The sequence below is a fragment of the Alteromonas sp. K632G genome (genome assembly GCF_017653625.1).
In the GTDB taxonomy this organism is placed as follows: domain Bacteria; phylum Pseudomonadota; class Gammaproteobacteria; order Enterobacterales; family Alteromonadaceae; genus Alteromonas; species Alteromonas naphthalenivorans.
Window position 1 is genome coordinate 1 of sequence record NZ_JAGGDM010000022.1, and the last position, 57671, is coordinate 57671.

Below are 57671 nucleotides of genomic sequence, written 5' to 3' on the forward strand. Positions count from 1 at the left end.
TGGAAGCGTTGTAAGGCGTTAAGCTAACCTGTACTAATTGCCCGAGAGGCTTAACCATACAACGCCCAAGAGGCTTTTTATGGCGCTACGCTTAGTCGTAGAAAATGGCTTAAACGTCGAGAAACTCGACTGACCATTTTCTTACTCGCTAAAGAAGTGCTATATGAAGAACTTCGGTGTTGTTTACAAGCTGATTAAAGCAACGAGAGTAGTAGTACTCAGTGCTCAAAGATTGATTACGTGAATATCAGAATTCCTAAATTGTTAATTATTAAAGTAATATGGACTAAATAAGTCGGTATTACGCAAACTAACGTTTGCAAAAGTTTTTGCTTGGCAGCCATAGCGATACGGTACCACCTGATCCCATTCCGAACTCAGAAGTGAAACGTATTAGCGGCGATGGTAGTGTGGGGTTTCCCCATGTGAGAGTAGCACACTGCCAAGCTCCCATTCGAAGAAAGGGCTATCCTAACGGATAGCCCTTTTTTTATGCCTGCAGGAAAGTGAACAGGCAGTAAAAAACCCCGCGAAGACGGGGTTTTTGTTATCTCATACACTAATGTACAAAATAGCTAATTAACCTATTGAGTAACAGCTACTGCGTTAAATGCTGACGAAATTCCATCTTGGTTAGTAACTGGTTGTCGTCTTTATCCATTTCACTAAAATCGCCATCAATGCCAGCCTTTTCAACTTCCTTCATTGAGAGCTTACCGTCATCATTACGATCTGCTTTATTGAATTTCGCAGTAACTTCAGACTTCATTTCACTGGACATCTCTTTTCCCATCATCTCTTCGCCTTTCATCATGGTTGAGCCGCTACTGGAGATCATAGGCTCATTCATAGATTGAGATGTCGATGACGTCATTCTACGAGTTAGCACTGCATCGGTAGTGCCATTTGATTTAACCCGCATCACGATATCTTCAGAAAACATGCTAGGGTTATTTTTTACATATTTATCAAACTCTGACTGGGACACTTTTTCATTACCGTCTGTGTCCATCTTCTTAAAAAATTTACTAGAGTTTGCTTCTTTTAATTCTGTTTTAGTGATGTGTCCATTTCCATCATGATCCAATGTAGAAAAATCAGCGCTAACCTTAGATTTGTGACCACCTTGGATATCTCCAGCGATTGCGGTCGTTGACATTACTGCGCCTATAACAAGTGATAGTGTAAGCTTTTTCATCACATTCTCCTTTTGTAGTGATAACACTTTGCTCGGTTAGAGCAAGGAATAAAATACTCACTTAATCACATTCATTGTTTATGCCACTGAAATAAGCTACTGATTTTTAGTTATTAATTGAATAAACCTAAAAGTTAGATGTTTATCAACCTTGTTAACTTGCAACAGGGGTTTGAAAAATATTCAGGCAAATTACATCTGAGGTGACATTCATGATATGAATGCTCCAACATCATCACCTTAGTTAGAAAACAAGGATAATTGTTCGTTGGTTAATTCAGAAAAAGAAAGATTGATGAGCGGAAGTATACTGTCTGCAATGGGCATTATCTGCTTTTCGATGTAATGGTCGTAATCAAGCGGTGCCATTTGATGTTCAGTAGTTTGTGGGCCTTGTACTGTCATGACATAGCGTATGGTTGTATTGTGTTGGTAACGTAATCGTTGACCTGTTTTACGATTAATATCATCTGCAAGGCGCGCGGCTTTTACATGAGGAGGCAAAGATTTGATGTAGTCGTTTAATGGCTTTCTTAGTCGCTTAGCATATACGAGTCTGGTGTCTTCTTTCCCTTGGCGAATATTATCAACAGTTTGTTTAATAAAATCAGATACAGGTGCTTTTTCGAAAACCCGTCGATACAACTCATACTGAAAGTATTTAGCTAATTCAGTCCAGTCTGAACGTACGTTTTCTAACCCTTTAAAAACCAGCTCTTTTTTATCACCAATTTGCTTTAAACCTGCATACCTTTTCTTGCTGCCTAACGCAGAACCTCTAATTGTGGGCATAAAAAAAGTTTCAAAGTGGGTTTCAAATTCAATATCCAAATGGCAGTCTATATCATAATCTTCACGAAGCTTGCTTTGCCACTTTTGATTGATGGTGTTTGCTAGCGACTGTCCCGTTTCATTAGGCGTGCCCAACGATGTGTTGTTATTTACATGTACAAAGGTAGAGTCTGTATCGCCATAGATAACTGAGAACCCTGCTTCTTCTATCCACTTTGCGGTAGTTTGCATTATTTCATGCCCACGCAGAGTAATAGAGCTTGCTAGTCTTGGGTCGTAAAAAGGGCATCCGCCACTGCCTAATACGCCATAAAATGAATTCATTAAAATCTTTATTGCTTGCGAGCGGGGAGCATCGTTTTGCTTTTTAGCCTCGTCTCTTTGGCGCCATAGATTGTCAATAATATCGGGCAAAAAATGATTGTCACGACTAAACATCGCCCCTTTGAAGCCCTCAATGGCGCGTTCTGGGTATTTAAGGCCCTCAGCAAGTCCCATTGGGTCAATCTTAAACGTGCGAATAATTGACGGGTATAGGCTCTTAAAATCGAGCACAAGTACATCAGAGTACAGGCCTGGCTGTGAATTCATCACGTAGCCACCAGGGCTAGCTAACCCGCCGTGTTCGGGGCGTACACCACTTACATAACGTTGTCGGTGCAACTTTGGTAAATATACATTTAGAAATGCCGCTACCGACCCACCGGGTCTTCCCAAATCGAGCCCAGTTAAGGTGCCTCTCAAGATAAGAAACTCTATAAATCGAGTTTTTGTAGCAATCTCATTTACCAATACACAGTCTTTGTGGTTATAGCTCGCAAGCGAAGAGGGGTCTTCGTAATACAAGGCCTTTATTGCCCCAAGCTTGTCTTCACTCTGTATGAGCTTTTTATCACCCAGTAACTGCTGTGCAACATTGTCTAAAGAGAAAGAATCAAATTGATAGGTCATCGTCTTTAGTGCTTCAATCCCATCTACAATACTGCGGCCAGGTATATCCACAATAGTTTGACCATCCCAATCCCTTACGAAGGCTTCTCGTTTGTCTCGGCCTATTGTAAATTTCACGCCTTGTTTTTTGGCTCGCCTAGCAAGCACGGCCATATCGAACTGTTTGACATTCCAGCCTAAGATAACGTCTGGATCGATTTCACATATACGCGTTATAAACGCAGTGAGCAGTGCTGATTCAGTAGAAAACTGGCTAAGTGAAAATGTGTCTGGAACATCTAACGTCTTGGGATGAGTGGAAGCAGAAACTAACATCACTTCATTAACGTCGTTAGACGCTAGCGCTATACTGAATAGATTTTCATTTTCATCGCACTCAATATCTATACTAATCGAGTAAAGGCTTGGCGTGTAGATTGCGGGTCTAATTCGCGCCTCAGGTATTAATGTGGCGGTTTCGTCAGCCGCAATAAACTCCAATGAGCCGTAAATAAACCGCTCCATCAAATACCTATCAGCAAGCCGTATATCAGCTTCATACAAAGTGATATGTAAGCTTTTAGCAAGCTGCCTTAATTGATGCATGTGGGAATCAGACGTGGTTTTAAGGGTGTCTACTTCCACTTGCTCTAGGGTAAAGAAGCTGTCAGAGGAAACTTCAACCTCAATACCTTCCCGCTTGGCTTTTTCTATTATGCTTTTTGTGTTTTCAGTAGCAACAAAACATGAGGGTTTCTGCAAAGCGCTTTGAAGACACACAGGACCATCGTCGGTAGATACCCACACTTCAACGCAAGCGCCTTTATGCTTACTGCGCGCTTGTTTAGCAATAGTGTGTTTACTGAGAATGTAACCTTTTCTAATCACGGCAAGTTAATTTTCGTTGGTGAGATAATGAAGGACTCATAGTACAGGGCAATCGATTTTCTTTACTCGAAATGAGAGAGGTCAATGGTTTACCAATGCTCGCTAGGTCTTAATAACTCTCGGTATAGCAGTGCTATTACTTAACGCTATAGTTGATTATCAAACAGATACGTTTGTTTTTGCCTACCTATCGTTATAGAAGTAAGTATACCAGCGAAAAGGTGAAGATGTATGCATTACCCAGCAATTGAGCAACCGTCTCCAGGTCAATGGACAGAGATAGCGAAAGGCGTACTTTGGCTTCGTATGCCACTGCCTTTCGAACTTGACCACATTAATCTTTATCTTGTTGAAGATGATGATGGCTGGGTGGTTATTGATACTGGGCTTGGTACGAATACAACTAAAGCCTTGTGGAATGAAATTTTTGCCGCATTGGATAAACCCGTTTCAGCGGTTTTAGTTACTCATTTGCATCCTGATCACGTTGGTTTAGCCGGATGGATAGCCGACCAATTCAAAGTGCCACTGTACATGTCGCAGGTTGAGTATTTTACTGCGCGCGCGTTCACTGGGGGGAAAAGCGACACCTCTGCTTGGCGGGATGAGCAATACTATCACCGTGCAGGTTTACAATCCGATGACGTGATGTCGCTCATGTCTGGGAATAAAGGTTACAGCAACGTTGTATCGCCAATTCCAATCAGTTATCGACGATTAAAGCAAAGTGATGTGCTTACGTTAAAAGGTAACTCATGGGAAGTGATGATAGGGAGGGGGCATTCACCAGAGCACGTATGTTTATATTCTAAAGAGCTTGGAATACTGCTAGCAGGCGATCATATTTTACCGCAGATCACGCCCAATATAGGGGTATATTCAACGGAGCCTGAGGGCAATACGCTACAAGATTATTTGTCTACGCTACTGCCTTTCACTGACTTACCGGAAAAAACCTTGGTGTTACCCGCACACAGACAACCTTTTATTGGGGTAAAAGACCGAGTGAATGAGCTTATTGAACATCACCATCGCCATTTAAATGCACTCGTAGAGGCTTGTAATAAGCCTCAGACCGTTGTCGAGTTGTTACCTGTTTTATTTAAACGGGAACTGAGTGGTAGAAATATCGTATTTGCCGTAGCCGAGTGTGTGTCCCATTTAAACTACCTCTTGTCTCATGGAAAGATAACACGCCATTTATCTGATGAAGGACTTTATCTGTATGGGGTGCAACAATAGATGTTACTCAGGGGCTGTAGTTGACTCGGCTTCTGAGATGATAGGTAGCGCTATTGTAACCACTGTACCTTTGCCCACTTTGCTATTGACTGAAATTTTTCCTTTGTGCTTTTCTACAATGGTATAGGCGGTGGACAAGCCTAACCCTTGGCCTTGACCTTCAGGGCGGGTAGTAAAAAAAGGTTCGAAGACTCTTTTCATATTTTTTTGGTCAATACCTTCACCGCTGTCGAGTACCTTAATTGTGACGTTCTCGTTATTTTTTAATAGTGTTAACTTAACGTAGCCTTTGTCTGGAATAGCCTGGGCGGCATTGAGTAATATGTTCATTAAGGCTTGTTTTATCATCCCTGGGTTTGCCGTTATTTCTATCTTTTGGTCGGGAGATTCCACCTTATAGTGGTGAGAAGCATATTGGGTAGATACCAACTTGATGGTTTGCGTGGCGACGTCGTTTAAATCTACAACCTGACTGCCTTGTGTGCTGTCGAGGGAAAATTGTTTTAGATTATCGACAATATCTTTAACTCGATTTAAGCCAGCTTTTGATTCTTCAAGCAACTCTTCAATGTCGTCTTTTATCAAATCATAGTGTTGTGCTTCGAAAAGGTTTTTGATTTGTTCTTTTAGTTCATCGTTGAAACCGGCAACGTGATTTTCTACCCCATCGCAGATGGATATTAAGTTATTGGCATATTGTGACAAGGTGTCTAGGTTTGCGTTGATAAAACCAATAGGGTTATTTATTTCATGCGCAATGCCCGCCGCTAATTGACCCGTTGATGCCATCTTTTCCGCTTGAATGAGTTGAGATTGGGCGGTATCAAGTTTACGAATTAGTTTACGTTGAGCTTCGTGCTCTTCTTTTAGTGCGGCAGATAGCTTTTGTTGGGTACGAAAATAACTGGCCTGCGCGGTAACATCTTGTAAAAAAATGCACGCATATTTTTTCCCAGTACTTTTGTCCTTTACCGGCAATATCTCCATGTTTTGATACATCTGTGTTTCTTCGCCAGTAATCGGCCTACTGCTTTTAAACGGAAATATATGAGGGCGCTGCTCCCAGTAGCTGAAGCTTGGATGCTGCAGAACAAAAACCGATTTTAGTCTTCGCTTTAGAAACTTACCTTGGTCGCTAAAAATTTCGGTAACCGGTGTATCTTTGTACGAAGCGCGATTCTCGTGAGGAAGGCGGTCTTTAAAAAAGTCGTTTAAATAAACCACCAAAAAGTTTTCATCAACGATGCCAATTCCAACCGGAAGTTTTTCAACCAGTTGCTCAAACATTATTCTAGTAGTTCATCTAAGGTATCTTTCATTCTTGTCAGTGAATCGTCATCTAAGCAGAAAACAACGCGCATAGAAAAGGATGAAACAGCGACAGTGAATTGTACTTCCATGACCAAACTATGTTGCCACTTTAGCTCATCGAAGTTTTCTTTGTTAGGGGTAAACAACGTTGGCATATTCAAATTGGTGGTCAGTTCTAATTGGCTTGATAAGCCTGCCAAACACGCGCCGGCGAGAATATTAGACAGCTCAAGTATAATTTCTTCTACATCTTCTTTACTGAGCGGTTCACTGTACTCCATCAGTTTTGCCATCTCGCTCAGTCCAGAACGAGAAAGTACTGACATCACTTCACCTTGAATATCACCTAAAAAAGACTGGCGGGTATGAAAAGTAGCGTCAGAACCAAACAGCAAGGTATATAGCTGAGTGGGGGTCACTGAGGTTATTTTAGGGATTGAAATATCAATTTTGGTTTCAATGAGTTGCGCGAGTGAATTTGCTGCTTGGCCCATTGAAATATTGAGCAATTCTTGCAACGCATCGCGTTGTTCCTCGTCTAATGGTATTACTGCGCTCATAAATACCCCAACTCAAACATAGTCATTGCCAGTTCTTCTTTATCCAACGGCTTTCTAATAAATCGTTTCGCCCCTAAGGATAGAACGATGCGCTGTTTTTCGGGCTGAAAATCTGCACTGATTACTATAACGTTAGGAAAGCATTGTTCACGCTTAGATAAGTATTCCAACACGTCCACGCCATCTACGTCTGGCATGGTTAAATCAAGCAACACAAGGTCGAAGGTGTTTTCCGCTAACAAGTCTATGGCTTCTTGGCCATTAGTTGCTTCTGAAATATCGTAGTCTAACTCCGGCGGTAACGACTTTTTTACGCTACGGCGTGACAATTTAGAGTCGTCAGTAACTAAAACAGATAGTGCCATCAACAGCCTCCTTTAACGTCTGTTAATACAGTGTGTGCAATTTCTTAGCGCCTGAAAGAAGCTTAGTAGACATACTGAGATTCTAAAACCTAGGTTGGTGTATTTGCGCAAGATACTTTAAGAGTATATGACAAAGAGGGCATTTATGAGCATTATACTTTACGTGTAAATACTAGTTGATAAGGGGGGGAATAAGAGAGGCGTACAGCCTAACGTGGCTGCACGCATAATATTACGATGTTTTAACTCAGTTAAGCGTTTTGTTTTTTAGTCATCGTTTCAAGTGCTTGTGGAATGGCATCAACATACCGCTGCACATCTGCGATTTTACCCATACTTACTCTCGACCAATTAGTATAGGTACGATAAATACCGCGGATGTGAATATCTTTCTCCGCCATCGCGGCTCTAAATAATTCAGCATCTCCTTTACCAAGGTCCACAAAAATAAAGTTAGTACTAGAAGGAAGTGCGGTTAGGCCATTGGCCTTGAGGCCATCCATCACTAAGCCTTTTGCTTCTATAACTTTATCTTTAACAAACGTTAGAAAAGCTTCATCATTGTAAGACGCAATTGCTGCGGCTAAACCTGCTTGGTTCAGCGTGTAGCCACCCATGCCGTAGCGATTTATCCACTCAGTATTTTCTTCAGAGGCAATCATGTAACCAACACGCATGCCCGCTAACCCGTAAATTTTAGAAAAGGTTCGTGCAACAATAATATTGTGTCCGGCTTTTACTAACGGAATCATTGAGTTTGCGGGCGGATCGTCGGTGAGTTCATTATACGCTTCATCAACAAGTACTAACGTCTTTTTCGAAGCCTTGATACAAAACTCTCGAAGCTTGGCAGGGTCTAGAAGGCGTCCGGTTGGGTTGTTAGGGTTGGTGATATGCACCATACCAACGCTGTCATCAATGGCTGCATACATGGCATCCAAATCGATTGCCAAATCTTTCGTGTTAGGTACCCGAACAATCTCAGGAGCACCTTGTTTCTCTGGTGCTTTTGAGGTGGTATCCCAGAAAAGATCGGGGCCTAATATTTTTCCCTTTTTGCTTGCCGCAAGGGCTGCATAAGAAAGGATTGGGCTAGAGCCTGCACTTAACGAAATATTTTTAGGTGTAATTCCGTGGCGTTCCGCAATCATGTCTAGCAACGTCATTGCAGCGGGGTAGGCATAGTATGCGCCGCCCTCTGCAGAAGCAGTAGCAATCGCTTTCAATGCTGCTTTACTTGGCCCAAATGGGTTTTCATTAGCATTTAGTTTGGCGATACCTGGCTTAGGGCCATAGAGTACTTTGGACATAGCGGGTGTTGCAGCTTGAAGCCCCGCAGACGTAATCAAGCCTGAGGCACCAATGGCAGTAGCGGCAGCACTACCACCCAAAAATAGGCGTCTTGAAACATTATGTGACATTGTTAATTCCTTATCTCAAACATCGTAAGTGTTTATAGGGCCTTGTAAAACATAGCGCTAGAAACAATTACTAAGTAAATACCAAACATTCGTTTTAATTTTTTCTCGCTGAAGTTATGCGCCATTTTTGCTCCCATTGGGGCAGTGATAATGGCACCAATGCTAATGGCAACTAATGCGGGAATGTTGATATAGCCTATAGTTCCTACGGGCAAAATGGCGGTTTCAGGATGTTTCATAAACAGAAAGCCGATAGCGCCTGGAAGACCTATTAGGAAACCAACGCCAGCAGCAGTGGCTACTGCTTGCTGGATTGTGCGTTGACAGATAACCATAGTAATTACCATGGGCGTGCCTCCGCCAATCCCCAGAAGGGCCGAAAAGCCCCCTAGTACAAAAGCGAGTACTGATTTAGCCACACCTTCAGGCATAGACAATGCCACACCAGGGCGAATGACAAATTCTGGGAACAAGAAGTAAATAGAATAAAGTAAAACACCTGCCGCAAAAACGACCGTTAGACCATCGCTACTTGTGCTACTGGCAATATAAATACCGCCTATTACGCCCAATACTATCCAGATGCTCCATGATTTTAGAATATCAAAATCTACAGCGCCTTTTTTATGGTGAGCCATAACTGAGCGGGTACTCGATACCACAATAGAAGCTAAAGAAGTGCCTATTGCAACTTTCACTAGCTCTTGGGATGGGGGCGTAAAAAATGGAAATACGGCTAATAGAGCGGGAACAACAACAAACCCACCGCCATTACCAAAAAGACCAGCAGTAATGCCAGCAATAGCACCTGTAATACAAAGAGTAACAACGAACCAGAGAAGCTCTATTTCCATGAAACTACATCTCCAGCAAATACTTCTAATAACATGAATAGACCTTTAAATTTTACTTATAAAACGAGGGGTGAAAACATAAACACCGGCATTTGCCGGTGTTTAGTATTAGTTGTTTTTAGAACCTTGCCGCTAAGCGGGTGTAGTAGTAACCACCCTGCCAGTCGACGACTGATCCTGAGTCATAGACTTGACCACAGCAGGCGTCACCATTTGTTGAAGGGTCTGGATAGCTATCAAATAGGTTACGTACACCTACTGATAACGTTAGGTTTTCATTGATAAGGTATGACCCTTCAATATCAAACATAAATTCAGAGCCGTAGGTTTGAATTGTTTCGGCATCGATTACGGTACCATCATCGCTGCCTACATTTTCGTATTCACCGTAGTAACTCAATCGTGCTACCGCAGACCACACATCATAACTATGTGTCACAGAGAACACACCGCGCATTTCTGGCGTACCATGTTCAAAATCGTATATGTCCTCGGGGTCCAAGAATTCGCTAGGATCAGAGTCGAACGAGGTATCGTTATAGTTAATAGACCCTGTAATCATAGTTGAACCGTAGGTCGTTTCCATTTTATAAGTGGCAACGAGATCAACACCTTCAGTGACTGTATCGAACGCATTTTGGAAGAAGAACACACCACCAATTGATTCTGCACCAGAAACGCCCGCACCTGATAGCGCCAAGTAGTTCTGGTAGGCATCATAACCATCAGCGTCTGGGTCAGTGACTACCGTAGTAGATACATCTCGTGTAGATACTGAGTACAGTCTGTCTTCTAGTTTAATGTTGTAGTAATCGGCAGTAAGCGTTAAATCACCAAAACTAGCGGTTAAACCAAGTGTAAAGTTAGTTGATTTTTCAGGAAGTAATTCTTCAGCTCCTAATGCTTGGGCTACATCGCCACCAGCAGGGAACAAGCCCGTTGCTACTGGAAAACCATCAGGTAAACGAGTAGATACGTTTGTTGTACCTTGTTGACCTGGCGTCGGTGCTCTAAAGCCCGTACCGTATGAACTTCTTACTGCAATTTCGTCATTAATTTGGTAAATACCCGCAACCTTATAAACCACCTCAGAACCAAAGTCTGAATAGTCTTCATAACGTATAGCGGCTTGTGCGAACAATTCGTCGGTAATGTCACCAGAAATATCAGTATATACCGCATAAGAGTCACGGCTATACGTACCTGAGTAGTCAGGTGAATAACCAGGGAAACCATTTGAGCCTACACCCACCACGGTATAAACCGCATCATCACTGTCAGCACAATTTAGCGTTGAACCGGTACCAATGACGGCTAAACCAGCTGCACTAGCTGCATCTCCGTCACAGAAGCCCCAAGGATCAGAGGTTGCGTAAGGCCCTGCAAAGTAAGAATCTACTCCGCCTTCTGAAATTTCATAAGACTCGTCAAGATAGCTTGCCCCGAAGGCCAAAATATATTCGTTAAAATCGTAAGTGAAATCGGCCTGAATTTGCGTTTCTTCGTTAGTTAGGTCACCGGGCTTAAATGATGTCGGTGACTCATTACCCATAGATGGGTTAATCGTATTGGCAAGCGTATATGAAATATCGTTATATCCGTAACGACCACTTATGTCATAGCCTAAGTCGCCAGACATTCCTTTAATACCACCAACAAAAGAGTAGTCGGTTACATCGCCAGAAAAGCGCGGCGTAAAGCCACCTGGGAAAAATTCAGTAGGGCTCCATATAGAACCATCTTCTAGCCGAATATCTTCAATAGTGCCGTTACCCGGGTAACGATAATAGAAGTTACCGCTACCTTCACTTTCAGAGTAGTTACCAAACGCGTAAAGCTCCATTTCAGCCGTTAATGCATAGCCAGCATTGAAAAAGATACGAGTACCACTAGTATCTGGCTGTCCCCAAGGCTGAACTACATCTGAATCATGCACTGAGCTAGCCATTGCGGCGGCATCTGCAATGTATTGTTCTGATTGTTCATCCACACAGAACCAAGATTCACAGTATTGCTCGCCACGGAAGGTGGCTTCGCTATCTGAGTATTCTGCTGAAATACTTAAAAAACCATCATCACCTAACGCAAAACCTTTGTTACCTGTAATGGTAATTTGGTCGCCGTCACCTTCAAAATAGCTACCGTAGTCAGCGGTGAAAGACCCACCTTCAGTGTTCTCTTTTAGCTGGAAGTTAATAACCCCTGCAATAGCATCGGAGCCATATTGTGCTGCAGCACCATCACGCAGTACTTCTACACTGCCAATCGCAGCGGTAGGAATAGTCGCGATATCAGGCCCTTGTGTACCAGACCCACCGATAGACACTAGTGCAGCTCTGTGACGACGCTTAGAATTAACCAACACTAGAGTTTTGTCTGTAGGCATACCACGTAGCGTTGCAGGACGAATGAAGGTACCACCATCTGAAATAGGTTGGCGACCAACGGAGTAAGATGGCACGAGTGTCATCAGTACGTTGTTCATGTCGGTGAAGGCTACTGCTTCAATATCTTCAGCACTTAATACATCAACAGGTACAGGAGAGCTAGTTACTGAGCGAGGTGCACCACGTGCACCGACAACAGCAATTTTTTCAACATTTTGAGTATCTACTGCGGTTTCTTCAGCTTCTTGCGCTAACGCGAGTGGTGCTGCCAAAGATAGAGAGATTCCAGTGAACGCTAGTGCAATTGCATTATGTATCTTGTTTTTTCTCATGTGTGTTCCCTAAAACGAGCCGTTATGAGTTGTTATTCTTCACTTGGAGCAGGGACTAATGCCGCCCACGTTTGGCATAACAAGCACCACCTTGATGCATACTGCATCTTATAAATGTTTTGTGTGGTTACCTGTATTGACACTCAGGCTAAAAATTCTTTTAAAATCGCGAAAGAAAAAAGAATATTGAGGGGTATAAGAAAAGTATTGAGGCTGTATTTAACTATCTGATTCTAATGTCTTTAATTGTTCTAGCTTAGTATGAAAAAAATAAATGCAACTTTGAGATTAACGTAATTTTTACAAGTGTGAGGGCAGCTTTACTAGTCGATGGCATGTAACTTGCTGATTTTAATATTAATAAAGCGACCTGTGCTTTATGGCAACGTGTTAAAAACTGTCATATTCGGGAAATTAGACTTTGAACTCTAAGCAACTTCAGTATTTTTTAACCACAGTACACAAAGGCAGTATTGCAGGTGCAGCACGTGAGCTTGATATCGCTCAACCTGCCATTAGTCAGCAATTAGCAAGCCTCGAAAGAGAGATGGGGGCGCAGTTGCTAAGTCGAACCTTCTCTGGGGTAACGTTAACCCCAGCGGGCGATTTGTTTCTCACTCATGCCACTAGGCTCATGGATGATATTAATAACGCTAAATCTGAACTGCGAGAGTTAGTGGGGAAAACGGCGGGTACTGTAAAAGTGGGTATGCTTCCGTCTATCGGTAATGTACTTTCCATGCCGCTTATTGCAGAAGTAAAGCAAAACCATCCAAAACTAAAATTGGAAATAAGTACTGGCCCTTCGTATTCAGTAAAGGGGTGGTTAGAAGGGCGGCAAGTCGATATTGCATTAACCTACGAGCAAGACGTTGACCCAAGGTTTATGACGGTTTCACCGCTTATTCGTGAAAACTTGCACTTGGTAATGGCTAATCAAGCAACATCCAGTGAGTACAGCCACCTTGCGGGCAGAGAAAGTATCCCGTTTTGGGCGTTGAGCCAATTCCCTCTATTATCGCCTGGCAATAAAGACGCATTAGGCAAGCTTATCGAACATTATGAAAAAGCGACGGGTGTCAATTTGCAGCATAATTTAGCCTATTCGGGGCAGTTGATGACAGGGTTGCGACAAGTTATGCAAGGAGAAGGGGTAATGATACTACCAACATCGGCCATTTTTCATCTTGAAGAATCGGGCTTGGTTTCTACGTTAAAAATAGTTGAGCCGGAAATGCAGCGATTGGTGCTAGCTGCGACTAACAAAACGAGCCCTTTAAACGAAGCCGTCTTAAAAATGCTTAAAGTGATAAAACAAGTTGTCGCCAGTGAGCAGGCGCTGCAACACTGGCGAGGCTCCTTAGCGTTTACTGATCAGTCAGAAATGAAAGGCGTATTGGCTTCTGGAAGTCTAATGTCGAGTTGAACTGGCAGGTGGTCAGAAAAGACGCTCGCCTTTTTTGATGTCAGCTTTTTGCATTCTGAAACCGTGATGTCGTCACTTACCCACACACGATCTAAAGAGAAAATTGGAAATTGACTCGGGAAGGTAGCGCCTACCTTATGTTGATTCAAAAGCTTGTTCAACGAGGTGAAAGCCCGTGAAAAGAATTGCCACTCATTGAAGTCTCCCGCCAATACCAATGGCATGGGATGGGCTTGCATCCTTTGCTCAAGATAATCATGCAACAATGCGAATTGCGAGCGGCGCTCTAATCGCTTAAGTCCTTTATGGGTGTTAACGACAGTAAGGGGTCCTTTGTCAGTTTGTAACACTACCACTTGCACATTTCTGGGCTGTCGCCCCTGCTGGCTTACGTCAAAGGTTTCTTGTTCAATAACGTTGAAGCGCGACAATATAGCGTTGCCATACCATCCGCTTGGCTCATGCAGGGCAGGGGCAGACACCAAGTTGTAGACATTTTTAGCACAAATATCTTCAATATCTCGCTCAATCGCACGCTCGGATGGGCGTGTATCCATCTCTTGTAAAAGTACAATATCGGCACCCGATTCAGCTAGAAATTGCCCAATTCGGTGATAATTTTGTAACTTGTCCCTGCCTAGCCCACTATGAATGTTGTAACTAATTATGCGGCACATTCTTTACTTTCCGATGCACGTTTTTGACGAGATTCTTGATAATAGCGAGCGAACTTTTGAGAGCCCCAAATCATTAAGCCCCAAAGCACAATACCGCCTACTAAATAGCTAATGGTTTCAACCGACGGGTTGCGGAAGATTTGAGTTATAGAGTCACCTACCAATCCTTTCGCAATCATTGGGGGGAACATGCCAAAGAAAGTACCGATCAGAAACTGTAATAAACCAATTGATGAAATACCTGCAACTAAGTTTACTAAGCTAAAGGGGGCAATAGGCAACATTCTAATGGCAGCAACACCCACTATTCCACTTTGTTTCAGTTTCTCATCCAATGCTTCTACTTTCGGTCCACCCACCTTCCGAAGGCCAGCGTCACCAGAAAGTTTACCGATAGCAAATAAAATAGCAGAGCTTAGCAGGGCACCCATGATGCCGTATATTGGCCCCCAAATAGGGCCGAAGATAGCGGCAACCGCTAATGACAATACGGTAACGGGGAAGAAGAGTATGCCTCCCACTACATAAACCAATAATACCGTAGGCAGTGCAAAGTAAGTGCCTCTGCTCTTTTCAAGGAACGCATTAATACTCTCACCACTTAACCACGAAATGGATTGGCTCGCCCAGAACATCAGGCCACCGAGCACAGCAATAACGGCTAGCCCCAACATGATCATAATAGTTCTACGTCTTGGGTTACGCGCGGGTAGCGCCCCACCATCAAAAGAAGGCATAGAAATTAAAGGCTCCTCTGGATCTGATAAAGAACGAAATACATTATTCACTGACTGCGTAGTGAAAACTTCATCACGAACTTCGGTTAATACATATCCGTGTGCAATTTGCCCATGGATTAATGCTTCAACAGGATATTCTTCTGCAAACAGTGCAGGCATATCTGAGATATCTCTACCGGTATGCTCAGCAAGTAAATCGTTACGAACATTCAAAATTGCCGCTCGGTTTAGCTCGCTGTTGCCGCTAAGCACAACGTCAATTTCTGTATCTAGTGTCATAGAACGGTTACTTAGGTTAGACGATCCTATCACTAAGTATTTGTCGTCAACGGTCATTACCTTAGAATGTATGCGCTTGTAGGCTTTTCTGCCTTGTAAGTCTTCGCACGACGAGTAAGTCAACTTTACTCTTTTAGGGTCGATGTCTTTTTCAAGAATAGATTTAAATTCTATGCGACTTGCCCAAAAGGCTTCACATTCGAATTTACCTTTAGGCTCGTAAGAACTGACAATAATGACGTGTAAGTCAGGACGTGCCTTCATACGTTTGTTCAACGCTTCGGCAATTTCCTGACGAGTAGTAAATTGATTCTCAATGTAGATAAGCGACTCGGCTTGACCGATTAAATCAAGTAGCATGGTGCGTACTTCTTGCGCTGGCTCAACTTCGTCCATAAACGGAATTGTTCTAGCTAGCGCACAGTCGACTTCTTCAAAGATGGGCGGAAAACCTTCAGGCCACGTGTCGGGAATAGGACCATCTACAGACGTATCGGCTTGGGCGCGAATCTCTACCGGTTCACTTTCGGCAACCCGCAACCACCTCCAACGAACCAGTTTAGAAAAATCAGCCACTACTGGACCGGAAGATACCATTTGCACATCGTGTAGCGGAGGGTACTCACCGTCGGGCCCATCTCGTTCTTCAGATACTACGGGGTGGTCACGGGTGTCCCAGCGATTCGTTGAAATATCCATGCCACCAGAGAAAACCAGCTCATCATCAATCACGATAATTTTTTGGTGCTGACTGCCGCCCATAGGGATGGTGTCATCAAGCTCGGTTTGCACGTTATCTGGGGTTTTTTCTTCCCACACTTCTTTTGCCCACATTTCTCGTTTAGAGAAAAATGCGAGAGAAGAATCCCAGCGTAGCAGGTAAATGTTTAAGTCGGGGTTATTTTCTGCTTTCCATGCAAGTAAATCACTGACAACACTCGGGGCTTCACTGTTTGCTTCGTCATCACCTCTTAAAAGGCGTATCCGGCTATCAATGTCCCACCCAATGATAAAAATACTGTGTTTGGCTTTTACAATAGCGCTGTGTAGCGCTTTGTAATAGTTACCACAATCTATGAGTGGCGCAACAAAATTTGCTTTGCTGCTAACCCAACAGTTTTCACCTGGTTTGAATATATTATTGTTATCAACCATGTTGTCTCCCGAAATCGCTTCCGTGTAATAAAGTAAATATACAAAGAAGTTGCAGGAAACGTTCCGGATCAAAGTAGTGTTAGGTTTGGACCCTAACTTACTAATAAATCATGTTTTTAAGGCTGTTTGAGTGAAGAGTTTTCATTTGGTCGGAACCGGAGAATGTAACTTTTTCATAGGAAGAGGGTAATTGAGGCGTAATGGAAAATTGAAGATAAGCGCGATAATTCAGCGCAAAACTTACAGTGTGGCCGTTTTAAATGGTGACAGCATGTAGACTAAACTAGTACCGTCATGTCGTTTTATGCTGTATTCATCGAACGGCTCTCCTTGTTGCCACGAGAATACGATATCTGAGGAAGGCGCAATCCCGATACTGGCAGTAAACATGGGCGCGCTGTCTAGCGTTTGGACATTTTTGGAAAATACTTGTTTTACCAATCTATCAGCAACCACATGAACCGAGTCAATAGTGACACCGCTTAGCATAATCGCAAACTTACTTTCGCTTATTTGCCCCGCTATATCATTTGAACGGGTAAAATGAATAAGAGACTGCCCCACTTGAGAACTGGCGCTTTCACCGGCACTCGCGCCGTAGTTATCTATCACGTCTTGGTAGCCATCTATTTCAACTAGCAACAGTACATTTTCATGTTTGTTAGTTTGTTGAAGCTTTTTAATGGATTGTTGAATAAAGTCGTCACGTTTTAGTAAAACCGCACCAGAGCCTCTAAGCGGACGATGATAAAGTGATTGAGATTTTGGCTCTGTGCTACATCGCGTCAACGATAAAACGATTAATGCAGCGGTTATCACCATCAGCACAGAGGTGAGCTTGTACAGCAACGACAAGTCATCCATACCACCGGTAATTGAATTTACCACCGATACCGTGCCATGTAAGAAAAGTGAAAAAGACGAAATAAGCAGCAAATGGCGGAGCAAGGCACGCTTTTCCTCTTTTACTCTATTATCATTGTAAAGCACGCCCTCACTTAACAGCACAAGTGCAGCACAAAAAAACATAGCCACAGATTCGGCCAGCGCAGGCATTGACCACAATACACAAATTCCACTAACTCCTACCCCTAGGACAGGAAGTGCATGGCGGTTAAGTTTGTAGTCTTTGTGTTTTTGTAGCGATTCCAACCCCAAAAAGACCTGATAGAAACCGACTACAAGAGCTATAAGCCCCAAAATGAAATATGAAGAAGGGAGTGCATATAGGGTATCGCTAAGACGTGAAATTAAACTACCGCAAAGCAAGCCACTGGCAATTGACCAGTAGCGAAATATTGTTTTTTTCTGATAAACCGTTTTTATCGTGAAGTAGCCGCAAAGTGCCGCACATACCGCGATAGAAACAATAATGCAGGTGGCTAGAAAAAAGTACAACACTCAGCCCTTAAGATTAATTCGAGGCAGGATTATACCAAAGTATAAAGAGTGCAATAGGGCACTCATCCTAAGGCTGGTATCGTAAATTAGATAAAGTTATTAAAATATATACTTTATTATGGCTATTCTATCGTTGCAGTTTTGCCTTTATTCACTTTCATCCTTCTTTCGCCTCGTTAGCTTTATTAGGGTCTCGAGTACTATCACAGGTATTAAACATATCTTGTGCTTCAGTATCTTGTGCTAATACTTGGGTGAGGTCATCCATCCGCTGTTTAATTGCGACGCCATAAGAGTGGTCATCACCCCACAATTCGGCAAGTAGGTTCATGGATTCAACATCATGTTCTCTAAATAGCCTTCCTGCGCGTTCGGCATCGATATCATCGTTCCCCAATAATTTTAATGATTCAACCGCGAGTACCAATGCAGAGTCGAAAGTTTCTCGGTTAAAGGTGCCGACTTTCATACGAATAAGTTCATAAGCATGGCGCCTGTCCCTAGCCCGTACCGCTAACTTCAAATTTGGGTAATGCTTACGAGCAATGTCGATAATTTCGATTGTTTTGTGCGGGTCATCTATGGCAATAACAAGCAGGTCGGCAGAATTTGCCCCTGCCGCTTCTAATAATTCTTTTCTGGCGGCGTCGCCGTAGAAGACTTTGTTACCGAAGCGTCTCAACAAGTCGATTTGGCTAGGGCTGTGATCAAGTACGCTTACTTCATAACCTTGGGCCTTTAACAGTCGTCCAATAACTTGCCCAAATCTACCGTAGCCCGCAATAATCACATGTCGAGAAGCCTCTATTTCCTCAGGCTTATCAAATGCAGGTGCTGATGACTTTTGAAATTTCTGTGCACGGTCGTAAACCATTAATAGTAATGGGGTAATAACCATGGAAAGTGCCACGACTAAGGTAACAATATTGGCTTCCTGAGAACTTAAAATACTCAACTCTCGAGATAGTGAAAGTAGCACGAAGGCAAATTCCCCACCTTGTGCTAGGGCTAAAGTGAACAATAGTCGCTGACGAGAATTAATCGAAAAGAGATGGGCTAAGCCATAAAGCACTAAACCTTTAATAGCCACAAGACCAACAACCAGCAGTAATATAAGTAAACTGTTCTCAGCTAATAATCCGAAATCAATCGATGCGCCAACGGTAACGAAAAATAGCCCTAGTAACAGCCCTTTGAAGGGCTCAATATCAGCTTCAAGTTCATGTCTAAATTCACTCTCTGCAAGCACCACGCCCGCCAAGAAGGTGCCTAATGCTGGGGAAAGGCCGACGGTCTGCATCAGTAGTGCTATTGCAATCACTAAGAATAGCGCGAAAACCGTGAATATTTCTCGCATATGAGTTTGGGAGATGTACCTGAATATGGGGGTGGAAATGTATTTGCCCGCCAGAATAATGGTAACAATCACGGCAATAGAAATACCCACTTTACCCATGGCAGACCAATCCGATACCAGTGAGTGGTTAGACCCATCAACGGCACTAGCGGGAAGGAATGAAAGTAGCGGCATAAGTGCCAATATAGGAATAACGGCGATGTCTTGAAATAAAAGAACCGAGAAACTATTTTGGCCGGCGTCTAATTTTAACCAGCCTTTTTCTTCCAGAGATTGGATAACAATAGCGGTTGAAGAGAGCGCTAGCATCAAGCCAATTGCCAATGCGCTTTGCCAAGCAAGCCCCAATCCATAATAGGTGATGGCAAAAATAGCCCCGGTCGAGAGCAACACTTGTAGTCCTCCTAGCCCCACGATTGAATGCCTTAAGGTCCATAATCGGGAAGGTTGCAACTCAAGCCCAATAAGAAACAGCATCATCACTACCCCAAACTCAGCGAAGTGCATCACTTCGGTTTGGTCGCCCACTAGCGATAAAACAAATGGACCAATTAAAATCCCAGCAATGAGATAGCCTAGCACTGAGCCCAAACCCAATCGTTTAGCAATAGGTACAGCGATTAGCGCAGCACCAAGGTAGATAAGAGCAAGTGTTAGCATGAGGTCTACTGCCGTCTTTTCGTTTGTAGGAATGAATTATGCTATCTCAAAAACATGTCGTTAGCTTGACATTCATTAACCTGTTTTGGAGGTAACTGTTTTTAGTAAGGGATGTAAATAAAAATGCGGCGCTGTAAAGCGCCGCATTTAGGGGGAACTCAATTAACTTTGGTATTTAGAATCGATATTCAACACCGATGCTTGCCTGCTTTAAATCTGTCTCAAAGTTAGTATCGTCGATATCATCTACGGCTTCTTCTGCATCTAGCTCGGCGTCATACACTGTGTATTCGGCGTTAACCAAAAAGTTTTTTGTGATGGCATAACTTAAGCCTGCGCCAACGAAAAGACTTTCGTCGTCATAGTCACTAGAAACACCGCCTAGGTTATATTCTGTTTCTGACCACAACTGTCCCGCTTTAGCGTACAGTGAAAAACGGTCTGTTATTGGAAGAATTCCTTTAATCGCCGCCGTGTACCCATCGGTATCTCCGCCAGCAATGTCGTTGCCATAGTCACCGAAGTCGATAAAACTACCTTCTACCGCAACCCATTCGTTGAACTTATAACCGACAAGTCCTTGCCATACATCTTTGTCGTCATCAAAATCGTCTTCACCTTCTACGCGAAGGTATCCGTAGTTACCACCAACATAGAAACCACTTTCGTCGAGAGAGTAGTCGTTTGACTGAGCAAAACTACCGAATGATGTAAGTGCTGCAATACCTGCAAGTGCTGTAAGTGTGTTTTTCATAATGACATCCTCGTTTTAATTTCCAACGTTCCATTAGCTTCCGATAAAGGAAGATCCACGTGAAGATGAAATGCTTCACGTTTGATAACACTGACTATTCAATCGGCGTGCCAGCGTAAAATTGTCTTAAACGAGGGAAATATTGGGAAAGAGTTTCACGGTCTTACTCAGTTTTATGTTCAAGTTGAGTAAGTTTTAGCCGCCGATTAAAAGTTGTACGGCATAACTTTCTTGGGGTATGAAAAGAGTACACGGCTTCTGAAATGCGTAAACACGTTTTTCAGGTTGATTGAGTCAACGTTTTTAAATATCTGTTTTTAGAACGAATGCCTTAATCAGTATTTCCTATCGGGTTAATTCAATTTTTTAACTGTCCTTTAAGCGAACCGATAACTACATTAACTATGTGAATTAATTGTTAACTGCAAATTGTGGCGGGTGGGCGAACTACAAAACGCATACATTTGCAGATGTATACACATAATAAATGGAACAACAATATGAAAATTACCAGGGTACGCAAGGCTACATTAGCAGGCTTGATTTCATTGGCACTAGGTACGTCGCATTCATTTGCTAACAATGAAATTAGCAAACCAGCCGGCGCAAAAGGGTCTGGCATGGTTCAGCCTTTTCAGGCTAGAACGAATAATTTTTGGTGGCCAGAACAATTAAACCTATCTCAACTTCGTGATCACGACAGCCGCTCAAACCCGCTAGGCGATGACTTTGACTACGCAAAAGCATTCTCTTCACTCGATTTAGACCAAGTTAAAGCGGATGTGAATGAATTGCTGACGACCTCTCAAGATTGGTGGCCTGCAGATTATGGAAACTATGGTCCATTCTTTATCCGACTTTCATGGCATAGTGCGGGGACATATCGTACGTTAGATGGTCGAGGCGGGGGCGATGGTGGCCAAATGCGTTTCGACCCGCTCAATAGCTGGCCTGATAATGCAAGCCTAGATAAAGCGCGCCGATTGCTTTGGCCAATAAAGCAAAAGTACGGGAAAGCATTATCTTGGGGTGACCTTATGATACTTGCCGGCACGGTAGGTATGGAAAACATGGGTTTTGATACCTATGGTTATGCGGGTGGTCGTACCGACGACTGGGAACCTGATATGGTTTATTGGGGACCTGAAGTAGAAATGCTGGCTAGCGATCGAGAAGAAAAGGGCGGAGAGTTGCAACGCCCATTAGGCGCGACGCACATGGGTTTAATTTACGTTAATCCGGAAGGGCCTAAAGGTGTGCCTGATCCTTTGGGTTCAGCGAAGAACATTCGCACCGCATTTAATCGCATGGCCATGAATGATGAAGAAACAGTGGCGCTTATCGCTGGCGGTCATACATTTGGCAAAATGCATGGCGCTCACAAGCCTGCAGACTGTTTAGAAGCAGAACCTGGTGGTGCAGGTGTGGAAGAACAAGGCCTTGGTTGGAAGAACAACTGTGGCAAAGGACATTCTGAAGACACAGTGACTAGTGGTTTAGAAGGTGCTTGGACCCAACTTCCTACCCGTTGGACCAGTTTATATCTGCAAAACTTGCTTGGTTTTGAGTGGGAACAAACTCGCAGCCCGGCAGGCGCTATTCAATGGATACCTACTGATGAGTCTGCGCAAACAGCAGTGCCAGACGCTCATGTAGAAGGGAAGCGACATGCTCCGGTTATGACAACGGCCGATCTCGCGCTTAAGTATGACCCAGAATATCGTAAGATAGCAGAACGCTTCCTTGCTGATCCAAAAGAATATCAAACCGCCTTTGCTAAGGCTTGGTTCAAGCTAACCCACCGCGATATGGGCCCTAAAGCACGTTATCTTGGTAACGATATTCCTGAAGAAAATTTTGTATGGCAAGACCCAGTAACCATTACTGATCACAAGCTAGTTAGTGATGGCGACGCGAAAAAGTTAAAAGCAACTATTTTAGATTCGGGGCTTAGCGTACAACAGTTAGTTAAAACAGCCTGGGGCTCGGCGGCAAGTTTTCGAGCATCTGACTACCGAGGTGGCGCAAATGGTGCTCGTATTGCACTTGCACCACAAATGGATTGGTCGGTAAATGAACCTGAAACCGTTAAAGCTGTGATCGCTAAATTAAAAGAAATTCAAAAAGACTATAATGGCGGTAAGTCATCTAGCCCTAAAATTTCGTTGGCTGACCTCATTGTATTAGCAGGTGGGGCGGCTATTGAAAAAGCGGCTGCCGATGCAGGCGTTGAAATTTCGGTACCGTTCGTACCAGGGCGAGGTGATGCAACCCAAGCGCAAACTGATGTGAACTCGTTCTCACTGTTAGAGCCAACGGCTGATGCATTCCGCAACTACTACAATGCAGATACTAGCTATCGTTCACCTGCAGAAATGCTGGTAGATAAAGCAGACCAACTTAACTTAACCGTTCCAGAAATGACGGTACTAATTGGTGGTATGCGTTCGTTAGGTGCGAATAACGGCAATAGCACTCACGGTGTTTTCACTAATAAGGTAGGTACGCTCAACAATGATTTCTTTACCACATTGCTTGATATGAATGTGAAGTGGAGAAAAACAGACGACGCCGCTGTTTATGAGGGCATAAACCGTAAAACGGGTGAGGTACTCTACTCGGCTACACCTGTTGATTTAGTATTTGGTTCAAATAGTGAATTGCGTGCAGTGTCTGAAGTTTACGCTTACGACAACGCGAAAACTAAATTTGTAGAGGATTTTGTAGATGCGTGGACAAAAGTGATGACCCTTGATCGCTTCGATTTACGTCATGACTTAAGCAGCCCTTTAAATCAGTAAAGTTAAAGGCTCATTTACTTAATAGAAACGCGGGCATTATTGAAGTGCCCGCGTTTTTTACATTGAAGAAATAAAAGGAAACACTGAAAGGCGTTAGAAAGATACCCAAGATTAACGCTGCACCTCCCGCAAACTTTCTATACACTGAACAGCTTAGATAAAAATTAATACGCGCTTTAGTCATGTTGCAAATTATCTCGTTTTAAATTATCTCGTTGTAAATGCATAGAAGTGGCGATGAATAAATGACAGTCAAAGCGTAAAGACTGAATGCAGAGTAGCAATGGCAGAAAATACCTGCAAAGTAGTGATGATAAGGCAATGATTGAATGCTAGCGATGCATCAGTCAATAACCCATAAAACCATCTAGCATACCTAAGTATTTAATAACTAATCATGGCAACGATACAGCGACAGCTTGTGAACCTAGAAATACTGGCAGAGGATTTGAATTCACTTTCAAGTGAGCAGTATGAGGGCGAGCAGCATATTAGGCTAATTGAAGAATACAAAGAAGCACTTGAGCACTTATCAGTTAGCGCAAAACCAGAAACGGAGAGTGGCTTTAAAAAAAGGCTGACTACATCTACTTTGGCTCACGTTCTGGAAAGTAAACAGATGATAGGTGTACATCTGAAACTCATTGGCTATGTGCTAACCTTTTGGGATGCAAATAAAAAAGCCAATGAAATTCTAGACACTAACTTTGGTGAAAGTGCCGACAAACGCTTAGAGTTACTACAGGTGAAAGCTATAAGAGCCAAAGCTCAGCTAAAAACGGTGGCCCATGCCATGGGGCAGGCCGATTATCAGAAGTTTATCGACCTGCTAAATCTACGCGATGCCCAATGGCAGTGGAATGTATTACTTTCTCGCTACTAAGGGGTGGTATTTCGAATACCAATACCGTTTTCGTTAACCACGCGTACTTCACGTTGAGGGAAGGGGATTTCAATCTGATGTTCTCTCAGGGTTTCGAACACGGTTAATAAAAGGTCTCCGCCAACACGGTTTTTTCCATCATCAACACCATCCATCCAAAACTCAACAAACATATTCACGCCCGAGTCACCAAAACTGTCTATTTCGCAATCTGGCAGTTCTTCAAAGGGGATGTCTTCACCACTAATAACCTGAGGATGTTGAGCTACTGCATCTTTTATAATTTCTACCATTGCTCGAATATCAGTTTTATAAGCGACTGAAAAATCGATACGGTAGCGCTGTTTAGGATCTTTGTGAGTCCAGTTGATTAATAACGAGCTAATGAACTTTTCGTTAGGCACGAGTATGTCTTTACCGTCGAAGGTTTCGAGAACCGCATAACGCATTTTAAATTCCCGCACGATACCTTTTTGGCCGTCTTCAAGTTCTACGAAATCACCTACGGTTAACGACCTATCAAGCAATATAATAATGCCGGATATAAAGTTTGAAGCGATAGATTGCAGCCCAAGGCCCAACCCTACGCCCAGTGCACCGCCGAATACCGCTAAGGCGGTTAGATTTATTCCCATCACGTTTAGTAGCAGCAGGAATACAATACAAAATAACGCAACTTCAAAGAGTTTTGCGAACACTTCTTTAGTAGACACATCTAGCGTGGTGTGGCTGCGAATAATGTCTTTTCCAAGGGTGTTAGATGCTCGACCTAACCAAAACAACAAGCCGCCAAAAAGAAATACGCGTGTTATTCCATAGGCTGAAATATCGACATTGCCAATCGATAACGACATCGATTCCAGCGCACTAGTAACAACAGGTAATACGCCCACTAAATGTAAGAATAAAATAGGCAAGCCTACCCACCGCATGAAACCGGCGAAAACGGGGTTATCTATAAACCCTCTAATCAAGGAAGCAACAAATAGCATAACTGCCACAACAACCGCTATTTCTAGTACCCAAGCATCGAATTGAAATTGTTCACCTAAAACCGTAGTCAATTTGAGTATGCTAATGGTAATGACGGGGAACAGTGTGCCGCCAAGTTTGAATAGCATGTTGTGTATTGTATGTGCCCCGCTTTGTGGTGCTTCCCGTGTGAACTTGAAAGGCCTTCTAACTTGTCTTGCCAGAATAAAGGCCAGTGCGTATATCACTGCGATGAGCAAAACTTGAATGAGAAACGTCGTGGTATACACCGATGCTTGTATCAGCGTCCATTTTTCTTGTATGAAGTCGAAAAACGTATTTAGGATCATTTGATTGTAATTCGCAAAACCATGACGAGCAGAATACTCGAAATTATAGACTAAACAATAGCGCGCTTTTTAAACTGAATTTTGCATGCCGTAAAGTAATTTTGTACGCAAAATGCGTATTTAAATAAAAGCAGCTAAGTTGAAGAAGGTAACGTTATAGCCTCTCAATGCTTATTGGTAATGCTTATTGGTAATGGTTATTGGTAATATCTTTTCTTGTTTGTGGTTGACAAAGTGGCGTGATGTTTATATATTTTGAGTTGAAGCTAACGCGACTAATGATGACGCGCTACTTTTAGACACCCGTATTAGTAAAAACAGATTTACTCAAATACAAACTCATACAAGAAAAGCAAAAATACTCTGAGTATCCTACTAAGTAACAGGCTTCGAAAGAAGCCTGTTTTGTTTGTGCTATACGTAAAAACGGTTTTCACCAAGGCAGGTGATTTATTTACTTAGATGAGAAATCGAATATAAGCCTCTTGTCTTATCCGTTTTCCGTTTAATCTCTTCTAACTCTCTCGCTTCACTAGCATCAAATAACGCGTTTATTAGACGATTAAAATGGCTGTGCATTGCTTTACGAGCGGCAGCAGTGTCTTTGTTGGCAATGGCGTTGAAAATTTCCGTATGTTCTTTTATTCGTTGTTCAATACCTTGAGAGCAGACATCGTTATAGGCAGCTACTATTTCGGGCGTTGAACGACGAAGTTCCCATAGATTTTCAACCGAAAGTTGCACTGCATGGTTATGTGTAGCTTGGGAAATAATATGGTGAAAACGCTGATCAGCTTCATCCGCAATATCTGGAGAGGCCATATCTGATAGGGCTTTCTTAAGCGCAGAAACCTCGTCATCGCTTATCGTGGATGCAGCCAGCGCGGCGGCTTCCCCTTCAATCAATGCTCTGGCTTGAGTAAGCTCGAAAGCACTAATAGTTTTTGCTGAATGTTGGGCATTCTTTTGCGCTAATACATAGACTCCTGACCCGGTTTTCACTTCCACTCGTTCGCGAACCTCTAATGCGATTATCGCCTCACGAATAGTAGGACGGCTCACATTGTAGGTCTGTGCTAGTTCTCGTTCCGCTGGCAGTCGACTCCCAGCTGGGCATATACCTTGATCGATTAAGTCTTCGAGTTTTTCTACAATACTCCAGAAAAGCCGGCGAGATTTCATGTTTTAACCTTATTTACATATATTGGTAACGTCGCTGTTACACAGATTGTAGCCTGAAAATGCGTCTATTCGCAAAGTGCGACAAATATCGTTGTGCTAATCACAGTTAAAAGTACGAATAAATGTCGAGATATTTACGCTTGGTAATAACTGAGTTGCTATCTGGTAAAGTAAATTGGTTGTATTTGGTCGTCCGATTGGTTAGATTGTGTTTTTCGTGTGACATTTCTTTTACACAAAATGAACATCGTAAATGGCTTATATGGCCATAGTTGGCGAGCAAAAAAGTGAAATCAGTATAGGTTCACTGTGATTAGGCTAGATAGCAACGATAATCCCATAAAAAAGGGGATTAGGTAAGCGAAGTCTATCTGGAATCAATATTTAGCTGGCCTTCGGATTAAACGGCTACTACGTTAAGTAGACAGTGCATATTAAATTGGAGTCTGTGTAGCATGAGAGTTGGTTTTATTGGCGAATGTATGTCAGAGCTTAGGGAAGCCGAGAACGGCTTACTCTCTCAAGGTTTCGCAGGTGACACATATAATTCAGCAGTTTATATGAAACGTACGTTTCCCCAACATGATGTTTATTACATCAGTGCAGTCGGCAAAGATGCGCTAAGTGATGAAATGGTCATGCATGCTGTCAATGAGGGGATAAATCCACGATTTATTGGCAGGCATGAAGAGAAGCACCTAGGCCTTTACCGTATATACACAGATGATACGGGTGAACGCTCATTTGTTTATTGGCGTTCGGATTCTGCAGCAAAAAGCATGATGCAAACGCTAGATAGCAACGATATTGCCGCAATGACTGCCTTCGACATGGTGTTGTTTAGTGGTATTAGCCTAGCGATAATAAACGAAGAAGACCTTTCGACGTATTTCTCTTTATTAACCCGATTAAAATCAGCTGGCGTTAAGTTAGTTTTTGATATCAACCACCGCCCTTCGTTGTGGAAAAGTAAAGACGATGCTAAGCGCCTTTACGCAAAAGCTTATGAGCTAGCAGATATTATTCTTCCCGGTATTGAAGATTTTAACTTCTTATATGGCATAGACACTATCGACGAAACACTGAAATTTTTGAGTGATTACACCTTCGACGAAGTGATTATAAAAAATGGCAGTGATGCCGTTACCGTTATTAACCAACAGGGCGATATCTCTCAAGTCCCGCTTACGCCAGTTAAGAATGTGGTAGATACAACCTCTGCAGGCGATGCCTTCAACGGCGTTTACCTTGGGGCACGACTAGATGATTCGTCACAAAAAGAAGCGGTCGAGAAAGCATCAAAAAGTGCGGGCTTTGTCATCCAGCACAAAGGCGCCATTGTGGATGCCACCGCTTATAGCCTCTTTAGTAAAAATTTAACCTGATCCTTACGCAAAATTACACAGAGAAAACTATGAATTCTATATCTTCAATTATGGGAGAGCAGAAGCTTTTACCTATTATCCAAGTCAATAACGCAGACGACGGTGTAGATATCGCAAAAGCGATGTATGAAGCGAACTTGCGCACAGTAGAAGTGGTACTTCGCTCAGAAAAATCTGCCGAAGCTATTACAGCGATAAAAGCCGCTCTACCTGAAATGATTGTAAGCGCGGGAACAATTATCGATGAAGCTTCTTTAAAAATTGCTAAAGACGCGGGCGCTGATTTCATAGTGACGCCAGCCGTCACCGAGCGCTTACTCACAGCTTTAACAGCCTGTGGCTTACCTGTGTTACCTGGCGTTTCCACCGTTGCTGATATTGTATTAGCAAGAGAACATGGCTTTCGTGAAATGAAGTTGTTCCCTGCATCTCTATCTGGCGGCGCAGCGTTTTTAAAAGCGGTAGGTGGACTATTTAAAGATACACGTTTTTGTCCAACCGGGGGTGTGTCAGAAAGTAACTACCAAGATTATTTATCCATGAGCAATATCTTTGCTGTGGGTGGAACTTGGGTGGCAAAACCTGAGTGGGTTGAAGCGAAAAACTGGCAAGCTATTACTGATGCATGCCTAGACGTTAAATAGTAAAAGAAATCATCTATTCTACAAATTGCTACCAGGGTGAGGGGTTCACTTTCACTTCTGGTAGCGCATTTTATCTCCCTGCAAAAAAAATCTCTTAACTTACTGCCTAAACTGGCGAAAAGTGGATTTTAGGTTAATAATCACAAGATGCTTGTGATAGTTAATTTACTACTTATTTGCTTATAAGGTTTCCCATTGGTTAGTCGGTTCACACTACTGCTTATAATCGCGAGTTTCACTTCCTTTGGAACCCTCGCCAAAACTTCAAATGATTTACAATTTTCTGGGTTTGCGCGTTTAGTTGGCGGTTACTTATCTACCGATGAAGCTAAGTACGAGGGCTATGATAATTCGGTAAGCTTTTCTGAAAAATCATTGGCGGCGCTGCAAGCCGATTATATTCTCAATGATCACTTTTCTCTTTCTGGGCAGTTATTATGGCATAGCGATGAGACGAGAAAATCAGGTATTGAATGGTTATATTTAACCTACCAACCTAACGCATCTTGGCAGTTTAATCTTGGACAAATACGCACGCCTTTTTTGAAATATTCTGATGTCATAGATGTTGGTTTCGCTTATCCATGGTTAAATGCGCCGCAGCAACTTTACAGCAGCTATCTGTTTTCTCAGTACAAAGGGGTGAATGCGCGTTATTTAGGTTCTTTTAATGAGATCGCCTATTCCGTAGAGGCTTACTGGGGGAACTACAGCGACGAGATACACTCCAGCGGAACGGCTTTTGATGTTACTGTCGATGGCATGTATGGCGGAGTAGTAGAGCTAAGTTACCGAGGTTTTCAATTTCGAACTGCCACTATATATGCGAACGATACCGACACCGATTTAACCGAGTTGGACCCATTAATTCAAGGCTTAAGAGCAGCAGGCTTTTCCGACACTGCAGATATCTTAGATATTGACGGCGGAGCCACCTCTTATTTATTCGGTATCAGTTACGACTCGCTGAATTGGTTTGCTTCTGCTGAATGGATGTCGGTTAAATCAGACTTAGACATTCTAGGCGGTATCGACAGTTTTTATGTCTCTTTCGGTTATTACTTCGATGAAGTGCTATTACATGCCACGGTGGGCTCATCTCGCCAGTCATTGAACGATATTGAAAACACGATACCTGTTGGTATTGCACCGCAACTTGATGCGCTTCATTTCGCTGTGGAGGAAGTAAAAACGTACTTCCCAACGGATGACTTAGACTCATTAACGTTAGGGGCCCGGTGGGATTTTCGAACCAATCTAGCATTTAAAGCGGAAGTTTCACTTTTGAAAGGAAAAGAAGGTAAAACATCGTTTTTTGAATTAGATGTCATTGATTCTGATTTTGACCGGCGAGCCACACTTTATCAGTTAGGTATGGAGTGGGTATTTTAATGTCGAAATCTGTTTTCGCTGTATTCATTATCTCCTTTATCTTTTGTGCATTTGCCCAAGGGCGCGAGCGAGTGGTAGTGGTCGCGCATTTAGCTGATCAACCGGTTTCTTTGAGTAAGGGGGAAATCCGAAATATCTTCATGGGTGGGGTATCGGAATCTAACCTTGCTCCTGTAGAAATTGGGAGCGGCTCCCATATTCGGGTTATCTTCAATACTCATGTTATAGGGCTACCTGAATCTAGAATTCAGTCTTACTGGGCACAGATGAAGTTCAGCGGCAGGAATAAACCGCCCACCAGTGTGGACAGTGTTGACGAGATGATAAGTTACTTAAATGAAAACGAAGCCAGCATTGGTTATTTACCTGAAGGTGTTGAGCTTCCAGACAGTCTCACCGTTATTTTTACAACAGATTAGTGCTAATCAGCGTCGTATCCAGTAGTTTTATAGGCTACGTAAATATTTCCTACTATCTAGACAGGCTGGTGATTGTTGGCGCCTATTCTATTAATTATATAACTAAAACAGCAGCTAGCTAACGTGCCTTGGTCTGCTATTGATATTTACTGAGTTATGACCTGGATGCTGAAATATATCACTGCTGCTTTGCTCACCTTAGCCCTTTTTACCTCTTTTGCGATTGCAGATACCCATCGCGATCTAACGTTCTCTGGGTTTGCTAGGGTCGTAGGTGGTCAGCTCTCCACAAGCGAAGCGTCTTATGCAAATTACGATAACTCGTGGAGCTTTTCTGAAGATTCACTCATCGCACTGCAAGCCGATTATGCGATTAATAGTCAGTTTTCAATTTCTGCTCAGGGAATACTCCACACAGGGGCAGATAGAGATTCAGGATTAGATTGGCTTTATCTTACCTATCAACCTTCATCATCGTGGCAGTTCAATGTTGGACGACTTCGATTACCTGTACTCAAGTATTCCGATGTTATTGATGTAGGTTTTTCTTACCCTTGGCTTAATGCACCTGAGCAAGTTTATAGTCGACGGCTTTTTTATTCAGGTTACGAAGGCTTGAACGTAAGACACAAAACACAATTTAAAAACGTTGGACTAGAGATTGAGGGGTATTGGGGAGATTTTGATGGCGAACTTTTCTCAGGCCAAGACGCCTTTGATGTTGATATCAACGATATTTATGGTGCGGTGCTTTCACTGACTTATGATGGGTTCCATTTTCGCTCGTCTTTTATGAGAGTAACTGAAATTGTCGATAATAGCGTGCTAATCGATCAATTAGTGGAGGGGCTCACCTCGGCTGGATTCGAGGAACTTGCTGCAAAATTTAGATTAGACGACGGTGTATCCGTTTATGAGTTTGGTGCAGGCTACACGTCACTGGATTGGTTTGTTAGCGCAGAATTAATGTCGGTAGATTCTGATCTTGATGTTTTATCTGGTATCAAAAGCTATTACCTAACACTAGGGCGTTATTATAACTCGTTGTTATTTCACGCTACGATATCAAGGTCACGTCAGGACGAGAACAGTATTGAAAATACCATCCCGTTAGGGGTGAGCCCGTTACTCGATTTATTATCAACCTCAGTTGATTCCATTAATGCTTTATTTCCTACTGATGACTTAGATTCTTTAACCTTTGGTGTTCGTTGGGATTACAGTACTAGCCTTGCGTTTAAAACTGAAGTTTCGTTTTTGAAGGGGAAAGAGGACAAAACATCGTTGTTTTATGTTCCTCCTACAAATGCTGATTTTGATAGGCGCGCAAGTCTCTATCAAGTGGGCGTAGAGTGGGTATTTTGATGCGTTGCTTAGTGTTATTCGTGCTCTTATCTTCGACAGTGTTCGCCCATATAACGCACGCACGTGAACGTGTGTTGGTGGTGGCTAATTCAGCTGAGTCAACGCTTCAGCTTAGCAAAAGCGAAATACGCAATTTGTTTATGGGAGGCTCTCTCGATGGGTTGTCACCCGTAGAATTTGAATCTGGTACCCATATTCGAAAAGTCTTTAATACTCAAGTTATAGGGTTGCCTGAATCCCGAATTCAGTCATTCCGGGCGCAAATGCGATTCAGTGGGCGCAGTAATCCACCTTCGAATGTTAGCAATATTGAAGAAATGGTCACTTTTCTTATAGAACATGAATCTAGTGTTGGCTATTTACCCGAGGGAACATCAATTCCTAATGGACTAACCGTGGTGTATATATCAATTTAGTTTGCTAGGTTTAATAAAGCCTGTTCTTCTTGCGAAAACAAAGCGTCAAGGGGGATAGGTTTGCTGTATAAGAAACCTTGCAAAATGTTGCAACCATTCTCGGTTAAAAAAGCGGACTGTTCGTGGGTTTCAATACCCTCAGCGCATACATTTAAATTCAGGTTTTTCGCCATTTCGATAATGGTGATAGTGATAAGTTCAGAACGTTTCGATGTGCCAATTTGACTCACAAACTGTCGGTCTATTTTAAGCGTGTCGATGTTAAACTCTGTGATGTAACTTAATGAAGAGTAACCCGTTCCAAAGTCGTCTAAGGATATCTTGCAGCCTTCTTTTTTAAGCTCGGCTAAAAAGGCATTTGCGATAGAGAAATTATTCATATAAGCCGATTCGGTGATTTCAAATTCCACATTATTTCTGGGTATCCCACCGGAACGTAACCCCTCTAAAATAAACTCGGTCACATGAACGTTTTTTAAATCGTAAGCGGAAAGGTTGATTGAAACTCTAATATCTTCACCATAGTGCTCCGATATATGGGGTATCTCTAAACAAGCTTGGACTATCACCCAAAGCGTAATTTCTGAAATTCTGTCGCTTTGCTCGGCTATGGGTATAAACTCAGCGGGAGAAATATTACCAAGCTCGTTGTCAAACCAGCGCAATAAGGCCTCAAAACCTACCACTTTACCCTTACTGTTGACTTTAGCTTGATAAACTAAATGGAATTCATCGTTCTCGATGGCTTGAGGAAGGTGAGTAGCCACCTGAATTTTGCGTCTAGTTTCCTCTTGCATCGACGCAGTAAACCAAACGTAACGACCTTTGCCCTCGTTTTTCGCTTTATACATAGCCACATCAGCGTTTGTGACTAACGTGGACGCGGCGTAATCACTGTCGGTAGCGAGAGCAATACCTATGCTAACGCTAGGGTCTACTCGCCAACCATCAATATGATCCAACTTGGTTATTTTACTGATGAGTCGCTTCGCTATTGCTTCTAGTTGTGAGTTCGTAGGGTTTCCCACTAAGATAATAAGAAATTCATCGCCGCCAAGACGACCCACTACGTCGCCATCGCGCATAGCATCAGATATTTCAGATGAAATGCCGCAAAGTAGTTTGTCACCAGCATCGTGGCCATAAGAGTCGTTGACTTGCTTAAACCCATCCAAATCGAGAAACATAAGAGCAACTTGGGACTTTTCTCTTTTGGCACGAGCCAATTCAATCGATAAGCTCTTCATTAGATATTGTCTGTTGGGTAACCCTGTTAGCGTATCGAAGTTGGCAAGCTTCTCCATTTGAGACTGCTGTCTTTCGAGCAACAGGGTTTTGCGCTTATTAATGTCTATCTGATTTTTTATGTGCAGCATCATGCTATTGAAGCCGCGGCCAAGTGAGGCAATTTCAAACTTGCCTTCTTCCGACACTTTTACATCGTAGTTAGCTTCTTTTTCGACTTTTTTCATTTTCGCAATTAGCGAAGTCAGCGGGGTAAGCAAACGTCTTTGTAAGCGCACAGTCGTTATGACGGTGATGAGAAGAAGAATGAGGACGACAGGCGAGACTAGCCCAATAAATTTCCAGCGATTTTCGGCAAGAGGATGTTGAATGTCGTAGGATAAAACGAGCTTTCCCATAGGAAGATCCACTTCACCAATCGTTTTAATAACAAAGATGTTGTTATTAATGGTGTGAAAGCCATTGTCTAAATGAAGGTAATTAGCTTCATCAACAACCGGAGTGGAAGATGACCCATTATCGATATTGGGGTTACCAACGTAATGATTGACCAATTCATCGTATTCGTTGTAAATACGAGCAAACTCAACGTATTCGTATTTGTCTAACCTGAGCAGCACTTGGGTTTGGTCAAAGCTTCCTGCGCTGTAATTAATGACTGGCAATAAATCCACCGCCATATTTTCAGCCAGAGCATCAAACTGGTAGGCAACAAAATCTTGATACAAGGTTTCGTAAACACGAATAGACAAAGCCATTATCAAAACACTGATAATCGCAACAGAAGCTATAGATGTAAGTGCAATGTCGGAACGAAGACTTTTCAATCAAGAAACTCAAGTTAATTAATAATGCCAGATGTTGTTTAATGCCTAATTATTTTTTATTAGTAAATGACGACGTTAATGCATATAACGAGACATTTAACGATTAGTATAATACTGGCTAATAGATTTCGCTGGCAAAACGCGTGTTAACAACGTTACTAAACTAATTTACCAGTTAAAAATAGGTTTATTGTGCACAATTATGTCGATTTCTTAAATTAATTCAATTAGACACAAGAGTAGTTTTCAATAGACGCTTCTCGCGGATTTGGCGATTGCATAGCGCTATGAACAATGTAATGCGCGCTATAAAGTGAAAGGTAAAGCCACGGCTACGTTACCCATGCCTTCATTGTATGTGAACTTAACGTCGAGGTTAAAAATTAACCTAGCGAGTAAGGTCAAACAGTGGTAGTATGCGCCCGCATTTTGTAGGTACTATTTTAATTTGATAATTGTTTCTGCTTTTATAATTACTATTGCAAGTCCCTCTCGCGTTTCACATTACGAACTTTACCGTTTTACACCTGCTTCAGACTGATAACCCTTCAGCGCAGACCGGTTACGTTGCGTAACCTAATTTTTATTTCCAGGAGTTATCCATGTCTTTTTCTGAGTTGGGCCTAGCTGCCCCGCTACTACAAGCTGTTGAAAAACAAGGCTATACAACGCCTTCACCCATTCAGCAGCAAGCTATTCCCATTATTCTTGAAGGCAAAGACATACTGGCAGCAGCGCAAACAGGTACAGGTAAAACAGCAGGCTTCTCTTTGCCTTTGCTACATCGTTTACTAGATGGCAGACCCGCTGCATCTAATTGTGTTCGCGCACTTATCTTAACGCCAACCCGTGAACTCGCCGCGCAGGTGGAAGAAAACGTAAAATCGTTTAGCGAATTTTTGCCACTTAAAACTGCAGTGGTTTTCGGTGGTGTGGGTATTAACCCGCAAATGAAAGCCATACGTTCAGGTGTTGATGTACTTATCGCCACCCCAGGTCGCTTGCTTGATCTATACCAACAAAACGCGGTTAAGTTCAGCCAACTCGAAACTTTGGTGTTGGATGAAGCCGATAGAATGCTCGACATGGGCTTCATTCATGACATAAAGCGCATTCTTAAATTGTTGCCGACTAAGCGTCAAACTTTATTGTTCTCAGCGACTTTCTCTTCTGAGATAACCACGCTGGCGCAAACGATTACGAACAATCCCGAGAAAGTGTCTACGGCACCTGCTAATACTACCGTTGAAACGGTTCAGCAGCATTTAGTGCCTATCGACAAATCTAAAAAAACAGCGGCCTTAATTAGCCTAATTAAGCAAAATGGTTGGAAACAGGTGTTAGTGTTTAGCAGAACTAAGCATGGCGCTAACCGTATTGCAGACAAGCTGAGTAGAGCGCGTATTCCAAGTGCAGCAATCCATGGCAATAAAAGCCAAGGTGCGCGTACTAAGGCGCTGTCTGAGTTTAAAAGTGGCGAAATTGATGTGCTAGTAGCGACTGATATCGCAGCCCGTGGTATCGATATTAACGAGCTTCCTATCGTTATTAATATCGACTTGCCAAACACGCCTGCTGACTACGTTCACCGTATCGGTAGAACGGGCAGAGCAGGAGCGAGTGGTCAAGCTTGGTCTTTTGTTAGTGTTGATGAACTAGACCAACTTAAAGATATTGAAACCCTTATTCAACAACTGCTTCCTCGTCAAGTTATTGAAGGCTTTGAGCCTCAAGCTAAAGTACCTGAAACCACATTGTCAGCGCCTAAGAAGCCAAACAAGCCTAAGCGCCCACGTCAATCTCAAGGTGGCAACGGTAACGGCAATAGTCAAGGCGACAGACCCGCGCGTCGTTCTGGTAGCCGAAACGGACCTCGAGGGCAGGGTAGACCGGGTGGTTCTGGTAAGCCTGGCGGTTCAGGTCGCTCTAACGCTGGTAAACCTAGCTCACGCAGAGCGCCAACCAGCAAAGCATAGTGACTTTGTAGCAGCAGGTAACATTACCTGCTGCTAGTTAGCGGTACACACACGGTTCAAATAAATCGTTTGTCTTTACTACGAAGTGCGAGTAACAACCCGCCAAACGCGAGCACGTTTATTAGCGTAATAGCGATAAGTACACCAGTAAAACTCTCTGGAAACAAGCTCACCATTTCAGTATTGTCATTGTATAAATTAAGTTGCTGCATTGCGCCTTGGGTGGCAAATTCTGTTGCATCACCTTTGTTTGTGGCTGCGGGTGGATTGAATACCCGCACCATAACGGAAGCGGGTATGTCCGCTTTTTCATTCGTCCACTTTTCCAGCTCTCTGGCTGCACCATCCTGAATATGCGCAAACCCTTCAGTTCCCCACCTACCTAACGTAAGGTAACTGAGCAGAACTTTTATATTATTGTCTAGCGGCGCAATAATTCCCGCCAGCATGATTTGCGGCATAAGGGCAATAGGTACAAAAGTCATGACCTTTTCAGTGGTGGTAAATACTGCGGATAGATAGAGGCCAAATAAGGTGGCTGAAACCGACAACAACAGCATAAACAGCGCTGTTGCGCTAACACTCCAAAGTTGTACTTCATTGGCATCCCCATTTACGCTGCGATACGCAAGATGCGTTATAGCGATAAATATAGCCACTTGTATACAAGCGATAATCGACAGTACCGTTAGCTTAGACGCAATATAATTGAAGATATTTAGGTTATACATGCGCTCCCGTTCGTAGATGGGGAGCTCAGAGACTATTTCTTTAGCTGCATTACTTACCCCAAACCAAACCGCAGATACTGCCATCATAAACATCACGCTCACTTGAAGTTTACTAAATATAAAAACAAGTAACCCACCAATAATGAGTGGTTGCGCGAGTAACAAAAGCAAATTTGCGTGGTCATTAATCTTGATATTGAAATAACGCACTGAGAGCCAAAAAAACTGACCAATCAGAGCAGTGTTTGATTTCTTCGCGAGTACTTCTTGCTTTACTTCGAGGGCAGACGCAGGATTTTGGCTAACCCAATGTTGATACCACTGTTGGCCTTCTTCTGGGTTTTTCATCATGGAATACACTTCAATAATATTGTCTTTTTCGAAATGGTTTAGAAGCTGCTTCTTATCACCATAATAGGTTTGATACCCTCCCTTGGATAAAAAGATAACTTGATCAACATAGTCTAAATCGGAGGGTTTATGGGTGACCATGATAACGGTTTGCCCCTTGCTCACTAACCGTCTAATACAGGATAGGAAATCTTCAATGGTCTCTGGATCTAAAGGAGAGGTGGGCTCATCCAAAAATAATATTTTAGGGTCATTGAGCAGTTCTACCGCAATAGATACCCGTTTTCTCTGTCCCCCGGATAGATCACAGACCTTACTTTTTCTTATAGCGTCGGTATCCAGATTTAGACTTGCCAGCACTGTGCTTATTTTATCTTTAATTTCCCGCTTCGTAACATCGTCGGAAATACGCAATTTGGCGGCGTAAAAGAGGGTTCTTTCGACGCTTAATTCCCCATGAACAATATCGTCTTGGGGCACATAGCCAATATACTTTTTGAGCGTGTTGTAATTACTATTATTTAGTTTTAACCCCTGTACGGTAATAGCCCCAGAGGTTACAGGGTTGGCACCGTTTAAGCCTTTCAGTAAGGTTGATTTTCCACAGCCAGAAGGCCCCATTAAGGCAATAAATTGCTTACTCGGAATTTTTAAGCTCATGGTATTTAGGCCAACAACGCCACGGGCGTACACTTTTTCTATGTTATCTGCCACGATAGCGTATTCAAGTTCAACTCTACCGCTTTCAATAGCAAACGTCGTGGTTCCAATGGTGATTTCATCAGTAGTGGAGATACTCACTGAGCCACTAATTTTTTCACCATTTACGAACGTACCGTTGGTGGTATCAAGGTCTTTTAATGTTATCTGGCCATCAGCTAACGCGAGTAAAGCGTGCTTTCGTGATGCCTGAAGGGAGTCGATAACGTAATTGCAGTCGAAAGAGCGACCAATGAGTACTTGCCCACGGGTTAATAGTAATTGATGAAGTTCGTTATTTTCAGAGCCACTATGAGTGACAGGCCCAAGTTGGGGCTGGGAAGTTGTTGGTGAAACCTGTGGTGCTGAAGAATTAGTATGTGAGGTTGTAGAGGCTAACGTTGAATAGCATAGCTCGACATGGATGCTGCCATTCGCTAATAAAATCGTACTAGGAAGCTGCACTTCATAAGGTTGACCGCCTACTAGTTTTAAGTCGCCGATGATGCTGCCGTTGGAACTATTATTATCGGTAACAAAAACGCGCCCATCGAGGTAGCGAATAACTAAATGCTGACGGGAGAGTAGTTCGGCATTAACGCTGGCGAAGCAAGTGTCGGAACGACCTATATCGTAGTCCCCATTTTGAGATAAGACAAATTCTGATTCTATGCCTCTAAAAGACACTATTTTAACGCTGACTGCTTGTGATCCTGCCATTTTATTCTCTTTTTAAAATATAGTGACGCTCGCAGTATTACGATTAACTGACTTTAAATACGTAGCTAAAGTCAGCAATACGAAGGAGCTGTCCGTGCTTAATAGGTGCTGGTAAAAAGGCTTTAAGTCGTTCTCCGTCCAGCATGGTACCGTGGGTTGAGTTTAAATCTTCAACCGTAAAGTAGTCGCTATGAGACTTAATTCTTAGGTGACGTCTGGAAATTCGCTCATCTCGAAGTTGCAAGTGCACAAGTTCTAGTGATCTACCAATAACAAACCCTTCACCTTTCGATGCAGTATAAGAAGAAATATTGAGTTTTTGGTTACCCTCAAGGGATTGTAAGTAATAAGGCGAAGCCTGCTGATGCGCCGCACTTCCGCTATTGTTAACGTTTCCCTTTTGCTGTTTAGATGGCCTGGGAACAAGGTTGTCCGGCGTAGCATTGGGGGTAGCTGCTGAGTTACCCATTGGCGTATTTTCAGCTGAATAACCTTTTGGGCTTTCGCTTCTGCTATACGCCGGCTTTAATTTAAAAAGCGCTAGCAAAGCAATACAAAGACCTACGCTCCCTAGAATCAAAATTATAACGAGCTGGTTGTTATCGGCTTCGTTCTTAGACGTATGGACTCTGTCATTTGTTTCCAAAGGTTCCTCTGCTTTTGGTGGGGGCGTCGTTGGCTGAGGAACAGGTTGTGACTCTTGCTCCGGCTCCGGCGTGGGCTCTGGCGAAGGCTCAGACTCGGATTCGGGAGTGGGTACTGGCTGGGGCTCTGGAACTTCTTGAGGCGGGCTCCATGTTCCCGTTACACCAACTGCATCCATCGCTTGATGTACCGCTACCCACTCTTTTGAGCCTTTACCGTGCAAAGCTTCGGCGGCTAAAGCATACGCAAAGCGCGCATCTTCAAAGTTAGCATTTTGAACAAGTAATTTTGAAGCCGCTTGCGCAACAATGCGTACTGCTGGGTATAATCCTATGCCGGTTACGGTACTCGTACTGGAATGGCGTGGGTGCTTGCCCCCGTTAGCCATTAAAAAGAATGCCATATTCATTATGGAAGAGTTTATATGAACACCGCCTCGGTCTTTCTTTATCGGCCAATTCAGAAAGTCATTCATATGGTCTGGGTAGGCACTCTCTCCAAAACTCAGCGAACTAGGATCGGCTAAGTCTCTTTCTGGACCCGAAGGCATTCGTAATAACCAATACTCTCTGGGAATTTTAGTTGAATTTGTCTGCTTGTTAGCATGCTCTAACCAAATGCGAAAGGCGATGCCGATTGAGTCGGCTATAGATTCATTCAGCGCGCCTGATTGAAAAGAGTATTCCAGATTACTGCCGTTTGAAACAATGCCGTGTGCCAATTCATGCATGGTAATTTCAATGTAATTAAGCCCCTCTTTCGGCACATATAGTGACTGTTTTCTCGACATCCACATGGCATTGAATACATCGCCATAACACTGAATAGTAGGCATGCCCTTTAAAAAGTGAACGTTGATAAACATATTTAAGCGCAAGCCATTCCCATCAATACTATCCATACCGAGCACGGTATCCATAAACTCATAGGCATTACCTAGTAATGCAAATGCGGTTTCTACAGAATCATCATTACTAGGTGCGCTGCCTTCTGTTCGCGCATGGGTTTTCATTGCACGCGCTTCAACTCTATCGGTTAGCGGTGGGATAAGTGGAAATTTAACTTTGAATTCTTCACAAGCTGCGGAAAAGTTGTTGATTTGGCGGTGCATGGCAGTGTGAAATAAAGGCTCCCGGTCCAATTCTTTACCTGTGGTAGCATTGACAAATACACGTTGAGAAAGAGCGTAGCCAAACGAGGAGCTAAACTCTCCTTCAAATTCATAAGCCAAAATATGCTGGCCCTGCGGCGAAGGCCAATATACGAGCCTCGATGCTACATCAGCCCCATTTGCAATGCTTAGTGTTGATAGTGCTTGTTCACTATTAAATGTGGCGGTCGCTGGTTCTAAGGGCTCAATATTACTATGTGTGCCTAATATATATATAGGTTGATGTCGCGCATTTAAAACCAAACGAGATGCTGAATTAACTACCGGAACATTTTGATATGTTTGGTTTACTGCAACTATTTTAAAGGAATGTAGTTGCTGCTCTGAAGTGGTGTGAAGTGCGCTCTCTTTACTTAAATTAAATCGTTCTGATAAGACAGTTTTTACCCACTCTTGTCTTTCTGCCTGCGTACTAAGCGTTGATTGCTCTTCCAGTGATTGAGGCGCGCGGTTAATGCCAATTTTCTCCACGCCTAACGCAGGTGCTATTAGATAGAAGCAAATAAATGCCAAACATATACTACTAGTTATGGTTCCTATATACCTTGATTGGCGTTCATTTTGTTTCATCTACAAGGCCTTCAGAAATATGTAGGCTAATTTCTTCAACAATTAAGGCGTTACTGCTGTCTAGGAATAGCATTACCTGTTCACCGGTTGCTTTTTCAACTTCAGCGCGCCATACAAGTAAGTAGTTGTCTCCTTTTTTGAAAATGATGAGCTGGGCTTGCTGAAGCATCCTTAATGTCGATTTAACCTCGTCTTCCGCTAACGTAAATGCTTCGTCAGCTGACAGTGCCGGAGTGGTGTCTATATTAATATCGTTAAGCGTTTTGCTATTTATGCTGGCTATCTTGTTTTCACGAACAAGGGTAATTGTTTCGGCCCCATAAACAGGTAAGCCTTTGTAGAACTGCTGGAGTTTAATTACTTGACTATTACCTATCTCACGGCCGCGGTTGGCTACTTTAAGTTCATCGTCTTCACCTAAGTCGCCTTCTTCTCGAAGGGCTTCCACCGTTTTCTCGATAGCATCATCAATACTTGATACGGGAATATCTGGAGTGCTTCTTCGGGTTTCGATATTTCCTGAGTCAGCAGAAGATGTGTCGGTTCCTATGACTTCTTTTGATGACTTTTCACTAGACTCAAGTGGTAAGTTATCCTGTTGCTTAGACTGACTATTTGAGTCTGAGCGGGGTAGAGGTATAGGCGGGTTAGCTTCGGAACTGTTAGCATTGCTTGTCTTTTGATGTGGTAGTGACGCACTGTCGATGCTGATAGGTCGACTCAGGAAGTAATATCCTAATGTAGTTAGGATGATGAGCACCCCCAGCCCTAGCAGTAATTTGTACTGACTATGTGAAGATTGCTCTGCCGTGTTTTTTACCGTGCTGCTCTTAACGTCACTGTGAAATTGTGTTGGATCAATATTCTCTTCTGTAGGAACTTCAACACGATTTGATTCCTTCTCAGCGGATTCCGGCTTTAGTAGTTCAGGCTCGGGCGATTTAATGCCATATTGTTCCTGGGGCGTTGGCCCTGAACCTGCAGTTTCTTCAGGCCACAGTTTTATTAATATGGCGGTGGTATTGTCATGTTGATTTTTGTTGGCTAATTGCTGCTGTATCAGGGTGTCTAAATCCTTGTCGCTTTCAATGTTTTCAAGTACTCCCCCTAATGATTGTTGAGTGAATAACTCCCAAAAACCATCAGAGCAAACCAAAAACACGTTACCGCTTGTCTCGTAACGTTCAATTAGGGGGGAAGGGGGCTCACTACCGCCTAAACTTGAATAAATTTTGTTTTGGTCTGGATGCGATGCAATTTCATCATCTGAAATATCGCCTTTTAATGCATGAAGTTGAGCGAGAGATTGATCTACGGTTCGTTTAACGAAGCTTTCGTTTTTAAACTGAAATGTTCGACAATCGCCCACATGCATCGACATGAAGATACTTTGTGCTAGGTTGACATAGAGCATGCAGACGAGGGATTGGGCTTGTGCGAATTCTTCAATTTGTGAATCTAGAATTGCACTATGTGCGGAAAATGCCAATTCGGTAAGAAAATTTTCGGGTTCTTCAATACTATCATTTTCATTCCACTTTTGTGTGCAGACATCAACCACTTTTTGTGCTGCAAACGCCCCCCCTTTATGGCCTCCCATGCCGTCTGCAACCACACATAAAAACTCGCCATATTGTGGTTTTATTAATACCGCATGAGCATCTTGATTCTCTTCGCGATGACCAATATGACTAGCAGAATAAACGCGAAACTTGTTGTACATATTTCTCTTCCTTAAGAAAAGCCGCTATTGAAAAGTCACCGTCGAATCAAGCAACTCAGTAGATTCACTGCAGGCTTTATCTGTTTAAAAGGAAGCAAGAGAAGGCTTGATAACTGGGAGAATTGCCTATGTTTCCCTAAAGAAAAATGAGGAAAAGACAAAAAAGAGGGAGCTGAAAGTATCATATTTGTACCTGTCCTTGGCGCCATTGAAATCGCAATTCATTATTTTTGTAAGTGCGTAGAACAACGAAAAGGCCTAAATACTTTTCACTAGCGCTGTGTAGTATTGATCGTTTTCCATACAAATACCACTGATCAAAAAATAAACACACAGTGTTTATTTAAAAGATTGATTCGTTATTTTCTTTGGTGTATATCTTTTATTGTTGTTTAAATTTTGATCAGATGGTGTGTTTTTAGTGACATCAAAAGATGTTGACAACTGCGCCAATAATTAGAAAAAAAGTTGCACACTAAGGGCAGTATAAAGTGCAACACACAATGCAAATATACAGGTAAGTATTTACCACTGCAGAGGGAAGAATGAGCAGTCAGGTGCACAAGCTCGCGTTACCAGCTGGTACGCAACTTCAACAATATCAAATAGAGTCAGTCCTTGGGGTTGGTGGGTTTGGTATTGTCTATCAAGCGCGCCACACGCATCTTGATTCCTTGGTGGCCATTAAAGAATTTATGCCGCAGCACTGTGCTACTCGTGATGGTCAGACCGTGTACCCTCTAAGCCAGTCAGACGAACTAGAATTTGAAACCGGTATTCAAAAATTTCTCGATGAAGCAAAGCAGCTCGTCCAGTTTGATGACCATCCCAACATTATTCGCTGCAAAGACTTCTTCAAATACAATGGAACAGCGTATCTAGTAATGAATTTAGAGCGAGGAAAAGAACTCGCTCAGATTCTTAAAGCTCACACAGCACAAGAATGTCCACTCACTGAAGCGCAAATAATAAAACTAATGATACCTGTGCTCGAAGGCTTGCAGTATATACACGACCAAGGTGTATTACATAGAGATATTAAGCCCGCTAATATCTTTGTTCGCTCAAGTGACGAGCGCCCATTGTTGATTGACTTTGGAGCTGCAAAACAAAACTTTGGCCACACGCAGAAGTCTGAAAATCAAATGCAAACTTATGGGTATGCTCCGTTAGAGCAGGTAGGTTCAGAGGGTGATCTAGGGCCTTGGACGGATATTCACGCAGTTGGTGCAATGATGTGGCGAATTGTTCTTAATGCCAACCCTCCCCGGGTTGAAGACCGTACCGCTAGAGTATTGCAAGGCCAAGCAGATCCTGCCCTAATCCGACTGGATGAAGTTAAAGAGCAATTCTCTGAAAATTTTATTAATACAATTAAAAAAGCAATATCAATTCGTATTAGTGAGCGTTTTCAATCTGCTAATGAACTTATAGCTGCGTTACAAGGCGTACCCGTAACACCACAGGTTGGGCTAGACGAACAACAAACTACTCGGTTAGATTCATCGGCCTCAGCGTCTCAGTTTCCACCAAGCTATCCATCGCATGTTGCACATCCGCAGGCCACCGATTCCAATCCTAGTTCATCCAAGTCACATAGTGTATCGGGGCCAAACACGGCAGGGCTTTCTACGTCTCAACCTATATCTGCTAATAGTAACTCGGGGTACAGTCCGGGGCCCGTTCCCAACAATCTTGGGGCGAACGCGAATCAACATCAATCGACAACTCCCCCCACTAAAAATAACTTCAAAATGTGGGTCGGCGCGCTATGTGCGGCGGTTGTCGTTCTGCTAGGCGGCTTTTATGGCTTACAGGCAACCAAAAGTAGCACTGCTTCTAATCAGATTTTGGTAAACGAAGAAATCGATATTATTTACTCTTTGGTCACCAAAGCAGAGATGGATAACGACAGCAATACTATTGAAAACCGCATGCTATGTGCAATGGAAGAAATCGATGATATGGATGATGCTGGAACGAGAAATATTGAGCTACTTCGTTCTGGCATTGAAAACCGAACGCTAAATATTGAAAAGAATTTAGCGAAAGCCAGAGAACGGGCTGCCGATTTAGTATCTCGTCATCAATCAAACTCACAACATATTAATAATGTCTTCGACGAAGTCATAAAGTCGAGTAAACAAAAAGGGAAGTACGATAAAGCAGAATACCTAGCGTCGTTAAAGTTACTTGTCCAAGAAGCTTCTAAATTAAATGAAAAGAGCGAAGTCATTGAGTTACTAGAAAAACGAATAACCGTTGCTCCTAAAGCGTGCGGTTAAAGCCAGCCTAGAAATACGAACTTGAAAGACGTTTGTCAATTTAATAGGGATTTAAAAATGAATACGTTAAACAAAGTAGTACCAGTGACCATTGCATGCTTACTCATGACAGGGTGTGCAAATACAGCAGAAAGCTTGATGGGGGCTTTAACACCAGAAAGTAATCAAAGTAACACTAGCGAAGGCGGCATGGACTTCAGCTCGTTTGACGTAAGTTCGCCCGTTGAAGAGTTGGGTAAAAAAGATATTAGTACTTCACGAACGGTGGGCCAAATCATCGGTGCGATTGTGGGCGGCTATGCGTGTTATAAGAAATTTGGCGGAAATAAATTGCTTATGGCTGGTTGTGCTGGCATTGGCGGTATTGCCGGAGATCAGTTAGGGAAATATATAGGTGAAGCGATTGCAGTTAGACGTATGAATTATGCCAGTAACTATGAGTTTCTAGAGTCAGAAATAGAAGCGTCTGAAAATGCGATTCAAACCCGAGAAGAAGAGTTAGCAAAAACTAAGCAAAACATTTCAACGATGGAAGAAAGAATTGATTTACTTAAAAGTAAAGCATCACTCACTGAAGCAGAAATAGCAGAGGCACAAGCATTGCTTGCGGAAGGTAAAGCTTTACGGGCTGAAAATCAACTACTCGAAGACCGCTATACCGATACGCTTTCATATTTGAACAGTGCACTTGAAGACAGTGAAGAAGAAATTGCGTCACTCACCGAAGATAAAGCCAAGACACAAGAGGCCCATGAGGAGTTACTTGCCAAGCGAGATCAACTTTCCATGCAACTGGCTGCCATCCAAACTCAATCTTCCCAATTAGATGAGCAAAACACTGCACTTAACAGCTTAATTGTAGGTTAAGGAGCCACGAAATGAACAAGTTATATAAATTAGGTGTGGTGCTACTTAGCATAGTAGTAGTGGGGTGTGCGGTTTCGGCAGATCCCACAGAACAAAGTACTAGTGATCGTATCTGGGCGAGTGTAAGTGGCTTAGATGAAAAAACTATTGCGAGTATGCAAGAGAAGCTCGATGGGTTAAATAGCCGGGTGAAGGGAATCGATGAAGAAGTTGATTACTATATGAGCCAGCTTTACTTGGTCAAAAAAGAGCTGTCTAGCTACGAACTTACCGAGCAACAACTCACCGATTTACAGTTGGAAATTGAGGAAGTTGAAAAGCAAACCTTAGCATTGAATCAGAAGAATAAAGACAGTGCACTACTCATTGAGCAAAAGAATGCACAACTACAGGAGAAAGAGGGGAGTAAGGATGAACTGGTTGAAGACCTAAGGCATTTAGATTCGCAAATTAATAGTGTTGAAAGTCAAGTCGGCATTGTTTCTACCGGTATAAAAGACATTGTTGCCATGCGAACCCGATATGCGTTGGAAGAGTGATATGGCGTTTGCAACTTACACAGTAGGTAGGTCGAGCCAAGCTGATATCTGTATTGCCGACCCGAGTATTTCTCGCATTCACATGGAAATAACTGTCACCAATGACGGGCGCTACTTTTGCGCAGATCGTATGTCGACTCACGGCACTTTTTTAAAAAAAAACGGCGAATGGAAGCCGCTTAAGCAAGGCTACATAGACGGAGCCGATTCCCTCGTGTTGGGAACGAAAAAAATTAAGCTCAGTAGCATTATAAATTCGCCCGCAGTGGCTGGCTTTTTAAAGCAAAAAGAAGTGAATGAAGATGTCGAGCCTATGTCATTTAAGCCTATTCGCAACACTGCTACGGGTGAAATTGAATCGTCCTCGTAAATAGCTAACATGAAACATGGATTGGTAAACGTTATGAATTTATTGGAATCAGACGAGCAGAAATATCGGGTTATTGTGGCTTTAGTCGCCATATTTATCACCATATTTGTGGTTGGCGTATTTGCATTAATACTTCCTGTCAGCGAAGCCAAAACCGGTCAAATAAACGTGGGCGACGTATTGTTCGATCGCAGCAGTGGTATGTTTCCCGCTACCTTACAAAACCTAATGTGGCTCATGTTCTTTATCGGGCTAGGCGAAATGTGGGTTAGGCACAATCGTTCAGCCAAAGAGTTAGAGCAGCTTAAGCTTTATATTTTGCCTGAAGAAGACGACGTTATGCTGAGGGCGAAAGATCTGGTACCTATTTATACCGGTATATGCGAGCGCAAAGTTGCTCAACACTTCTTTGTTCAACGGCTCACCAAACGGGTGATCCTGCAATTCCAAGGCAGTAATTCAGCCGACCAAGCCAACTCCTTAATGAATTCTAGCCTTGAGTTAATGCAGCATGAAATAGAGCTCAAATTTAATATGTTGCGATACCTTGTGTGGTTAATACCTACGCTGGGGTTTATCGGTACTGTGGTGGGTATTGCTTTAGCTTTATCGTCGGCGGCAGACATGCCCGATGTATCAGACACAGACGCGATTCGTGAATGGTTAGGGTTGTTGACCACAGATTTAGGCTTAGCGTTTAACACCACGTTAGTGGCGCTGATCATGTCTGCGGTATTGGTTTTCTTACTGCATATAGTGCAGGCCAGAGAAGAAATGGCACTTAATAGTGCCGGTCAATATTGTATGGATAATTTAATTAATAGACTTTACGAAAACAAATAGAGGTGCACCATGGCGATTAAACGAGGCCCAGATGGCGTTCCAGTTGATATGCCTTCAGTCATAGCTCCTGGAGGTACAGCTCCTAAAGGTACGGCTCCAACCGAACCTGAAACGCGCGCGAGTGGTATAGGTAGCAATACCGCTAATGATGGGCCAACGGTTACCACACCTTCTCCCACCAATACTATGCCATCAAGTACAAGGCCTTCAAGGCCTGCAACGTCTGGTTTAATATTTGATGAACCTTCAACAACTCCAGCCAACCGCCAGCATACGACATCACCTGCTGAGACCGTTGATATTCGAGAAAACGCTGAAATATCAGAACACGATGACATTGATGCACTACCCACTGTGGTAGGGGGAAACAGAAGACCTAGTGCGCCGCCAGTCAGTACGACTGAAACCGCCGCGCAGTCACCACATTTTATGCCTGACCCTATGCAAGACCCCATCTCTGGTTGGCTTGTGGTGGTAAAAGGGCCAGGTAAAGGGCACTTTTTAAAATTGGGCTTTGGTCAAAATAGTATTGGGCGAAGTGCATCTGAAAGAGTCAGTGTTGATTTTGGTGATGGGCAAGTATCAAGGGCTAATCATGCCACTATCTCTTACGATCCTAGGGGTAACCAGTTCTATATTCAGCCGGGCTCAGGTACCAATATGACCTATTTAGATAACCAGCCTTCGCCCGTACTGCAGCCCATGATATTACCTGCTTTTAGTCATATTTCTATTGGTGAAACCACACTGAGGTTTGTGCCTTTGTGTGGCGAAAACTTCACTTGGGAAAGTATGGAAGAGGATTAATCATGTATTCGGTTCAGGTGGCGTGGTCTCAAATAATTGGTGCTCGAAAAAGCCAACAAGACAGTGCCTCAGTAGTAACTTGGCCTAACGGTTTCCGGTTGTTGCTGTTAGCTGATGGGATGGGGGGGCATGTTGGAGGAGATATCGCCAGTAGCTTGGTTATCGATACATTCAAACAGCAATTTATTGAGAGCGATGAACAGGATATTAAGCAGCGTTTAATTAACGCGTTAGATGCGGCCAACCTTGCTATTTATCATCAGGTAAAAGAAAACCCTGAGTTATCAGGTATGGGGACCACGTTAATAGCGGCAGTTTTTGATGGCTTACATCTACAGTGGTTAAGTGTAGGAGACAGCCCAATGTGGTTACTGCGTAACAAAACGTTGGTGCGACTTAACGAAAACCATTCTATGTCGGAAGTCTTGGCTAGAAAAGTGGAGTTAGGCGAAATATCAAGCGAGGAAGCAAGGACATCACCGGTTCGCTCTCAATTACTCGAAGCAGTAATGGGCGGAAATATTGAACGGGTTGATGCGCCGGACGATTCTAGAGAGCTTAAACCAAATGATTTGCTTATTTTGGCTAGTGATGGGGTGGAAAGTTGTAGTGATGAAACCATTATCGGGGTATGCCAACAGTCTTCAAATGATAGTGCTGAGCTAACAATGGCACTGTTAAATGCGGTTAAAGCACAAGAACGACCCAAGCAAGACAACGCGACGCTTATTGTCATGCAGGTAAAAGAACCTGTTGTAAATGAGCCCGCTACGGTGCAGCCGGAAGCGGGTGAAACATTAGAAGAGCCATCTACCCATTAACTAAATCAACTGATAGATAAATTGAGGAATACGCTTGTGTATAGAGTAGGGATGTTTATTACACTTTGGGTAATTTTTACTTTGCCATCCTATGCCTTTACTACCGTTCCTATAGAGGTGCTTGATGATGGAAAAGTAGAGCAAACAGGCATTGCTACGCTGGTTGCAAACGAAACCATCATCATCAACCAAAAACTGCTGGCGCAAGGCAATCAGTATGTCGTCACCGACCCTACCAGTAAGGCAAAGTTGATAGCTGACCTATCAGCAAAAGATGAAAGCTTAGACTTAGCTATTCTACATGTGAATGGACTATCGGGTACCCCTGTGGTGGTGGCGAAAGAGAATACTGCCATTGGTAGCAAAATCTATTTGGTGAAGCTAAATGGACTCTCTACGGCAGGCACTCTTCACTCCATACTTCCTGTAAATAAAAGCCACCCTGAACAGCGCTGGCAGCATACGGCATTATTAACTGAAGGGGAGTTTGGTGCGCCGCTAGTGAACAACTGCCAAGAGCTATTAGGCGTGAGTGTTAGCGATACCAAAGGGGTATTCGACAAGCGCCTTAAACTGTCTTCATCATTTTCAGCCGCAACCAACTTAAGAACGCTAACAGCGTTCCTTACTAAGCACAACATAGATTTCACAGAATCAGAAAATAGCTGTTTGTCTGAAGCTGACCAACTGGCTGCGTTAGAAGAAGAGAAGAAAAAGCAGCAAGCAACACTTGAGAAGCAAGAAGCGGAACGCAAAGCGGTGGAAGAAGAGCTTGAAAAGTTAAAGAAGGAAGCGGAAGCAAAGAAAAAAGCGCTAGAAGAAGCTAAAGCTGATACGACCCGGCAAGATGCAGAACGTCAAAAGGCCGAAGAGGCACTAGAAGAAGCCAGGCAGCAAACTATTGAGCAACAGAAAAAGCTGGAAGATGCTGAAAAAGCGATTAAAGAACAAGAAGAAAAAGTAAAAGAAACCGAAGCGAAGAGTAAACAAAAAGAGCAGGAATTCGAAGAAGAAAAGAAAAGTGAGCAACAAAAACTTATTTACTATGCAATTCCAATCATTCTAGTGCTGATTGTGGTGCTTATTGTTTTAAGCCGCCGTAGAAAAAAACTGCTTGAAGTAGAGCAAGAGGCCTCGGAAAACAAGCAACAACTCTCGGCAGAGAAAGCCAAAGTGGCATCGGCACAAGAAGCGCTCAGTATGGCGTCGGCAACGTTCGACGACATTATTCTAGATGGCAAAGATGAAGCAGGTGGTGAGCATCGTATTAAAGTTATTGGGTCTACTTTAGCCAGAACCGAAGGCGGCATATTAATAGGCCGTTCAGCACAAAAAGCAAACTACGTTATTAATGTGCCGGGTGTTTCAAGAGAGCATTTAAACGTTATCTTGATAGACAATAAGGTAATGATTGAAGATTTAAGCAGCGTAAATGGGACTGCCATAAATGATAAAGACTTAGCGCCAAACACGAAGGCCGAACTAAAAAATGGCGATACCCTTCGAATAGGAACGGTGACTTTTTCTGTCCATTTTTTACCGTCTTAGCTGAAAGAACAGGTGAAACCAAATGAAAGTGCGTAGCAGGGAAGTAAACGTATTTAGTATGTCGGCATTAGACTTATTTGCGTCTGCCATGGGCGCTTTTATGTTTTTAGCCATCATCGCACTGCCGTTTTTCCCCAATACGGGAGATTCAGCTGAGCGAGTGGCCGACATTAAAAGCGAGCTTAAAAAAGCGGAAGCGCAAATTGCCGAAGAACAAAAACAAAAAGCGGAGATAGCAAAGCAAAGGGATGAAGTTCAAAAGAAACTAGACGAAGAGCAAAGCACATCTAAGATATCTTTTCCTACCATGGATATGGTAATTGCGCTTGATACAACCGCTAGCATGGATAAACAAGTTAAGGGGCTGAGGGCTGAAATTGTCGACATCGCCAATTTGTTGATGAAGTTATCCCCTGATGCGGCACTTGGCGTCATTGATTTTAAAGACAGATGTGAGCCAAGAGGGGCAATAAAAAGTCACGATATCATTAAGCTAAATACGAGTTCAGTTAATCAGTTACAACGTTTTGTGAATACCATGCGCGCTGGTAGTCATAACTGTAACCAAGACGGCGAAGAAGCGATAAATCTTGCAATGAACAAAGCATTAGCATTGAAGTGGCGCGCCTCATCTAAATCAAAAACCATTATTTTTATTAGCGATAACGGTGCCTACGCTAGCGTTTCTTCACAAGTATTAGGTCAGGCGAGTCGGTTTAATCAAAGTGGTGAGAAAAGCCAAGTTTCAACGGTTTTCGTGCCAACTCAGAATGCCCTCGGACGTGCCTACTTAAAACAACTAGCAGAGACTGGGGGCGGTAAGTTTGTCACTGGTGGCGGATCTTTTGTAGGGACCGTGCTGTTGGCGCTAGCTGAATGATTGCCTTACTGTGTTGGCAAACGATTTTTAGCGCTGCATTAATGTCGAGGCTTTATGAAATTACGTAACAGGGAAGTCAACGTATTTAGTATGTCTGCACTTGATCTGTTTGCCTCGGCAATGGGGGCATTCATGTTTTTAGCCATTATTGCACTGCCTTTTTTCCCCAATACTGGGTCTTCACCTGAGTCTATAAGCGAGATTAAAAAAGAACTCGATGCTGCAAAAGAAAAAACAGCACAGACCGAAAAAGCGTTAGAGTCTACTCAGAAAAGTTTAGATGAGGCGAACAAAGAGCTTGCCGAGGGTATTGATAAATACCCCATCGAACTGATTATCACCATTGATATTAGTGGTTCAATGGCGGTGCCTTTGCAGCGCTTGAAAGACGCGATTAAGCGGCTCACCATTGAAGTGCCCAAAGTTACCCGTGAATTTAAGATTGGTGTGGTGGCCTATGGTGGAGATGGAAAATTTATCACTGTCCCAAGTGTTGTTATCACAAAGACGTCAAGAGAGAGGTTTATTCAACAGATAGATGCCCTTGAGCTCTTGCCTGGCGAAACCGATGTGCCAGAGGCGGTATCGAATGCCATGGCGATGTTCTCACCACCCAATGACAAAGTGCGCAAAGCTTACGTACTTATCGGTGATGTAGGTCCCTATGAAATGATTGGCTCTCGAAGCTTTGATATTTATGCAATATCTGAGGCTCAGGCAAACAGGTTAATTAATGCAGGAAGAGGCGTTCAGGTGAGTAAAAACTATGAGACTGAAATTTTAAATAGTATTGGCAGTTTTATATCGAGCAATAAATTACGTAGTGTAATGGCCATGTACACAGGTAACGCAACCCGCCGTGGGGATGCGTCGTATAACGTTATCGCACTCACTAAACCCCATAGCATCCCGTTCTTCAAAGCTGTGGCAAATGAAGGTGGCGAAGACAACGGGCATTATTCAGAAGAGCCTTCAGAGATGCTTTCTATGCTGCTTATTGCAGTATTAGCCGCGTCCTAATAACGCGGCTAGCACGCAATAACAAAATTGTAATAAGTAGCATTGAGAAATATGAATGAGCTGGCTGAAGAGTTAATTAGCCTCAAGCGTTAAGGCGACTCCGCTCTTTTTAAGCTGTAAATGTTGTCGACTATTCAGTAAAAACAGACGATTCGCGTCTACCGCAAGTTCATTTGCCAAGAAGTTTTTCACCGTTTTGGCGCGGGCATCAGCTAAATGGGCAAGTTCCCGCTTCGGTATGTCCATGGCACTTCTTACTTGATTGTACATGGCGATATAGAGTGCTTGTTCGACTTGCGCGGCATCAGGTGCTACTTGAACAGGTGTTGTTTCGCTATCTGCAGTATCTTTACCTGTATCTTCACCGCTTTGCTGCAATTTAGCTATTACCACTACGCGTTCTTCTTCTACTGTTTTGCCGGTGCTGCTAACGAATAACTCACTTAATGCGTCAGCGAGAGGGCCGCTTATCGGCATAGTACTTGGCGACAAGCTTTCTGGTAGCGCCTCTTGACCAGAAAGGGCCAACAGCTGTTGTTGCAGTTTCTGTTCTGCTAGTTCATAAGCGTCAGGTACTTCATCTACAGTGCCTTCAATATTCACGCGAAGTCCAGGGCGTTTTGTTAGCGCATCGGCAAGGGTAGCGAGTTTACTTGATGCAGCATCAGTTAACTGCGATGAGCCATGCGTGAAGTCAATTTCATTAAGCTCATCGTCGTCGCTGCCGACTAAGTTCGCCAACAACGAAAAGGGCGCAGTCACCGCTTTCGTGATTAAGTTACCAATTGCTTTTAATATAATAGAGCCGAACCCAAAGGTTGGGCTATCTAAATCACCCGACACTTCAAGACCTAGATCGATAACACCGTTTGAGTCTTCTAATAAAGCTATGGCCAGCCCAAGCGGTAAGCTAAGCGCTTGGTCAGAGTCTGTTTTCCTACCTAAGGTAAGTTGGTCAATGACTACATGGTTATTGCCCGCTAATTGGTTATCCTCCAATAAATACTGAATATCGAGGGACAATAAACCTTTATCAATAAAGTGCCCCATATAAGTACCTGAATAAGGGTTTACTGACGTAAGTTCCGCGCCTTCTACGGTGAAAGTGAGGTCTAAAAAGATATCTTTTATTAGCGGGTTAATCGCGCCGTACAAAGCAACTGGCGCGTAGCCATCTATTTTACCCTTTACGTCTACATTTGCGGCGGTGTCGGCATTTGATGAGAGTTTAGTAATGCTGCCGTTTAAGCTTTCAATTCCAGAAGCAAAGCGAGGGCGCAAAGAATTATCAGCAAAGTAGGCGCTACCATCATTAAAGACAATTTCACCAATGCGAATAACAAGCTCAGAGACTTCTTCGTCAGCGCTGGGGTGAGCTCCCTGTTTAGATTCAGGTTGGGTTTTGGTTTCTGGTGTCGAAATAGAGGGGGAGGCAGTTTGTTCTACTACAATATTACTGAAGTTAGTTTGCTTGTCTTCAGCGATTAATAGCTTAGCGTAGGGTTTATCCAGCGTGATTTTTTCTAAAGAAAGGGTGCTGTCAGTAGAATTATACTTAATACCTTTAATTTGAAGGTCGGCCCATTGCAGCAAAGGCTCTTGCTTTAAATCATCGATAACCGTGAGTGACGCTATGCTCGCCTGCCCATTAAATACTACTTTACTGTCACTATTGGCTTCAAAACTACCTGAAAGATCTGCACTGCCATCTTCAAGAGCAAGATTTAAATACTGCGCCACATAAGGCTGAAGTTGGGAAAGGCCGAATTGGCTGATATCAATAGTCCCCGACACGGCTTGTTCATTTGCCGAAATAGCGCCTTTACTGCTTATTGATGAAGCGGGTGTAGTTATCGATGAAGTGGCTGATAGGCTTGAAGTGGAAGACTGCGCTAGGCTGCCACCGAGCTTCATATCAATAGTGTAATCGATTGGGGTTGTAAGGGTAGAATCTATAACGCCCGTGCTTAAATTTAGCGGAAATACTCGCCAATTAACCCCGTTAGAAACCATATTTTCTCTTACGAGTATATCGGCGTCGTTTAACGCGAACGTTTGCAGTACTACCCGCCATGCCGCTTTATCGCTTTGTTTGGCATCGACGGAAGCTGAGTTCTCTGTGTTTGGTGCTGTGGCCGGCGTGCTCGAGGCCGCTTGCGAAACTTTTTCATCAAACCCTTTTGGGGTAAATATTGATACTAAATCTACGCCCGATTCGTCGATTTGAGCACTTATCCAAGGCTGCTCTAGGCTAATATTAGCAACATTAACCTGCTGCGTTTTGGTATCTAGGTTTATATCACCAACGCGTAATTCAGCAAGCTTAACTCTAGGGCTTTCTTTGTCAGAAATTACTAATTGAGACAAAGATAAGTCGGCATTATTTGCTTGAAAGCGAAAATCATTATTGTCTTGTGATAGATGATAATTGAGGGAAAAACTTAGGGCGCCGTTTGTTATTTTCGCATCAAGTATGTCATCAGATAATGGCCAAAGCGGGGCTAATGCAATTTGGCTAACCTCAAAACTACCCGCTATATCTATGGGAGACAGCTGAAACTGCCCATCGAATTGAACGCTGCCGCCTTCGGTGGTCGCTAGGGTAAACGAATAGTAGTTGGCTGATTCATCGTTGCTGCTATTTTCAGAGCTGTTCTTTGCACTAATAGCGCTATTACCAGCGGCACTAACCTGACTTTGGCCTGCATCTACATTTAAGGAAGTGGCTAGGGTATCAAGATTATTTAGCGTAAAAGACAACTCTGGGTAATCAAGCTGTGTGTCGGTGACATAATCGGCCACGGAGATGTGGCCATTGCTCAGGCGAAATTTCCCCAAGCGAATATGAGGTATTTCGCTTTGCTCTTGCGCTTCAGGCTCGGTTGTATCGTGATTAGCTTTAGCGAGCGTATCTATAATGTCAGAAAAATTAAATACGGTGGTATCTTGATCAGACGCTAGTGAAGTATCACCTTCCGATACCCGAGCAAAGCGTGCATAAGGGGCATTTAGATAAATGTGCTCTAGGGTAGGGGTAAAGCTGAATAGGGTGTGCCAAAAGCCCACATCAAGCTCAAGCAGTGTAAACGCAATAAATTCATCGTCGCTACTCGCTTCTTCAATAGAAAATCCAGACACCCTAGCGCGCAGCAAGAAAGGGTTAATGCGAATATTGTCGATACTGACATTTCGGCCTAACTGTTCACTCAATATTCTTGGTGCTTTGGATTCAAGAACCATAGGCGCAACAAGACCCAGTATTAACGCGTAGAATAAGTATGCCAACAGAAAGTAGGTAGCAATACGCCGCCATTTAGGTTGCTGCTTAAATGAAGTGGTTAAGTTTTTTATGGGCATAATTATTCTAGACGTATTAAAAAGAAGAGGAAAAAGCGGCGAATAAATGATGGCATAGGTCAATCACTCACTCAGCCGCCAAAATAAATATTAAAGCATTGAGGCTAAATTACCTAAACCAGACTGAAGTAAAGATTGTGTTTCTTCATTGCTGTTTAGGTAAGTGTTAATTTGTGTGATAAAGCTGCTTATCATATCTGCATCTAAACCCAGTGCATCGAATTGTTGCTTCAATTCGTTTATAGAACCTAGAGAGCTACTATATTCAGAGGCTTTGCTTAGCAAGCCTGACATAGTTGAACCGCCATTAGTAGAATCTGCCGCAACAGAAGGTACGTTTTCTAACAAAGAGTCTAACCCAGGGATGGCTCTGGCAAGTTCTGAATAATCAGCAGTAGTGAGGTTGCCTTTAGCATAATCAAAAATAGAGGCTAAACCACCTTCAGATTGCGTTTCACTTACGCCTAAATTTTCTGACACCATACTTACCAAACTAGACACATCTAACGAGCTAGCCTCAGCCGCTTCTGTGGTTTGTGAAGTGGATGTACTGGCATCACCCAACATACCTTTTAGTTTGTTAAGCGTGTCGTTGGCAGAAGCGTGTGCCGAAAATGATAATATAACGAATAAAGATAAGACTTTCATAAGATTTTCCTTTGAAGTAGAAATCTACCGGGCTGTAGCTAGTATGTCAGCAAACTAAGAAGCAAGGTTAGCGCTAGTCTAGCTCGATAGCGCAGTAGATAGTGTTTTACATAGTGAAATGGGTGAAATTTAGGCGGTATTCTGAAGCGCTATCCTAACGTAAATTTAGTGCTATTGCCTGAAATAAAGTGTAAAGCCGCTTTACATTCGTGTGGGGAAATACGAAGCGTGCAGTAAGTCATGTGGCCATTATCTTTTATAGAATGTGCGGATATTATTTTATATGAGACTAGGGCTTTCTATTAGGCTAAGGGCTTTGCGTCGACAGCATCGAGTAAAAGCACTGGGGGAAATATCGTGTACACACATCGGGTAGGGAAGTACTGCTTTAGGTTGTTACTTCATAAAGTAAAATTTCACAATAAATGATAACAAATCAAATAAAATGATAACAATGTTGAGGCTATGCAGTGGCTTTTGAATTAGTAGG

42 protein-coding genes and 1 rRNA gene are annotated in these 57671 nt (G+C 43.0%); 22 read left to right on the top strand and 21 right to left on the bottom strand.

Annotated features, from left to right (window positions below; translation table 11 throughout):
* The first annotated feature begins 332 nt into the window (after window positions 1-332).
* A 5S ribosomal RNA gene (rrf, locus tag J5X92_RS18265) occupies window positions 333-448 on the top strand.
* A gap of 150 nt (window positions 449-598) precedes the next feature.
* Here the strand turns inward: rrf and J5X92_RS18270 are convergent.
* Together J5X92_RS18270 and J5X92_RS18275 are read right to left on the bottom strand one after the other, a co-directional pair.
* The gene (locus tag J5X92_RS18270; RefSeq protein WP_208806254.1) at window positions 599-1198 is read right to left on the bottom strand and encodes an EF-hand domain-containing protein; all 600 of its coding nucleotides are present in this window, start codon (window positions 1196-1198) and stop codon (window positions 599-601) included.
* 240 nt (window positions 1199-1438) lie between these two features.
* Window positions 1439-3808, bottom strand: coding sequence for a DNA polymerase II (locus J5X92_RS18275; RefSeq protein WP_208806255.1), 2370 nt, complete (start codon window positions 3806-3808; stop codon window positions 1439-1441).
* 231 nt (window positions 3809-4039) lie between these two features.
* Here J5X92_RS18275 and J5X92_RS18280 point away from each other — a divergent pair, with 231 nt between their 5' ends.
* Entirely contained in the window at window positions 4040-5050 is a 1011-nt protein-coding gene (locus J5X92_RS18280; protein WP_013782666.1) for an MBL fold metallo-hydrolase, read from the top strand.
* 3 nt (window positions 5051-5053) lie between these two features.
* Here the strand turns inward: J5X92_RS18280 and J5X92_RS18285 are convergent, their stop codons facing one another.
* The 6 genes from J5X92_RS18285 to J5X92_RS18310 all read right to left on the bottom strand — a co-directional run bounded on the left by J5X92_RS18285 (window position 5054) and on the right by J5X92_RS18310 (window position 12280).
* A complete protein-coding gene (locus J5X92_RS18285; RefSeq protein WP_208806256.1) occupies window positions 5054-6337 on the bottom strand; it encodes an ATP-binding protein in 1284 nt (427 codons plus the stop codon).
* Window positions 6337-6921, bottom strand: a complete 585-nt coding sequence (locus J5X92_RS18290; protein WP_208806257.1) for a chemotaxis protein CheX — start codon at window positions 6919-6921, stop codon at window positions 6337-6339. Before J5X92_RS18290 ends, J5X92_RS18285 begins: the two co-directional genes overlap by 1 nt.
* Complete coding sequence (locus J5X92_RS18295; RefSeq protein ID WP_126872624.1) at window positions 6918-7286, bottom strand: response regulator; 369 nt, start codon at window positions 7284-7286, stop codon at window positions 6918-6920. Before J5X92_RS18295 ends, J5X92_RS18290 begins: the two co-directional genes overlap by 4 nt.
* A gap of 251 nt (window positions 7287-7537) precedes the next feature.
* The gene (locus J5X92_RS18300; RefSeq protein WP_126872623.1) at window positions 7538-8707 is read right to left on the bottom strand and encodes a histidinol-phosphate transaminase; all 1170 of its coding nucleotides are present in this window, start codon (window positions 8705-8707) and stop codon (window positions 7538-7540) included.
* Window positions 8708-8739: 32 nt separating this feature from the next.
* Window positions 8740-9561, bottom strand: coding sequence for a sulfite exporter TauE/SafE family protein (locus J5X92_RS18305; protein ID WP_013782671.1), 822 nt, complete (start codon window positions 9559-9561; stop codon window positions 8740-8742).
* Window positions 9562-9679: 118 nt separating this feature from the next.
* Entirely contained in the window at window positions 9680-12280 is a 2601-nt protein-coding gene (locus J5X92_RS18310) for a TonB-dependent receptor (protein WP_126872622.1), read from the bottom strand.
* Window positions 12281-12701: 421 nt separating this feature from the next.
* Between J5X92_RS18310 and J5X92_RS18315 the strand changes: the two genes are divergently transcribed.
* Window positions 12702-13706, top strand: coding sequence for a LysR family transcriptional regulator (locus J5X92_RS18315; RefSeq protein WP_126872621.1), 1005 nt, complete (start codon window positions 12702-12704; stop codon window positions 13704-13706).
* On the opposite strand, the gene J5X92_RS18320 is transcribed toward J5X92_RS18315, so the two are convergent.
* From J5X92_RS18320 to J5X92_RS18340, 5 genes are all read right to left on the bottom strand, one after another.
* The gene (locus J5X92_RS18320; protein ID WP_013782674.1) at window positions 13655-14383 is read right to left on the bottom strand and encodes an endonuclease/exonuclease/phosphatase family protein; all 729 of its coding nucleotides are present in this window, start codon (window positions 14381-14383) and stop codon (window positions 13655-13657) included. The two genes, J5X92_RS18315 and J5X92_RS18320, sit on opposite strands and share 52 nt — an antisense overlap.
* The gene (locus J5X92_RS18325; RefSeq protein WP_013782675.1) at window positions 14371-16557 is read right to left on the bottom strand and encodes a VTT domain-containing protein; all 2187 of its coding nucleotides are present in this window, start codon (window positions 16555-16557) and stop codon (window positions 14371-14373) included. The genes J5X92_RS18320 and J5X92_RS18325 overlap by 13 nt, the downstream gene beginning before the upstream one ends.
* 240 nt (window positions 16558-16797) lie before the next feature.
* A complete protein-coding gene (locus tag J5X92_RS18330; protein WP_041452455.1) occupies window positions 16798-17958 on the bottom strand; it encodes a diguanylate cyclase in 1161 nt (386 codons plus the stop codon).
* A gap of 157 nt (window positions 17959-18115) precedes the next feature.
* The gene (locus J5X92_RS18335) at window positions 18116-19975 is read right to left on the bottom strand and encodes a monovalent cation:proton antiporter-2 (CPA2) family protein (protein ID WP_126872618.1); all 1860 of its coding nucleotides are present in this window, start codon (window positions 19973-19975) and stop codon (window positions 18116-18118) included.
* Between the two features lie 175 nt (window positions 19976-20150).
* The gene (locus J5X92_RS18340; protein ID WP_126872617.1) at window positions 20151-20729 is read right to left on the bottom strand and encodes a porin family protein; all 579 of its coding nucleotides are present in this window, start codon (window positions 20727-20729) and stop codon (window positions 20151-20153) included.
* 500 nt (window positions 20730-21229) lie between these two features.
* On the opposite strand from J5X92_RS18340, the gene katG reads away from it, so the two are divergent.
* Together katG and J5X92_RS18350 are read left to right on the top strand one after the other, a co-directional pair.
* The gene (gene katG / locus J5X92_RS18345; RefSeq protein ID WP_126872616.1) at window positions 21230-23530 is read left to right on the top strand and encodes a catalase/peroxidase HPI; all 2301 of its coding nucleotides are present in this window, start codon (window positions 21230-21232) and stop codon (window positions 23528-23530) included.
* A 397-nt stretch (window positions 23531-23927) separates the two neighbouring features.
* Entirely contained in the window at window positions 23928-24413 is a 486-nt protein-coding gene (locus J5X92_RS18350; RefSeq protein ID WP_126872615.1) for a hypothetical protein, read from the top strand.
* Here J5X92_RS18350 and J5X92_RS18355 read toward each other — a convergent pair.
* Both J5X92_RS18355 and J5X92_RS18360 read right to left on the bottom strand, forming a co-directional pair.
* The gene (locus J5X92_RS18355) at window positions 24410-25735 is read right to left on the bottom strand and encodes a mechanosensitive ion channel domain-containing protein (protein WP_126872614.1); all 1326 of its coding nucleotides are present in this window, start codon (window positions 25733-25735) and stop codon (window positions 24410-24412) included. The two genes, J5X92_RS18350 and J5X92_RS18355, sit on opposite strands and share 4 nt — an antisense overlap.
* A 450-nt stretch (window positions 25736-26185) precedes the next feature.
* On the bottom strand, window positions 26186-26917 hold the full coding sequence (locus tag J5X92_RS18360) for a FadR/GntR family transcriptional regulator (protein WP_013782682.1): 732 nt from the start codon (window positions 26915-26917) through the stop codon (window positions 26186-26188).
* A gap of 455 nt (window positions 26918-27372) precedes the next feature.
* On the opposite strand from J5X92_RS18360, the gene J5X92_RS18365 reads away from it, so the two are divergent.
* From J5X92_RS18365 to J5X92_RS18390, 6 genes are all read left to right on the top strand, one after another.
* Window positions 27373-28302 (top strand): sugar kinase, encoded by a 930-nt coding sequence (locus tag J5X92_RS18365; RefSeq protein WP_126872612.1) that lies wholly within the window; start codon window positions 27373-27375, stop codon window positions 28300-28302.
* Between the two features lie 29 nt (window positions 28303-28331).
* Window positions 28332-28946 carry a bifunctional 4-hydroxy-2-oxoglutarate aldolase/2-dehydro-3-deoxy-phosphogluconate aldolase gene (eda, locus tag J5X92_RS18370; RefSeq protein ID WP_013782684.1) on the top strand — a complete coding sequence of 205 codons (615 nt, stop codon included), beginning with the start codon at window positions 28332-28334 and terminating at the stop codon, window positions 28944-28946.
* 195 nt (window positions 28947-29141) lie between these two features.
* On the top strand, window positions 29142-30338 hold the full coding sequence (locus J5X92_RS18375; protein ID WP_208806258.1) for a hypothetical protein: 1197 nt from the start codon (window positions 29142-29144) through the stop codon (window positions 30336-30338).
* A complete protein-coding gene (locus tag J5X92_RS18380) occupies window positions 30338-30757 on the top strand; it encodes a hypothetical protein (RefSeq protein ID WP_013782686.1) in 420 nt (139 codons plus the stop codon). Before J5X92_RS18375 ends, J5X92_RS18380 begins: the two co-directional genes overlap by 1 nt.
* A gap of 156 nt (window positions 30758-30913) precedes the next feature.
* Window positions 30914-32122 carry a hypothetical protein gene (locus J5X92_RS18385; RefSeq protein WP_244361059.1) on the top strand — a complete coding sequence of 403 codons (1209 nt, stop codon included), beginning with the start codon at window positions 30914-30916 and terminating at the stop codon, window positions 32120-32122.
* Between the two features lie 77 nt (window positions 32123-32199).
* Window positions 32200-32538 (top strand): hypothetical protein, encoded by a 339-nt coding sequence (locus J5X92_RS18390; protein WP_348272402.1) that lies wholly within the window; start codon window positions 32200-32202, stop codon window positions 32536-32538.
* Here J5X92_RS18390 and J5X92_RS18395 read toward each other — a convergent pair.
* Entirely contained in the window at window positions 32535-34541 is a 2007-nt protein-coding gene (locus J5X92_RS18395; RefSeq protein ID WP_013782689.1) for an EAL domain-containing protein, read from the bottom strand. The genes J5X92_RS18390 and J5X92_RS18395 overlap by 4 nt on opposite strands.
* A gap of 671 nt (window positions 34542-35212) precedes the next feature.
* On the opposite strand from J5X92_RS18395, the gene J5X92_RS18400 reads away from it, so the two are divergent.
* Entirely contained in the window at window positions 35213-36586 is a 1374-nt protein-coding gene (locus tag J5X92_RS18400) for a DEAD/DEAH box helicase (protein WP_126872608.1), read from the top strand.
* A gap of 56 nt (window positions 36587-36642) precedes the next feature.
* Here the strand turns inward: J5X92_RS18400 and J5X92_RS18405 are convergent, their stop codons facing one another.
* The 3 genes from J5X92_RS18405 to J5X92_RS18415 are packed head-to-tail and all read right to left on the bottom strand — an operon-like array spanning window position 36643 to window position 43196.
* Window positions 36643-39087 carry an ATP-binding cassette domain-containing protein gene (locus J5X92_RS18405; protein WP_208806260.1) on the bottom strand — a complete coding sequence of 815 codons (2445 nt, stop codon included), beginning with the start codon at window positions 39085-39087 and terminating at the stop codon, window positions 36643-36645.
* 43 nt (window positions 39088-39130) lie between these two features.
* Complete coding sequence (locus tag J5X92_RS18410; RefSeq protein WP_158306756.1) at window positions 39131-41416, bottom strand: M4 family metallopeptidase; 2286 nt, start codon at window positions 41414-41416, stop codon at window positions 39131-39133.
* 43 nt (window positions 41417-41459) lie between these two features.
* Complete coding sequence (locus J5X92_RS18415; protein WP_208806261.1) at window positions 41460-43196, bottom strand: PP2C family serine/threonine-protein phosphatase; 1737 nt, start codon at window positions 43194-43196, stop codon at window positions 41460-41462.
* A gap of 545 nt (window positions 43197-43741) precedes the next feature.
* Here J5X92_RS18415 and J5X92_RS18420 point away from each other — a divergent pair.
* From J5X92_RS18420 to J5X92_RS18465, 10 genes are all read left to right on the top strand, one after another.
* Window positions 43742-45481: a serine/threonine-protein kinase gene (locus J5X92_RS18420; RefSeq protein ID WP_208806262.1), complete on the top strand. Its 1740-nt coding sequence runs from the start codon at window positions 43742-43744 to the stop codon at window positions 45479-45481.
* Window positions 45482-45538: 57 nt separating this feature from the next.
* Window positions 45539-46348 (top strand): hypothetical protein, encoded by an 810-nt coding sequence (locus J5X92_RS18425; protein ID WP_126872603.1) that lies wholly within the window; start codon window positions 45539-45541, stop codon window positions 46346-46348.
* A gap of 11 nt (window positions 46349-46359) precedes the next feature.
* The gene (locus tag J5X92_RS18430; RefSeq protein ID WP_126872602.1) at window positions 46360-46887 is read left to right on the top strand and encodes a hypothetical protein; all 528 of its coding nucleotides are present in this window, start codon (window positions 46360-46362) and stop codon (window positions 46885-46887) included.
* 1 nt (window position 46888) lies between these two features.
* Window positions 46889-47257, top strand: a complete 369-nt coding sequence (locus tag J5X92_RS18435; RefSeq protein WP_013782697.1) for an FHA domain-containing protein — start codon at window positions 46889-46891, stop codon at window positions 47255-47257.
* Window positions 47258-47290: 33 nt separating this feature from the next.
* Window positions 47291-48100, top strand: a complete 810-nt coding sequence (locus J5X92_RS18440) for a MotA/TolQ/ExbB proton channel family protein (protein WP_126872601.1) — start codon at window positions 47291-47293, stop codon at window positions 48098-48100.
* Between the two features lie 9 nt (window positions 48101-48109).
* Window positions 48110-48907, top strand: coding sequence for an FHA domain-containing protein (locus J5X92_RS18445; RefSeq protein WP_208806263.1), 798 nt, complete (start codon window positions 48110-48112; stop codon window positions 48905-48907).
* Window positions 48908-48909: 2 nt separating this feature from the next.
* Entirely contained in the window at window positions 48910-49728 is an 819-nt protein-coding gene (locus J5X92_RS18450) for a protein phosphatase 2C domain-containing protein (RefSeq protein WP_126872600.1), read from the top strand.
* Between the two features lie 51 nt (window positions 49729-49779).
* Window positions 49780-51276: an FHA domain-containing protein gene (locus tag J5X92_RS18455; RefSeq protein WP_126872599.1), complete on the top strand. Its 1497-nt coding sequence runs from the start codon at window positions 49780-49782 to the stop codon at window positions 51274-51276.
* Window positions 51277-51298: 22 nt separating this feature from the next.
* Window positions 51299-52156, top strand: a complete 858-nt coding sequence (locus J5X92_RS18460; RefSeq protein WP_013782702.1) for a VWA domain-containing protein — start codon at window positions 51299-51301, stop codon at window positions 52154-52156.
* A 90-nt stretch (window positions 52157-52246) separates the two neighbouring features.
* Window positions 52247-53176 (top strand): VWA domain-containing protein, encoded by a 930-nt coding sequence (locus J5X92_RS18465; protein ID WP_208806264.1) that lies wholly within the window; start codon window positions 52247-52249, stop codon window positions 53174-53176.
* A gap of 72 nt (window positions 53177-53248) precedes the next feature.
* Here J5X92_RS18465 and J5X92_RS18470 read toward each other — a convergent pair whose 3' ends face one another.
* Both J5X92_RS18470 and J5X92_RS18475 read right to left on the bottom strand, forming a co-directional pair.
* Complete coding sequence (locus J5X92_RS18470; RefSeq protein WP_208806265.1) at window positions 53249-56533, bottom strand: DUF748 domain-containing protein; 3285 nt, start codon at window positions 56531-56533, stop codon at window positions 53249-53251.
* 90 nt (window positions 56534-56623) lie between these two features.
* Window positions 56624-57181, bottom strand: coding sequence for a DUF2780 domain-containing protein (locus tag J5X92_RS18475; RefSeq protein WP_126872595.1), 558 nt, complete (start codon window positions 57179-57181; stop codon window positions 56624-56626).
* Window positions 57182-57671 lie beyond the last annotated feature (490 nt).

Coding starts and splice junctions, on each gene's coding strand:
- J5X92_RS18270 (WP_208806254.1), bottom strand. CDS start 1,198: ATGAAAAAGCTTACACTATCACTTGTTATAGGCGCAGTAATGTCAACG.
- J5X92_RS18280 (WP_013782666.1), top strand. CDS start 4,040: ATGCATTACCCAGCAATTGAGCAACCGTCTCCAGGTCAATGGACAGAG.
- J5X92_RS18285 (WP_208806256.1), bottom strand. CDS start 6,337: ATGTTTGAGCAACTGGTTGAAAAACTTCCGGTTGGAATTGGCATCGTT.
- J5X92_RS18290 (WP_208806257.1), bottom strand. CDS start 6,921: ATGAGCGCAGTAATACCATTAGACGAGGAACAACGCGATGCGTTGCAA.
- J5X92_RS18295 (WP_126872624.1), bottom strand. CDS start 7,286: ATGGCACTATCTGTTTTAGTTACTGACGACTCTAAATTGTCACGCCGT.
- J5X92_RS18300 (WP_126872623.1), bottom strand. CDS start 8,707: ATGTCACATAATGTTTCAAGACGCCTATTTTTGGGTGGTAGTGCTGCC.
- J5X92_RS18305 (WP_013782671.1), bottom strand. CDS start 9,561: ATGGAAATAGAGCTTCTCTGGTTCGTTGTTACTCTTTGTATTACAGGT.
- J5X92_RS18310 (WP_126872622.1), bottom strand. CDS start 12,280: ATGAGAAAAAACAAGATACATAATGCAATTGCACTAGCGTTCACTGGA.
- J5X92_RS18320 (WP_013782674.1), bottom strand. CDS start 14,383: ATGTGCCGCATAATTAGTTACAACATTCATAGTGGGCTAGGCAGGGAC.
- J5X92_RS18325 (WP_013782675.1), bottom strand. CDS start 16,557: ATGGTTGATAACAATAATATATTCAAACCAGGTGAAAACTGTTGGGTT.
- J5X92_RS18335 (WP_126872618.1), bottom strand. CDS start 19,975: ATGCTAACACTTGCTCTTATCTACCTTGGTGCTGCGCTAATCGCTGTA.
- J5X92_RS18340 (WP_126872617.1), bottom strand. CDS start 20,729: ATGAAAAACACACTTACAGCACTTGCAGGTATTGCAGCACTTACATCA.
- katG (WP_126872616.1), top strand. CDS start 21,230: ATGAAAATTACCAGGGTACGCAAGGCTACATTAGCAGGCTTGATTTCA.
- J5X92_RS18350 (WP_126872615.1), top strand. CDS start 23,928: ATGGCAACGATACAGCGACAGCTTGTGAACCTAGAAATACTGGCAGAG.
- J5X92_RS18355 (WP_126872614.1), bottom strand. CDS start 25,735: ATGATCCTAAATACGTTTTTCGACTTCATACAAGAAAAATGGACGCTG.
- J5X92_RS18360 (WP_013782682.1), bottom strand. CDS start 26,917: ATGAAATCTCGCCGGCTTTTCTGGAGTATTGTAGAAAAACTCGAAGAC.
- J5X92_RS18365 (WP_126872612.1), top strand. CDS start 27,373: ATGAGAGTTGGTTTTATTGGCGAATGTATGTCAGAGCTTAGGGAAGCC.
- eda (WP_013782684.1), top strand. CDS start 28,332: ATGAATTCTATATCTTCAATTATGGGAGAGCAGAAGCTTTTACCTATT.
- J5X92_RS18380 (WP_013782686.1), top strand. CDS start 30,338: ATGTCGAAATCTGTTTTCGCTGTATTCATTATCTCCTTTATCTTTTGT.
- J5X92_RS18385 (WP_244361059.1), top strand. CDS start 30,914: ATGACCTGGATGCTGAAATATATCACTGCTGCTTTGCTCACCTTAGCC.
- J5X92_RS18395 (WP_013782689.1), bottom strand. CDS start 34,541: ATGGCTTTGTCTATTCGTGTTTACGAAACCTTGTATCAAGATTTTGTT.
- J5X92_RS18400 (WP_126872608.1), top strand. CDS start 35,213: ATGTCTTTTTCTGAGTTGGGCCTAGCTGCCCCGCTACTACAAGCTGTT.
- J5X92_RS18405 (WP_208806260.1), bottom strand. CDS start 39,087: ATGGCAGGATCACAAGCAGTCAGCGTTAAAATAGTGTCTTTTAGAGGC.
- J5X92_RS18415 (WP_208806261.1), bottom strand. CDS start 43,196: ATGTACAACAAGTTTCGCGTTTATTCTGCTAGTCATATTGGTCATCGC.
- J5X92_RS18420 (WP_208806262.1), top strand. CDS start 43,742: ATGAGCAGTCAGGTGCACAAGCTCGCGTTACCAGCTGGTACGCAACTT.
- J5X92_RS18425 (WP_126872603.1), top strand. CDS start 45,539: ATGAATACGTTAAACAAAGTAGTACCAGTGACCATTGCATGCTTACTC.
- J5X92_RS18430 (WP_126872602.1), top strand. CDS start 46,360: ATGAACAAGTTATATAAATTAGGTGTGGTGCTACTTAGCATAGTAGTA.
- J5X92_RS18435 (WP_013782697.1), top strand. CDS start 46,889: ATGGCGTTTGCAACTTACACAGTAGGTAGGTCGAGCCAAGCTGATATC.
- J5X92_RS18440 (WP_126872601.1), top strand. CDS start 47,291: ATGAATTTATTGGAATCAGACGAGCAGAAATATCGGGTTATTGTGGCT.
- J5X92_RS18445 (WP_208806263.1), top strand. CDS start 48,110: ATGGCGATTAAACGAGGCCCAGATGGCGTTCCAGTTGATATGCCTTCA.
- J5X92_RS18450 (WP_126872600.1), top strand. CDS start 48,910: ATGTATTCGGTTCAGGTGGCGTGGTCTCAAATAATTGGTGCTCGAAAA.
- J5X92_RS18455 (WP_126872599.1), top strand. CDS start 49,780: ATGTTTATTACACTTTGGGTAATTTTTACTTTGCCATCCTATGCCTTT.
- J5X92_RS18460 (WP_013782702.1), top strand. CDS start 51,299: ATGAAAGTGCGTAGCAGGGAAGTAAACGTATTTAGTATGTCGGCATTA.
- J5X92_RS18465 (WP_208806264.1), top strand. CDS start 52,247: ATGTCTGCACTTGATCTGTTTGCCTCGGCAATGGGGGCATTCATGTTT.
- J5X92_RS18470 (WP_208806265.1), bottom strand. CDS start 56,533: ATGCCCATAAAAAACTTAACCACTTCATTTAAGCAGCAACCTAAATGG.
- J5X92_RS18475 (WP_126872595.1), bottom strand. CDS start 57,181: ATGAAAGTCTTATCTTTATTCGTTATATTATCATTTTCGGCACACGCT.